The 53637-nt window shown below is 44.3% G+C and carries 64 protein-coding genes and 1 pseudogene; 48 read left to right on the top strand and 17 right to left on the bottom strand.

Going from position 1 to position 53637, the window contains the following annotated elements; translation table 11 throughout:
- The first annotated feature begins 79 nt into the window (after positions 1-79).
- Complete coding sequence (locus ACU01J_RS19385; protein WP_481085133.1) at positions 80-1000, top strand: IS5 family transposase; 921 nt, start codon at positions 80-82, stop codon at positions 998-1000.
- Here the strand turns inward: ACU01J_RS19385 and ACU01J_RS19380 are convergent.
- The 4 genes from ACU01J_RS19380 to deoD all read right to left on the bottom strand — a co-directional run bounded on the left by ACU01J_RS19380 (position 997) and on the right by deoD (position 6380).
- Positions 997-2547 (bottom strand): diguanylate cyclase domain-containing protein, encoded by a 1551-nt coding sequence (locus tag ACU01J_RS19380; protein WP_481087168.1) that lies wholly within the window; start codon positions 2545-2547, stop codon positions 997-999. The genes ACU01J_RS19385 and ACU01J_RS19380 overlap by 4 nt on opposite strands.
- Positions 2528-4015, bottom strand: coding sequence for a hypothetical protein (locus ACU01J_RS19375; RefSeq protein ID WP_481087167.1), 1488 nt, complete (start codon positions 4013-4015; stop codon positions 2528-2530). The genes ACU01J_RS19380 and ACU01J_RS19375 overlap by 20 nt, the downstream gene beginning before the upstream one ends.
- A gap of 126 nt (positions 4016-4141) precedes the next feature.
- Positions 4142-5611: a transposase gene (locus ACU01J_RS19370; protein WP_481087166.1), complete on the bottom strand. Its 1470-nt coding sequence runs from the start codon at positions 5609-5611 to the stop codon at positions 4142-4144.
- Positions 5612-5669: 58 nt separating this feature from the next.
- Positions 5670-6380, bottom strand: coding sequence for a purine-nucleoside phosphorylase (gene deoD, locus ACU01J_RS19365; protein WP_053439710.1), 711 nt, complete (start codon positions 6378-6380; stop codon positions 5670-5672).
- 346 nt (positions 6381-6726) lie between these two features.
- On the opposite strand from deoD, the gene ACU01J_RS19360 reads away from it, so the two are divergent.
- From ACU01J_RS19360 to ACU01J_RS19345, 4 genes are read left to right on the top strand one after another with little or no spacing between them, the layout of a single operon-like run.
- Positions 6727-7677 (top strand): YbgA family protein, encoded by a 951-nt coding sequence (locus ACU01J_RS19360; protein ID WP_481087165.1) that lies wholly within the window; start codon positions 6727-6729, stop codon positions 7675-7677.
- Positions 7667-8458: a MerR family transcriptional regulator gene (locus ACU01J_RS19355; RefSeq protein ID WP_481087164.1), complete on the top strand. Its 792-nt coding sequence runs from the start codon at positions 7667-7669 to the stop codon at positions 8456-8458. Before ACU01J_RS19360 ends, ACU01J_RS19355 begins: the two co-directional genes overlap by 11 nt.
- A 12-nt stretch (positions 8459-8470) precedes the next feature.
- On the top strand, positions 8471-9898 hold the full coding sequence (gene phrB, locus ACU01J_RS19350; protein ID WP_481087163.1) for a deoxyribodipyrimidine photo-lyase: 1428 nt from the start codon (positions 8471-8473) through the stop codon (positions 9896-9898).
- The gene (locus ACU01J_RS19345; protein WP_481087162.1) at positions 9888-10793 is read left to right on the top strand and encodes a L,D-transpeptidase family protein; all 906 of its coding nucleotides are present in this window, start codon (positions 9888-9890) and stop codon (positions 10791-10793) included. Before phrB ends, ACU01J_RS19345 begins: the two co-directional genes overlap by 11 nt.
- A gap of 224 nt (positions 10794-11017) precedes the next feature.
- Here ACU01J_RS19345 and ACU01J_RS19340 read toward each other — a convergent pair whose 3' ends face one another.
- From ACU01J_RS19340 to ACU01J_RS19330, 3 genes are read right to left on the bottom strand one after another with little or no spacing between them, the layout of a single operon-like run.
- Complete coding sequence (locus tag ACU01J_RS19340; protein WP_481087161.1) at positions 11018-12064, bottom strand: phage integrase; 1047 nt, start codon at positions 12062-12064, stop codon at positions 11018-11020.
- Between the two features lie 3 nt (positions 12065-12067).
- On the bottom strand, positions 12068-12532 hold the full coding sequence (locus ACU01J_RS19335) for a hypothetical protein (protein WP_481087160.1): 465 nt from the start codon (positions 12530-12532) through the stop codon (positions 12068-12070).
- 8 nt (positions 12533-12540) lie between these two features.
- A complete protein-coding gene (locus ACU01J_RS19330; protein WP_481087159.1) occupies positions 12541-13146 on the bottom strand; it encodes a phage repressor protein CI in 606 nt (201 codons plus the stop codon).
- A 191-nt stretch (positions 13147-13337) separates the two neighbouring features.
- Here ACU01J_RS19330 and ACU01J_RS19325 point away from each other — a divergent pair, with 191 nt between their 5' ends.
- The 11 genes from ACU01J_RS19325 (at position 13338) to ACU01J_RS19275 (ending at position 19539) form a co-directional block, all read left to right on the top strand.
- Complete coding sequence (locus ACU01J_RS19325; RefSeq protein ID WP_070969195.1) at positions 13338-13538, top strand: hypothetical protein; 201 nt, start codon at positions 13338-13340, stop codon at positions 13536-13538.
- Positions 13535-13681: a hypothetical protein gene (locus ACU01J_RS19320; protein ID WP_481087158.1), complete on the top strand. Its 147-nt coding sequence runs from the start codon at positions 13535-13537 to the stop codon at positions 13679-13681. The genes ACU01J_RS19325 and ACU01J_RS19320 overlap by 4 nt, the downstream gene beginning before the upstream one ends.
- 9 nt (positions 13682-13690) lie before the next feature.
- On the top strand, positions 13691-14230 hold the full coding sequence (locus ACU01J_RS19315; RefSeq protein ID WP_481087157.1) for a phage regulatory CII family protein: 540 nt from the start codon (positions 13691-13693) through the stop codon (positions 14228-14230).
- Positions 14231-14239: 9 nt separating this feature from the next.
- Positions 14240-14575, top strand: coding sequence for a hypothetical protein (locus ACU01J_RS19310; RefSeq protein WP_481087156.1), 336 nt, complete (start codon positions 14240-14242; stop codon positions 14573-14575).
- A 64-nt stretch (positions 14576-14639) separates the two neighbouring features.
- Positions 14640-15194 (top strand): hypothetical protein, encoded by a 555-nt coding sequence (locus ACU01J_RS19305; RefSeq protein ID WP_481087155.1) that lies wholly within the window; start codon positions 14640-14642, stop codon positions 15192-15194.
- Positions 15191-15448: a hypothetical protein gene (locus tag ACU01J_RS19300; protein ID WP_481087154.1), complete on the top strand. Its 258-nt coding sequence runs from the start codon at positions 15191-15193 to the stop codon at positions 15446-15448. The genes ACU01J_RS19305 and ACU01J_RS19300 overlap by 4 nt, the downstream gene beginning before the upstream one ends.
- Entirely contained in the window at positions 15445-15888 is a 444-nt protein-coding gene (locus ACU01J_RS19295) for a DUF3850 domain-containing protein (protein WP_481087153.1), read from the top strand. The genes ACU01J_RS19300 and ACU01J_RS19295 overlap by 4 nt, the downstream gene beginning before the upstream one ends.
- Positions 15885-16505, top strand: a complete 621-nt coding sequence (locus tag ACU01J_RS19290; RefSeq protein WP_481087152.1) for a DNA methyltransferase — start codon at positions 15885-15887, stop codon at positions 16503-16505. Before ACU01J_RS19295 ends, ACU01J_RS19290 begins: the two co-directional genes overlap by 4 nt.
- On the top strand, positions 16502-16798 hold the full coding sequence (locus tag ACU01J_RS19285) for a hypothetical protein (RefSeq protein ID WP_070969210.1): 297 nt from the start codon (positions 16502-16504) through the stop codon (positions 16796-16798). Before ACU01J_RS19290 ends, ACU01J_RS19285 begins: the two co-directional genes overlap by 4 nt.
- A complete protein-coding gene (locus ACU01J_RS19280) occupies positions 16795-19317 on the top strand; it encodes a replication endonuclease (protein ID WP_481087151.1) in 2523 nt (840 codons plus the stop codon). Before ACU01J_RS19285 ends, ACU01J_RS19280 begins: the two co-directional genes overlap by 4 nt.
- Before the next feature lie 12 nt (positions 19318-19329).
- Complete coding sequence (locus tag ACU01J_RS19275) at positions 19330-19539, top strand: hypothetical protein (RefSeq protein WP_481087150.1); 210 nt, start codon at positions 19330-19332, stop codon at positions 19537-19539.
- 176 nt (positions 19540-19715) lie between these two features.
- Here the strand turns inward: ACU01J_RS19275 and ACU01J_RS19270 are convergent, their stop codons facing one another.
- Positions 19716-20042, bottom strand: a complete 327-nt coding sequence (locus ACU01J_RS19270; RefSeq protein ID WP_481087149.1) for a helix-turn-helix domain-containing protein — start codon at positions 20040-20042, stop codon at positions 19716-19718.
- Positions 20043-20282: 240 nt separating this feature from the next.
- Between ACU01J_RS19270 and ACU01J_RS19265 the strand changes: the two genes are divergently transcribed.
- Positions 20283-20522, top strand: coding sequence for a hypothetical protein (locus ACU01J_RS19265; RefSeq protein WP_481087170.1), 240 nt, complete (start codon positions 20283-20285; stop codon positions 20520-20522).
- Here the strand turns inward: ACU01J_RS19265 and ACU01J_RS19260 are convergent.
- The 3 genes from ACU01J_RS19260 to ACU01J_RS19250 form a co-directional block, all read right to left on the bottom strand.
- The gene (locus tag ACU01J_RS19260; RefSeq protein WP_481087148.1) at positions 20464-20916 is read right to left on the bottom strand and encodes an ogr/Delta-like zinc finger family protein; all 453 of its coding nucleotides are present in this window, start codon (positions 20914-20916) and stop codon (positions 20464-20466) included. The genes ACU01J_RS19265 and ACU01J_RS19260 overlap by 59 nt on opposite strands.
- A 65-nt stretch (positions 20917-20981) precedes the next feature.
- Positions 20982-22016 carry a phage portal protein gene (locus tag ACU01J_RS19255; protein WP_481087147.1) on the bottom strand — a complete coding sequence of 345 codons (1035 nt, stop codon included), beginning with the start codon at positions 22014-22016 and terminating at the stop codon, positions 20982-20984.
- Positions 22013-23800, bottom strand: a complete 1788-nt coding sequence (locus ACU01J_RS19250; RefSeq protein ID WP_481087146.1) for a terminase large subunit domain-containing protein — start codon at positions 23798-23800, stop codon at positions 22013-22015. Before ACU01J_RS19250 ends, ACU01J_RS19255 begins: the two co-directional genes overlap by 4 nt.
- A 176-nt stretch (positions 23801-23976) precedes the next feature.
- On the opposite strand from ACU01J_RS19250, the gene ACU01J_RS19245 reads away from it, so the two are divergent.
- From ACU01J_RS19245 to ACU01J_RS19125, 25 genes and pseudogenes are all read left to right on the top strand, one after another.
- Positions 23977-24858 carry a GPO family capsid scaffolding protein gene (locus ACU01J_RS19245; protein WP_222745221.1) on the top strand — a complete coding sequence of 294 codons (882 nt, stop codon included), beginning with the start codon at positions 23977-23979 and terminating at the stop codon, positions 24856-24858.
- Positions 24859-24871: 13 nt separating this feature from the next.
- Positions 24872-25885: a phage major capsid protein, P2 family gene (locus tag ACU01J_RS19240; protein ID WP_481087145.1), complete on the top strand. Its 1014-nt coding sequence runs from the start codon at positions 24872-24874 to the stop codon at positions 25883-25885.
- 16 nt (positions 25886-25901) lie between these two features.
- Positions 25902-26618 carry a phage terminase small subunit gene (locus ACU01J_RS19235; RefSeq protein WP_481087144.1) on the top strand — a complete coding sequence of 239 codons (717 nt, stop codon included), beginning with the start codon at positions 25902-25904 and terminating at the stop codon, positions 26616-26618.
- Positions 26619-26723: 105 nt separating this feature from the next.
- Positions 26724-27095, top strand: a complete 372-nt coding sequence (locus ACU01J_RS19230; protein WP_222782430.1) for a hypothetical protein — start codon at positions 26724-26726, stop codon at positions 27093-27095.
- Between the two features lie 2 nt (positions 27096-27097).
- Positions 27098-27562, top strand: coding sequence for a head completion/stabilization protein (locus ACU01J_RS19225; protein ID WP_481087143.1), 465 nt, complete (start codon positions 27098-27100; stop codon positions 27560-27562).
- On the top strand, positions 27559-28047 hold the full coding sequence (locus tag ACU01J_RS19220; protein ID WP_481087142.1) for a phage tail protein: 489 nt from the start codon (positions 27559-27561) through the stop codon (positions 28045-28047). The genes ACU01J_RS19225 and ACU01J_RS19220 overlap by 4 nt, the downstream gene beginning before the upstream one ends.
- A complete protein-coding gene (locus ACU01J_RS19215; RefSeq protein ID WP_038157299.1) occupies positions 28040-28699 on the top strand; it encodes a phage virion morphogenesis protein in 660 nt (219 codons plus the stop codon). Before ACU01J_RS19220 ends, ACU01J_RS19215 begins: the two co-directional genes overlap by 8 nt.
- Positions 28700-28701: 2 nt before the next feature.
- A complete protein-coding gene (locus ACU01J_RS19210; protein WP_132941691.1) occupies positions 28702-29835 on the top strand; it encodes a DUF2586 domain-containing protein in 1134 nt (377 codons plus the stop codon).
- A gap of 3 nt (positions 29836-29838) precedes the next feature.
- The gene (locus ACU01J_RS19205; protein ID WP_481087141.1) at positions 29839-30291 is read left to right on the top strand and encodes a phage protein; all 453 of its coding nucleotides are present in this window, start codon (positions 29839-29841) and stop codon (positions 30289-30291) included.
- A gap of 21 nt (positions 30292-30312) precedes the next feature.
- Positions 30313-30531, top strand: a complete 219-nt coding sequence (locus tag ACU01J_RS19200) for a TraR/DksA C4-type zinc finger protein (protein WP_222745235.1) — start codon at positions 30313-30315, stop codon at positions 30529-30531.
- 9 nt (positions 30532-30540) lie between these two features.
- Positions 30541-30963 carry a DUF5675 family protein gene (locus tag ACU01J_RS19195; protein ID WP_481087140.1) on the top strand — a complete coding sequence of 141 codons (423 nt, stop codon included), beginning with the start codon at positions 30541-30543 and terminating at the stop codon, positions 30961-30963.
- 2 nt (positions 30964-30965) lie between these two features.
- Positions 30966-31550 carry a 3TM-type holin gene (locus ACU01J_RS19190; RefSeq protein ID WP_481087139.1) on the top strand — a complete coding sequence of 195 codons (585 nt, stop codon included), beginning with the start codon at positions 30966-30968 and terminating at the stop codon, positions 31548-31550.
- Positions 31551-31787, top strand: coding sequence for a hypothetical protein (locus tag ACU01J_RS19185; RefSeq protein WP_038157310.1), 237 nt, complete (start codon positions 31551-31553; stop codon positions 31785-31787).
- Complete coding sequence (locus ACU01J_RS19180) at positions 31784-32065, top strand: putative phage tail assembly chaperone (protein WP_076653580.1); 282 nt, start codon at positions 31784-31786, stop codon at positions 32063-32065. The genes ACU01J_RS19185 and ACU01J_RS19180 overlap by 4 nt, the downstream gene beginning before the upstream one ends.
- On the top strand, positions 32062-32250 hold the full coding sequence (locus ACU01J_RS19175; protein ID WP_425086313.1) for a DUF6890 family protein: 189 nt from the start codon (positions 32062-32064) through the stop codon (positions 32248-32250). Before ACU01J_RS19180 ends, ACU01J_RS19175 begins: the two co-directional genes overlap by 4 nt.
- Positions 32251-32264: 14 nt before the next feature.
- A complete protein-coding gene (locus ACU01J_RS19170) occupies positions 32265-34085 on the top strand; it encodes a phage tail tape measure protein (protein ID WP_481087138.1) in 1821 nt (606 codons plus the stop codon).
- Entirely contained in the window at positions 34075-34416 is a 342-nt protein-coding gene (locus tag ACU01J_RS19165) for a DUF2590 family protein (protein ID WP_137033756.1), read from the top strand. The genes ACU01J_RS19170 and ACU01J_RS19165 overlap by 11 nt, the downstream gene beginning before the upstream one ends.
- Positions 34413-35603, top strand: coding sequence for a baseplate J/gp47 family protein (locus ACU01J_RS19160; RefSeq protein ID WP_481087137.1), 1191 nt, complete (start codon positions 34413-34415; stop codon positions 35601-35603). The genes ACU01J_RS19165 and ACU01J_RS19160 overlap by 4 nt, the downstream gene beginning before the upstream one ends.
- 6 nt (positions 35604-35609) lie before the next feature.
- Positions 35610-36272, top strand: coding sequence for a phage tail protein (locus tag ACU01J_RS19155; protein ID WP_481087136.1), 663 nt, complete (start codon positions 35610-35612; stop codon positions 36270-36272).
- 49 nt (positions 36273-36321) lie between these two features.
- Positions 36322-37161, top strand: a pseudogene (locus ACU01J_RS19150) (phage tail-collar fiber domain-containing protein); the annotation flags it as partial.
- Positions 37162-37745: 584 nt separating this feature from the next.
- Positions 37746-38288 carry a hypothetical protein gene (locus tag ACU01J_RS19145; RefSeq protein ID WP_481087135.1) on the top strand — a complete coding sequence of 181 codons (543 nt, stop codon included), beginning with the start codon at positions 37746-37748 and terminating at the stop codon, positions 38286-38288.
- Between the two features lie 4 nt (positions 38289-38292).
- Positions 38293-39180: a hypothetical protein gene (locus ACU01J_RS19140; protein WP_481087134.1), complete on the top strand. Its 888-nt coding sequence runs from the start codon at positions 38293-38295 to the stop codon at positions 39178-39180.
- Complete coding sequence (locus tag ACU01J_RS19135) at positions 39174-39647, top strand: baseplate complex protein (protein ID WP_095533347.1); 474 nt, start codon at positions 39174-39176, stop codon at positions 39645-39647. The genes ACU01J_RS19140 and ACU01J_RS19135 overlap by 7 nt, the downstream gene beginning before the upstream one ends.
- Positions 39644-41284: a hypothetical protein gene (locus ACU01J_RS19130; protein WP_481087133.1), complete on the top strand. Its 1641-nt coding sequence runs from the start codon at positions 39644-39646 to the stop codon at positions 41282-41284. The genes ACU01J_RS19135 and ACU01J_RS19130 overlap by 4 nt, the downstream gene beginning before the upstream one ends.
- A gap of 611 nt (positions 41285-41895) precedes the next feature.
- A complete protein-coding gene (locus ACU01J_RS19125; protein ID WP_331422695.1) occupies positions 41896-42135 on the top strand; it encodes a hypothetical protein in 240 nt (79 codons plus the stop codon).
- Positions 42136-42248: 113 nt separating this feature from the next.
- On the opposite strand, the gene ACU01J_RS19120 is transcribed toward ACU01J_RS19125, so the two are convergent.
- On the bottom strand, positions 42249-42497 hold the full coding sequence (locus tag ACU01J_RS19120; protein ID WP_481087132.1) for an Lpp/OprI family alanine-zipper lipoprotein: 249 nt from the start codon (positions 42495-42497) through the stop codon (positions 42249-42251).
- Between the two features lie 341 nt (positions 42498-42838).
- On the opposite strand from ACU01J_RS19120, the gene ACU01J_RS19115 reads away from it, so the two are divergent.
- Positions 42839-44182, top strand: a complete 1344-nt coding sequence (locus ACU01J_RS19115) for a DEAD/DEAH box helicase (protein WP_481087131.1) — start codon at positions 42839-42841, stop codon at positions 44180-44182.
- Positions 44183-44235: 53 nt separating this feature from the next.
- Here ACU01J_RS19115 and ACU01J_RS19110 read toward each other — a convergent pair whose 3' ends face one another.
- Positions 44236-45879, bottom strand: a complete 1644-nt coding sequence (locus ACU01J_RS19110) for a methyl-accepting chemotaxis protein (protein WP_481087130.1) — start codon at positions 45877-45879, stop codon at positions 44236-44238.
- A gap of 366 nt (positions 45880-46245) precedes the next feature.
- On the opposite strand from ACU01J_RS19110, the gene ACU01J_RS19105 reads away from it, so the two are divergent.
- The 4 genes from ACU01J_RS19105 (at position 46246) to pstB (ending at position 49803) form a co-directional block, all read left to right on the top strand.
- The gene (locus tag ACU01J_RS19105; RefSeq protein WP_481087129.1) at positions 46246-47067 is read left to right on the top strand and encodes a phosphate ABC transporter substrate-binding protein; all 822 of its coding nucleotides are present in this window, start codon (positions 46246-46248) and stop codon (positions 47065-47067) included.
- Between the two features lie 98 nt (positions 47068-47165).
- Entirely contained in the window at positions 47166-48095 is a 930-nt protein-coding gene (pstC, locus tag ACU01J_RS19100) for a phosphate ABC transporter permease subunit PstC (RefSeq protein ID WP_481087128.1), read from the top strand.
- A 38-nt stretch (positions 48096-48133) separates the two neighbouring features.
- Complete coding sequence (gene pstA / locus ACU01J_RS19095; protein WP_481087169.1) at positions 48134-48997, top strand: phosphate ABC transporter permease PstA; 864 nt, start codon at positions 48134-48136, stop codon at positions 48995-48997.
- Positions 48998-49053: 56 nt separating this feature from the next.
- Positions 49054-49803 (top strand): phosphate ABC transporter ATP-binding protein PstB, encoded by a 750-nt coding sequence (pstB, locus tag ACU01J_RS19090; RefSeq protein WP_481087127.1) that lies wholly within the window; start codon positions 49054-49056, stop codon positions 49801-49803.
- An 89-nt stretch (positions 49804-49892) separates the two neighbouring features.
- Here the strand turns inward: pstB and ACU01J_RS19085 are convergent, their stop codons facing one another.
- The 3 genes from ACU01J_RS19085 to ACU01J_RS19075 are packed head-to-tail and all read right to left on the bottom strand — an operon-like array spanning position 49893 to position 51779.
- The gene (locus ACU01J_RS19085) at positions 49893-50246 is read right to left on the bottom strand and encodes a hypothetical protein (RefSeq protein ID WP_481087126.1); all 354 of its coding nucleotides are present in this window, start codon (positions 50244-50246) and stop codon (positions 49893-49895) included.
- A 6-nt stretch (positions 50247-50252) separates the two neighbouring features.
- Complete coding sequence (locus ACU01J_RS19080) at positions 50253-51095, bottom strand: hypothetical protein (protein ID WP_481087125.1); 843 nt, start codon at positions 51093-51095, stop codon at positions 50253-50255.
- A 51-nt stretch (positions 51096-51146) separates the two neighbouring features.
- Positions 51147-51779, bottom strand: coding sequence for a curlin subunit CsgB (locus ACU01J_RS19075; protein WP_481087124.1), 633 nt, complete (start codon positions 51777-51779; stop codon positions 51147-51149).
- A gap of 354 nt (positions 51780-52133) precedes the next feature.
- On the opposite strand from ACU01J_RS19075, the gene ACU01J_RS19070 reads away from it, so the two are divergent.
- Entirely contained in the window at positions 52134-52598 is a 465-nt protein-coding gene (locus tag ACU01J_RS19070; protein ID WP_481087123.1) for a CsgE family curli-type amyloid fiber assembly protein, read from the top strand.
- 39 nt (positions 52599-52637) lie between these two features.
- Here ACU01J_RS19070 and ACU01J_RS19065 read toward each other — a convergent pair whose 3' ends face one another.
- On the bottom strand, positions 52638-53558 hold the full coding sequence (locus ACU01J_RS19065) for an IS5 family transposase (protein WP_481085133.1): 921 nt from the start codon (positions 53556-53558) through the stop codon (positions 52638-52640).
- Positions 53559-53637: the final 79 nt, after the last annotated feature.

The following is a 53637-nucleotide window of genomic DNA, read 5'->3' as shown; positions in this document are numbered from 1 at the left end:
GGCTTTGTTGCGTAATTCGATGGAACTAAATCAGGAAGTTACGATCTGATCGGCTACATCAGTTAATCATCGTAGCCTTATGCCGAAACCTCGTTACAAAACAACTAACTGGAAACAGTACAACAAAGCCCTAATCAACCGTGGTTCACTCACTTTCTGGATTGATGAGGAAGCCATACGCGAGTGGAAGCAAAGCAAACAGAGTAAGCGCGGCAGGCCTCGTCGATTCAGCGACCTAGCCATTACTACCGCACTGATGGTAAAACGCGTTTTCTCTATGCCATTGAGAGCGCTGCAAGGTTTTCTAGACTCAGTATTTAAGCTGGCTAACATACCGCTTGTTTGTCCGCATTACACCTGTATAAGCCGTCGAGCCCAGCAGGTTGAGGTTTCATTTAAAACTAAAACCAGAGGTGCGATACAGCATCTGGCCATTGATGCCACTGGTCTCAAGGTTTATGGCGAAGGTGAATGGAAGGTCAAGAAGCACGGTACTGACGGGAAGCGTAGAGTCTGGAGAAAGCTGCATTTAGCAGTCGACACCAGTACTCACGAGATAGTAGCAGCAGAACTGAGTTTATCTAATGTCACTGATTCAGAAGTCCTTCCTAATTTGCTCAAGCAAACACGTCGACAAATCATCGAGATATCTGGAGATGGTGCTTACGACACAAGGAACTGCCATGATGCCATACGGATTAAGCGAGCTATTCCGCTTATCCCACCAAGAGAAGGGGCAGCCTTCTGGGAACAAGGACATCCTCGCAATTTAGCAGTGGGTTGCCAAAAGCTCTACGGCTCCAACAAGAAGTGGAAAAAGCGGTATGGTTATCACAAACGTTCACTATCAGAAACAGCCATGTATCGAGTGAAGCAGTTGCTAGGTGGGAGGTTAAGCCTGCGAAACTACAATGCTCAGGTTGGCGAAACCTACGCCATGATTAAAGCGCTGAACAAGCTTACAGGGCTTGGTATGCCTGAAACTCAGTTTGTTGTTTAAGAATTGCACAATTTCGGGCGGTTTGTTTTTCTGTCCGAATTACGCAACAAAGCCCCTCCACGATGCAAAGTGATCCCAATACTAACAGTAAGTCCGCGTTCTCCGAGAATACTCTGCCATCCGAATTTGAAGATTCTTTCACGATAGTTTTCAGCGTGTATTTCCGCTTGCTCTAAGGTGACTCGCTCTAAGATCACTAAAAATTCTTCGCCACCAAAGCGGACACATGACGCGCCTCTAAACTTAAAGTAGGCCGCAAGTTCATGGGAGACACTCACAATCGCTTTATCACCAACTAGGTGACTTAGTTCATCGTTGATTGATTTGAAGTGGTCAATATCGACCACCATTAAGGAGAAAGGCACGTCGTGCAACAATAAGTCCTTAAGTTTGACATCAAGCCAGCGTCGGTTATGTAAGTTGGTTAGAGGATCGGTGAAGACATCTTGTTGAAGTTGAGCTACGGTATGCTTTTGGCTTTCAGTGGTCTCCTTCAGTTCACGGTTTTCTTGTTCTGATAAGATCAGTTTTAGCTGCAGTTCGAAACGAGATAAGCGTCTTAATTGGCTTGCACCAAGCTCACCTATGGGGATCTTTTTCATCAAGTCGCTTTCGATACGAAAAGCGCGTTTTTGATGTTCGAGCGCACTTTGGTAGTCACCTTTTTGCTCACTAATATTAGCGAGTGAATTGGCGAGTTTTAAAGACAAAATAGGAGAAGCGTACTCTTTGATGCGCTTATGTGTAGACTCAAGGACCCAATTGGCTAGATGCGGTTTGTTTTGTTCACTTAAACATGCTGCTAGCTCAATACGAATTGAGTTCGAGAGCCAAGCTGAGTGAACATTCCCATGTGAGTACTGCACATTTCCAAGACTTTGCATGGCAAGCTCTGTCTGCCCACTTTGGAGGTAAAGCTTTGCTTGGTAGAGTAGAATTTGTCCAGACAGTACTTTATCACTGACCAAAATACTCAGCTCTTCACACTCTTTAATAAGGTCTGTTGCCGCTGTTGTTCTATTGAGCTCAATGTAGCACGCGAGCATGTATAGCTTGTAGCGGAGTCTAAGCGATCGGCTACCGATAGCATGATCGATACTGTCGATTTTTTGGTAGTATCGAAGCGCGCGGTTGTGGTCACCATAGGCATCACATAAGTTACCCATCCCCAATACCGCCAAAACATATTCGTCGATAAAGCCATTGTCGACTGCGATGGTTGAGGCGCTGATGTATTCGTTAAGCGCGCCGTGGTAATCGCCGTACTCAATCAGCTTATCGGCTAATCCGTTGCGTACTTCTAATATAAGCTCTGCATCTTTGGGCAAAGACAAATGGGAAAGCGCTTCTTTAAGTTCATCAATACTGGCTTGATACTGTTTGAGCTCAAAACGAAACTCTGCGCTGATAATCAAGCACTGAGCTTTTTCTTGGCCTGTGGAGGCGATGTGTTGACGGACGTGATTCCAAAAAATCAGCGCTTCTTCACCACTAACAGAAGAAGCGTCTAAGCCGGAATCAGAAATCTTATTGAGTATCGTTTCCATGCTGCTCTTCCTGTTTCTGGCTTTCTTCAAGTTGTTCTAATGTGAATGGGAAAGACAGAATGTCTTGGTAGATGACTTTGGGTAACGAGCATTCTAACCCTTTACGTTGCCAAGGATAAATCTCAATCATTTTGGCCAATATCTGAAATACACTAAGAGCCGCCTCTCCTTTATCTGCGAGCAACAAGCCTAATCGGTCACTGCTGATGCGTGACAGCATATCTTGTTTGTTACAGATGGAGTGGGCGAGTTCTGCGCAGACATCAAGATACTGTGAGTCAGGATGCTGGATGATGATGACTGAATGGTTTGAACGTTTGAGTTCTGTCTTAAATAAGATCAGCTGCTCCCACCAATAGGTTTCAGACACCATTTGGGTCATCTGTTTTTCTGGGTCGAACTCGTGTTGACCACGAATTCGATTAATCAACTTTCTTGCTCGTTGCTCTAACTGCCTTTTTGATGATCTTGCTTTGTCGTTGCTTACTCTTGCGGTTTGCTCACGAAGCATGGTGGTTGAGTGCTTTCTGTATTTTTGAAAAGCTTCAAGAGCAAGTTTAAAGTTGCCGGACTCTTCCGCCACGCGAGACTGTTGGAAACAAATTTGCGAAAGTAGTTCACCATTGTCAAAAGCGACCGCAGACTGCTCTGCTTGAACCAAGAGTTTTGCAGCGGCATCAGGACGTTTTCGAAGGAGCTCGACACGAGCACGGCTGATGTAAGAGTGGGTTTTCATCCAAACTAAGTTGTGTTGGATCGCGAGATCATGGGCTTTGTTGGTTGCTTCTTCTGCATCCTCTATACGTTCAAGCCCAAGTAATGCAAGGCCACGGAAATCCCAGACTTCAGCTAGCCAGGTATTGTCGTTATGGTTTTTCAGAGCTTCGGTCGCGCCATCTAAAACGGACAGCATTTCAACGAAGTTATTGAGCAAGTAAAGATCCCAAGCGAGTAAAATTCGTGCCTTACCTTCTAACCATTGGATTCGGGCTTTGTTGGCAACTTTCACTGCTAGCTCATGAGTGGATTTTGCAAGTTGGTATTCATGAGTGATTCGCCATACATTGCCAAGGCCAATCAATGCCTCGAGCTGTATTTCGACTTCGTCAACCAGAGCGGACTGTTCTAGGGCATTTATCCAGTATTGTTGGGCCGAGTAATACTTAGCTTGGCCCCAGTAGTGGAGGGCGTGGATATGGAGAATTTCTGGAAGAAGATCATCGGTATCTAAAGCACTAAGTTTACTGTGTGCTTCTTTGATGTATTTTAGCCCTTTGCGGTAGTCCATACTGCACCATGCACAGCGTGACATGATGATCAGGGACTGAATCTCACCTTCAGAGTATAGGATTTGCGCAGAGCGCGCAGCGCACTGTTCAGCTATCGCCCAGACCTTTTCGGGCTCGGATTCTATCTTATCCTTTAGCTGTTCAATCTCGACTTCTAAAAGTCGCTGGCTTTTATCCAATGAATCAATCCTTTACCGCGTAGAGTTCATCTTACATTATGGCATTATATGAATAGAGTGCAGACGAACACTATAAAAAGTAATAAAACGGCGACTGTTTAAAGGTATCCGTCACATTACTAACTGTTAAGACAGTAACTCACGCAAGGTTAAAGGTGATTGAGTCAACTCTAAGGCTTGGGCCGCTGTCTTGCCATTCTTATCTTGGTAGCACAAATTATGCCAAGCTCTAAAAATATCCAGCATCGGAAGTAAGCCCCCCGGACGAAGTTTACGTCTAGGCTCGTTGATAAAGCTTTCAAAAAGGGTCTGAAAACGGTTTTGATAAAACTCTGTACGACGGATAGAAGCGTTACGTAGCCAGTGTTTCGGCTGATTCCTATCGCCCGCAAGATAACAGATCCCCTTTGATGCATTAATGCCAGAAGTGATAGCCCAACGGTCACGCCACCAACCCATATGGACAATGTCAATTTTGTCGATATTAGACTCAGGATTCCAACCTTGATCTTCTTCGACATACATTAGGTCGATATTTTGACGCTGAATGCGAGGTAGGCAGATGCTTAATGCGGCAGAGCGCAAAACAGGATCTTGAGGTAAATAGATAGAAACTCGACGCTCTTCTTGGCACAGATCAAGCACATGCAGGAAATGCGCATATGAGGTGTATGGCGGTCGCACAAGCGCGCCTTTAGTTGGGTAGTTAAAGACAGTTAGGTTACCCATCGGGTCTTCAACGTTCCCTCTTGCGAGAATGGTTTGATACTGTTGATCAATGCGTTCACGTAGTACTGGAGAAGGCGTAGGAGCCGGCATGTTTGCTTCCGATGAGTGCTCTCGTGAAACAAATCTTGCTGGGAATTTATAGGGGTCATGGTCAACTTCACCCATAGGTTCTTCATGGGATGAGTAGTTAACGTGTTGGCACAAAATGTAGCCACTGTGCGCTTCACCCGTAGCAATCCAAAGAACACCATTATTACTTTTTGGTTGTAAAGATACATAATGGGAGGCGAGCTCATAGCTTGCTGCATGATTTACCCAGCGTGCATCAAACATGGCCAGTTTTCGTCGACATCGGCTAGCAATATGGTCGACATGATCGTAAAACGTCTTTGGGTTGATTTCTAGTTTTCGGCAAATTTCTCGGACCGAGTAGCCCATAAAAAGCAAACCAAGGAGGTTTTCTTGAAATTGGAGTTTCTTATTGGCACCTGACCATTTGTCTACAAAGGTAGACTGGCAACATTTACAACGATAGCGTTGACGATCGCCGCTATAACCAAAGGCATGATAGAGATGTTTGTGGGTATGAACGGATAGACCAAAATTACTGCAGTCGTCATTACGACAGGCAGGTAGGCCATCACTATGCAAGTGTCTCAATCGATGAAGTTCATTGAGCACTTCTTGATTGTTAAGTAAGGGGGGGAAAGCACCACACTCCCGACATACCATCGCAGGTCGTTTAGGGTTCGCATGCTGCACAACGTAACGATGTGCATCACTCAATCCAAAGTTGTCACACGCCAATGTTTTACAAAAGTTGAGCTGTAAACCGTCTGCTTCCTGTGGCAGTTTGCCAGTTGTCACTATCTCCCCCTCGGGATTATTCGGGCCACCAAGCTAGCCTGGTGGCGAAAGGAATAAATTAAATGTTAATTGCAGTTTCTAGAGCAACTTTCATCATGTCGTTGAAAGACTTCTGACGCTCTTCTGAACTGAGTTTCTCACCACGGATAATGTGGTCAGATACTGTAAGAATTGTTAGTGCTTTAGCACCTAGATCTGCCGCTACGCCGTAGATACCAGCCGCTTCCATATCGACACCTAGGATGCCCAGCTTCTCCATCTTCTCGAAGATGTCTGCTTCAGGCGTGTAGAAAAGGTCTGCAGAGAATACGTTACCCACTTTTACTGGTACTTCTTGAGCACGAGCTTGGTTTACCGCTTCTTCTAGTAGGCCGTAATCAGCGATTGCTGCGAAGTCGTGGTTATTGAAACGAATACGGTTAACTTTAGAATCAGTTGAAGCACCCATACCGATAACAACATCCATCAGTTTAACGTCGTCACGTACTGCACCACAGCTACCTACACGAATTACGTTCTTTACACCGTACTCAGCGATTAGCTCGTGTACGTAGATACAACATGATGGAATACCCATACCGTGGCCCATTACAGACACTTTCTTACCTTTGTAAGTGCCTGTGTAGCCGAACATGTTGCGAACGTCACATACTTGCTTTACATCATCAAGGAATGTTTCCGCAATGTATTTAGCACGTAGTGGGTCACCTGGCATTAGAACTGTTTCAGCGAAATCACCTGGTTGTGCATTAATGTGTGGGGTTGCCATAGTTTTTACTCCAGTTTTATTAGCTAATCATTTCTGATTACTAAATATGTTGATTCTCAAAAATCTGTTGAGGGAATACTAGCCTTATATGACGGCACTCCATGAGAAGTATGTCACAAAAGAGCAGTATTGAAAGCAGGTGTCGCCAGTTGATAACTAAATATGTTGAAAGTAAAAGGGCAATCGATTTGCAAAAACGTTTGCTATTTGAAGTGAACCAAAATCCATCTTTTTTCGTAATTTCTTTTAAGTTGTACAAGAAAAATAATTGTACAGTTTTGTAATCTCATGCTAAAACTTATACAAGATTTTAGCCTGTACAACCCGATTAAGGAAGGAGTGAGTTATGGAAAATCAAATTAAGATTGGCATCAGTTCCTGTGTTCTGGGCGAGAAAGTTCGTTTCGACTCAGGTCATAAAATAAGTAAGTTCGTTACTAAGGAGTTAGCGCCTTACTTGGAGTTTGTTCCCGTCTGCCCTGAAGTCGGCGCTGGGATGACGGTTCCTCGTCCCACAATCCGCCTGATTTCTGATGAAGAGCGTATAGCGCTCGTCGAAACTAAAGACCAAACCCAGGATCATACGGAGAAAATGATTCGTTATTCGAAGCAAAAAGTTGCAGAGCTCGAACGTGAACAACTGCGTGGTTATATCGTGTGTGCAAAGTCACCAACGTGTGGCATGGAGCGAGTGAAAGTCTACAAGAAGCATGGTGCCGAAAACGATGGCGTTGGCATGTACACTAAAGAGCTCATGGAGGCGATGCCGTGGTTGCCTGTTGAAGAAGATGGTCGGCTGAATGATCCAGTACTAAAAGAGAACTTCATTACTCGAGTGTATACGCTTGATGATTTCTATAACTCCATGGGGAGTGAGCCTACTCGAGGTAAAATCGTTGCTTTCCATTCTCGCTATAAATTGACTTTGATGGCGCACCATCCTGAGTCATATAAAGAGTTGGGTAAGTTAGTCGCCAATATTGCCGATTACGATATCGATGAGTTCTTTCATTTATACCGAGTTGGACTGATGCAAGCTGTGGCTCATCGTGCTAGTCGAAAAAACAACACCAATGTGTTGATGCATCTACAAGGATACTTTAAACGTGATCTAGATAGCCCGGCCAAGCAGGAGTTGCGTCGAGTGATTGATGACTATCGTGTAGGCCTACTTCCTTTGCTCGCACCGCTTACTTTAATTAAACATTATTTGGCTGCTCATCCAGAACCTTATTTGGAGCAGCAAGCATTTTTAGAACCTTATCCACAGGAGCTACGTTTACGATATGGATTGTGAGAAAAACTTATACGCGATTCGCGAAGTGTCAGAAATAACGGGCATAAAGCCTGTGACGCTTAGAGCTTGGCAAAGGCGTTACAGCCTCGTTCAACCAGAGAGAACAGATAAGGGACATCGGCTCTACACAGACGAGCATATCGCATTGATTGGCAATATTCAGCGCTGGCTCAATAAAGGAGTGCCGATTGGTAAGGTAAAGAAACTCCTTGAAGAAAATGGAGAACTTGGCGAACCAATCGAGTCGGATCAACAACAATTGGACGAATTGGAACGGCTTTTAAATGCTCTATCCGCTCTAAATAAGGGTAAAGCAGAGTCCATTGTGAGCACTGTGCTTAAAGAGTATCCGCTTGATATTGTCGATAAGCAGTTTATTCAGCCGGCATATAGTGCTCTGAACGTGGTTCGTTACGCTTTAAGAGTTTTACAAGTTGGGTTACTCGATTCCATTCTTGTATCGAGGCTAAACTCAATCATCGAATCAGAAAACAAAGCGGCGCGTTCGGGTAAGTGCTTACTAGTGAGCTGTGACTCAAGTAGTAATGTTTCCTCGAGAATGTGGGCGTTAAGGCTATCTGAGCAAGGAAGACAGATTGTTATTGTAGATGGCATTGATGATTTCTCTGGTTTAATTGAGCATGCAGGGTTATCGGCGTTTCAAACGTTAGGTGTTTTCAGCTCTCGACCGCTGAATGCCTCGCAAAAGAGTTCGCTAGAGAAAGTGAAAGAATCCTTTCAAGGAGAGTTTCTTAGCTCAGAAACTGTTAGCGTTGGATAATGAGGTTTATTAATGAATATAGTTTGGTTTCGTCGAGACTTACGAGTAGATGATAACACTGCCCTAATATCGGCGATTGAATCAGGCAAGCCGGTTGTTGCAGTTTATGTAGCAACGCCTCAGACATGGCGTAACCATCATCATTCAGCCATTCAAGCTGATCTTATATTTAGGAGGCTTATCGCGCTCAAACACGAGCTTGGTGAGCTTAATATTTCTCTGTATTACGCGCAGGTAGACACTTTCTCGCAATCGGCACGACTCATTGCAAAACTCGCTGAGGAGATAGGCGCGAGTTCAGTAAGTTTAAACAAAGAATACGAGCTCAATGAATCAAAACGCGATGAACTGTTGTTTGACCTTCTCAGCCACACTCAAATTGATGTTGATGCTTTCGATGATAAATGTCTCTTCCCGCCCGGCTCAGTTAAGAATAAACAAGGTGATTATTTCAAAGTTTTTACTCCGTTTAAGCGTGCATATTTGACCAAACTTTACCAATCGTCCTTCACGGTAAATAAACCGAACGAAATGAGTGAACAGGTTTTCCTTACTTCCGAGTCGGTTAAATTGTTTGATGGGCGTTCTCTGTTTGAATACCCGAGGGAGCAGAGTGAACAATATCCAATCGGAAGAGATGAAATTATTCAGAAGTTAAGAGACTTTGTTGCAGACGAAGCAGATTCTTACTCTGAACGACGAGATTTTCCAGCAATCAGCGGTACAAGCACTCTTTCTTGCTATCTAGCTATTGGGGCACTATCGATAAGGCAATGTATGGCTAGGCTGTTGTATCAGCAAGCCTTACCTTTGCAAGGTGGTCGTGAGGTATGGCAAAGCGAGCTTATTTGGCGAGAGTTTTATCAGCATCTTATTTACTTCGAACCAAAGTTATCGAAAGGTCATAGCTTTACAATGTGGGGAGATAATTTGGTTTGGCGTAATAATCCTGAAGAGATAGAGGCTTGGAAGCAAGGCCGAACAGGTTACCCTATTATCGATGCCGCTATGGCGCAGCTCAACAATACTGGTTGGATGCACAATCGTCTTCGGATGATTGCCGCCAGCTTTTTAGTTAAAGACTTGCACGTAGATTGGCGTATTGGTGAAGAGTATTTCATGTCTAAGCTAATTGATGGTGATTACGCTTCCAATAATGGAGGCTGGCAGTGGTGCGCATCGACAGGGTGTGATGGACAGCCTTACTTCCGAATCTTTAACCCGATAACTCAGGGAGAGAAGTTTGACTCTGATGGAAGCTTTATTCGCCGCTGGATTCCTGAACTTGAAACGGTCCCAGAGCAATATATACATAAGCCATGGTGTTGGCCAAACGCTAAATCACTGTCATATCCATCGCCAATAGTTGATCACAAGACCGAAAGAGAGATAACCTTAGCACTTTACAAAAATGCTAAGGAAAATTTGGATGGTGCGTAAATTCGTCGCGCTTCTTGCCTGCATAAGTTCGTCAGTGTTTGCTGCCACTTATGAACTGCCAGCTGAAGGGAGTAGTATTGTTGGCCGAACTCAATATCACCAAGTGCAAGAAGGCGATACCTTAGCGAACATTGCTAAGAAGTATGATGTCGGATTTTTGTCATTAATGGCGGCGAATAAAGGCGTTGACCCATTTTTGCCTCAAGTTGACTATGTCCTTACCATACCGACTCAGATCATTCTTCCTAATGTCGAACGAGAGGGGATTGTGATTAACTTAGCTGAGCTCAGACTTTATTATTTTGAACCTGAGATTAACAAGGTACATATTTTCCCTGTAGGTATTGGTCGTATTGGCCGTGACACGCCAGAAATGAAGACAACCATCAGTCAAAAACGCCCCAATCCAACTTGGACACCACCAGCTTCAATTCGCAAAGAGTATTTAGCAAAGGGTATTGAACTGCCAGCCGTTGTTCCCGCAGGACCTGAAAACCCACTAGGCGAGTATGCGCTGCGACTTTCTTATGGCGCTGGTGATTACTTAATCCACGGGACGAATAAGGATTTTGGTATTGGTCTTCGTGTTAGCTCTGGCTGTATTCGTATGGATCCTAAAGATATCGAATGGTTGTTCTCTCAGGTGAAACTAGGGGAAAAGGTTCGCGTGATTAATGAGCCGATCAAAGTTGCTTTAGAACCAGACCGTAGTGTGTTTTTAGAAGCACATGAGCCATTGACGCGCAGTGACGGCATTAAGCAGCAACTTGTTGTTCCTCAGGAATTGACGTGGTGGCTAGAAGAGTTTGATCATTCTGATGTTAAAGTTCGAGCTGCGATTCTGGCTCAAAATGGTATTCCGATTGAAGTGGTTGCACCAAGCTTTATAAATTGATGTTAGATAGTACAAATAAAAAAAGGGGCCTACTGGCCCCTTTTTTAGAAACTTAACGCTATTACTTAGTGTAATCAATAGTGGTTTCTAGAACCCAGTAAAATCAAGGCTTTCACTGCTATTTCAATGCCTTACAAAATGCCCGTTTAATCAATATCACTCAATACTCATCAATATCAATAAAAATTGTCGCCACTTTGTCGCCATTTTTTGGTAAGAAGTGGCTACAGACCTAATCTAGAAATAGGGTTTAATTCGGCTGCTTGAATCAGGTGATCGGGAGAGAAATGGGAATAGCGCATTGTCATTTTGATGTCACTGTGACCAAGGATTTTTTGCAATACCAGAATGTTGCCGCCTGCTTCCATAAATCGACTGGCAAAGGTATGACGAAACACGTGTGTGTTTTGTCCCTCCGGTAAATCTGGAAATGTCTTATTAACAATATACGCAATGCCGTGAAGACAGCATTTAAACAACTTATCCTTTTCGCCTGTTCGCTTAAATTCTATCAACTCGTTATAGAGCTTCTCAGTGATCGGCACAGTACGGTTTCTTTTACTCTTGGTATCAAGAAACGTGATCTTGTATTTCGTAATTTGCGGCAAACGTAGGTTATTAGCTTCGGAAATACGGGCACCAGTAGACAAGCAAATTTTGCACACTAGTTCGTATTCTTTGGCTCGTTTACTTTTGTTTATTCTGTCGAATAGCGCACTAATATCGTCATTTGAGAAAAAGCCCATTTCGGATTCAGAAACTTGAATTGATTTAACGCTGGCAAGTGGGTTTGGTTGTGTCCACTCGCCAAGTGAAATCAGCTCATTGAAGACGGCCCGCAAATATCTCAAGTCGAGATTGTTAGTAGGTGCGGAAATCATTTTGCCTGCGGTAGTCTCATCCCCGTATCGGTTTTTTGCCTTGCGGCTAGAGCGCCAGTGAACAAAGTCCTTTGCAGTAAACTTGATTGCAAACGGGTTGCCGAGTTCTTCAACTATGGTGCAGAGGCGAGGGTAAACTTTTTTCGCGGATTTTAGGTGTTGGCCGTGAAGCTTGTACCAAAGTTCGACTAAATCTTGAAGTGTGCGCAAGTCCTTTCTGTCACCCAGCCAAGGCTTGTCATCGACTTCTTTCATTAGAAACTTTTCATAAGCCACTGCCTCACCTTTGGTGGCAAAGCGTTTACGTTTTCTCGCACCGCTTCGACCCTGTGGATAGCACTCACAGAGCCATGGCTTTTTGTTTCCGTCTTCTAGTTTACGAACACTCATTTTTTATTGAGGCCGAGTAAGTAAACGTTGCTCAAATATCACTTCATCTGGTTGGGTCTTGGTGAGGGATGTTTGACCTTGTGCTGTGGCAACTTTAACTTTTATAACCTCGAAACTAGACAAACCAATCTGAGGAAGAATTTTTCTAAGCTCTTTTGGTGTGGAGTTTCCTCTATCGAAATAATCATAGAGGCGAATTTGAGAGGAACATAAGTCATTTTTTTCTTTTGCTAGAAGTTGTTTGAAGTACCCACCGTGAGAAAAGGCTTTGCCGTCAGCAACTTCAAATTCAAGAGAGTAAATTAGCTTTTCATTTTTGAAGGGTTCATTGAAACAGATCTGGAATGCATCGTGTGACACTGCTTTAACTTCGCTAACTTCTGGATTAGAAAACCATGCTAAAGCTACGCTAGGGATTAACAGCGGAACTAGAGCAAGTTTTAATGGCTTCATAATTTGGCTAGTCATATTCACACCTATTCTCTAACCATGCTCATGGTTACTCGACCAAGCACATTTATGTCTTCTTCTGATGCTTCAATGGTTGAGTTACCGAAACTAATGGCAAGCTTTTTACCAGGTAATCGCTGAACATGGTTTACTGAATGAGCACCATCAATTTCGATTAAATATCTACCAGAGGTCGCGTTAGTTTCTTCTGTGTTCAAAAAGCAACGTTGATTTTCTATTTCAACGATAAGTGTTGAGCCAACTTTCAACCCGTAACCGTCAAGAGTCAAAGCATCAATGGCGATTTGGCTTGATTCAACAAGCTCACCATTAGTTATTGAATGAACGGCTATAGAGTCGGTTGGTGTTCTATCTTCTCCGGTGTCATAAGGTTCACCCTCTCCCAATGCCATGTAACGAACAGAAGCTCCAGTGGCTAGATGCTCTCTAACTATCAACTCAAAGCCAGTTCTATTGTGAGTGTGCCAAGTTGAAAAAGTGGAGTTTGGTACACCGTAGCGGTCACTCATCAATTCAAAAGTCTTACAACCAGTAACCTTTTTGAGCTTTTCGGTGAAGTCTCGACCTCCAAGATACTCAAACGGAGGTATTTTTGCCTTTAATCTGCCCATAAGAGAATTTTTCCTATTCAAATAGGTAAGTGAATTGCTCCAGATCACATTTGCGTTTGCGCTTTCTCATAAAAGAAAAATAAATTTTGCAAATAAGAAAAAATGATCGTAGTCTTTTCACATACACAAAATTGATGCCTCATATCTCACCAATAAGCATCAATAAAACTCAAAAACGTAGGATATCACTTATGGCAACGTTACAAATAGCAATTGATGCGCCTGTCTGCACAAAAAAGGAATTTTTACGTCGCACTGGCATGTCTCCATCTACTTTCGACCGCCAAAAAGACCTTGGCAACATTCCTTTAGTCCCAAAAGACACCACCAAGGGCCTGATTATGGTCAACATGGTGAAGTACATGGAAAAGCTAGCGGCGCAACAAGTATGAGTTTCGCTATCCCACCTAAAACCAAACTCACCCTGCAAGATGCAATGAGTGAGTCTTGGGAAGATAAGTATCCAAACAAATGTCCGCTATGGCTCAATATCGTTGGCTGGTCATTCGTTTTTGCACCGTTCTTCTTCATTTGAGTATTAGTTATGGACGCAAATAACTCAATGTATGTATTACGTGAACGCAAACAACAAGCTTTTGATGCAGCTTGCTGCGATTTTGTCGTCAATCACGATTGTGAAGCGATTGGGCGCAGAATCGGCGTTGATGGGCAAGTCATTCGAAACATGCTTAACCCTGCGCAGTCGAGAGTGCTTACTCCTGTAGTGCTTAGTCTTATTAGCCGCGACTCTGGCGATTACTCAATCGTAAATACGTTATTTACTGATGATGGGGTGGTCACTATCCCACTACCAAAAGCAGAAGATGATCTGAACCTGCTTGAACGAGTTCTAAAACTCAACACCCATTCTGGTGAGCTTTCTAGCGATGCGTTAGCCATGTGCACCGCAGAGCGTTTACCGCGATCTACCAAACGCAAAACACTAGCCAAGGCACAAGCTGCTTTAGGCAACTTGGTTTTGCTAATCAATGACCTTGAACACCGCACCACAGGCCTGCAGCCACTTGTACAAATGGGCACAGACTTTTTGGCTAATGGTGCACCTATCCCCGGCATAGCCTAAGGAGTAGTTGTGAATCAGTTGGCACACAAACAAGAACTGCAACCAGAAGTACCGAGTGCGAATGAAAGCATAGAGAGCTGTCGAGCTTTATTTAGTGGTTCAGCGAGACGCGCAAAGCTACGCAAGTACTACAACTCGTTACCAGATAAAACACGTGGGTTGATTCTTATTGCAGGCGGAATGTCTCCAAAAGATTACCAACGTAAGTTTGAAGATTTCACAGACCTTGAGCTGCATAAAGTGCGCAAGGGCATGTGTTACCTAAAAGATGCGATAGCAGGCTTCGATTTCCACTTAGGAGACGTTCGTCTCATCAAGCATTACCAATTCAGCAGTACCCATTAAACCTAGCCAGCCTTTGCCCCTGTAACAGGGGGCTTTTTTTCGTCTTAGCGTAGGAGCATAGAAGATGAGTGAACTAGAACAAGCAATCCAGTTAAACAAAGAATCTAAACAGTTTAGGGATGAAGCCCGAGAAGCGTTGAGCGAGTCTCGTGAGTTGTTGAATAAAACAATCCGCTTCAATGACCAAGCCAATATCAACCAACGCCGCATAGCATTGGCAGTAAGTTCTCTATTACCTAAATCACTGAGAAACGATTTCAACTTAAATGAAGCTGATATTGAAAATACTGCAACGGTTTCACGCGACAATGTAGAAGTAATCCGAAAGCGTGAAATGCTAGATATTCTTCATGCTATCAATGTACTAGCTGTCACTAATCACGACATCATCCATATTTTTGTAAATTACGCCGCGCATATGAATTATTTGGCTGTTTTCGCCTTTCCGCCAGAGCATGACTATGAAAATGGTGACAATAGAGAACGTGATTTTGATAAGACTGTTTGGCTTAACGGCCCAAAAGCATTAGAGCAGTTACTTTCAATCGAAAGCCAACTAACAGAGCTAATCATTGAAGCCCGTGAAGAAGCCGAAGCAAAAGCAGAGGTGGAAGCATGAAAACTTGTGGTAACTGCCCTTTTGTAAGAGTGAATAAAACTCGCCTTATGGCTATTGCGTTTTGCGGTAAGACGGAAGACGGCTTCATTGTTCCACACGAATGGCGCGGTGGTGATGCTCTCTTCTTTTCTCGTGTTCCTGAATTTTGCACTAACGAAAATGCAACGCCGTCTAGCAAACCAGCACCTCTAGAAGATTGGGTAAGACGAACCGTAGACGAACTAACGGTGAAAGATACGGGAGAGTCAAAATGAAAGTTCATGAACTAAAAATCCAATCTGTTCACTTCGCCGATGTTCTAGCCCACCGCAAAACACATGAAGTTCGAATCAATGATCGTGATTACCAAATTGGCGACTGCTTAAACCTACGTGAGATTGATGCTAATGGAGAATACACCGGACAAGAAGCGAATGCCGAAGTTAGCCACGTTTTACACGGTGGTCAGTTTGGTATCAAAGAGGGTTGGTGTGTCCTGTCATTAAAAAGCGGTACCAGTAAATCAGCTCTAAACCTGATCTGCTTTTTACGTGATCGTCTGCAGGAAACGTGCGACTGTATTGATGCAAGCCACGACATCATCAAACGGTCAGGGCATACGACTGCAGACGCTGAAATGACGGCCAATGATGCTCGTGCATTTATTGATATGGCTAACGAGTTTCTAAGCACTCTTGGGGAGGGTTCAAAATGAGTTCTACCAACGGAAAAGTAGTACCACGCGAACTTTACCCAACGCCAGATGAGTGTGTTATCTCTCTTTTGGAAAAGTTGACGCTTCGCCCGTCTGATAAGTTTCTTGAACCTTGTTATGGCACTGGTGCGATCTTTGAAAACGTCATGTTGCCAGAAAGCCAAAAGTCATTTGCTGAAATCGAAAAGGGGATTGATTACCTAACTACTGATTTCGGTACTCAAGACGTGATCATCACCAATCCACCGTTTTCACTAACGGAGGAATTCATTCGCAAAAGCCTAAGTGAGTTAGCCCCTGACGGGACAATGGCTTATCTGCAGCGTGTTAATTATTTAGGTTCGATAGCGCGTTTACCTTTTTGGCATGAAATTGGATTCCCTCAAAAAACGCCTGTTATCGTTCCACGCCCTCGCTTTGTTGGCGGTGGCTCTGACTCATGCGAATACATGTGGTTTATCTGGGATAAAGGTAACCGCTTCGATTTGCCTAATGGTCTGAGCAATATCATTTCTGTAGGTCTAGTTGTTTGTGATGAATGCTTACATGAAATCAAGAAGAAAGACTTAGTGTGCCAAGGTTGCGGCGCACCAGTAGTTCATGAGGTGGCAGCATGAAGTTGAACAAACAAGAAGTGAAAGCGATTGAGGATATGCAATCTATTCTTGACGCGATAAAGCATCCCGAGGGCAAAGGTTATGTGTGTTTTTCTAGCGGTGATATTACAAATATTGAGCGCGTTTTAGGTATTGACCTTTGGAAAGCAACATTAGGCAATCGTGATGTAAAGAAAGCTGTTCGTGGTAAAGAGCGCCTGTTGATGAAGATTTGCTTTCAAGCAGGTGGTCAATATCCTGCTGAAAGGCACTGTTTCTTTCCATTTCAGGTTAGAACGAAAGCCACTAAATGAACACTCTAATCGAACCAACTGAAATCGACCTATACGATTTTCCATGGCAAGCCCCTTTGACTGAGGTTGAAGCGGGCTGCTTTGGTTCGCGTCGATACAATACAATCATTGAGCCTGATGATCTTAGTGTTCTGGAACGTAAGCTATTTGATGCTAACCCAGACGATTTCGAGTGGGCGAAAGATAAGATTAAAGACCTACCGGACTACCTAACCAAGTACTTTGTTACTCGTTACGTTTCAGTGTTCGAAAAGAAAGGCCGTAAAGATGCCAACATATTTTTGCGTGAGCGTATGGGGCCAGCCGCTGAACGTGCGCTGATGGTTTTACGCAAATACAAAAAGTTACCGACAACCCAAAAGGTTTCTTTGCTTAGTGAAGAGTTTAGCGACACTGAGCAAAGCGACTTTGCACAAAAAGAACAAATGCGCTTTGACTTCGAAAAGGCGGAGCGTAATCGCAAGCCAGTTAAAAGCCGACTGCTGGCAGAACTTGAGCCGTCAGAAGTTAAAGACATGGCATTCAAAATTAGCCAAATCACTAAGGCTAAATTCCCTCTTATCGCTGCACGTGTGGCTAACCGTGATCTGGATGAAGACGAAATTCCAGAGGTGATCGGCTATGAAGAATTAGCCGAATTTGTCTGCCATTTTGGTATGACTCCACCGCGCAAGAAAAAGAAACAAACCGACCTGACCGCACTAAATGACATTTCACGCATGTTAGATGAAAAGTGGTGGTATGGACGTCTCAACAAAATACGCAAAATCATGCGTGAGCACCTAGCCATTGCTATGGGGCAAGTTTCGTCAAAAGCATCACCTTATGCGTCATGGGATTGCGTTCGTGAACACCAAGCGCAGCAAACTGCTAACTATGAATACATTAAACAATGCCAGTTATTAGATGAAGAAACAGGAGAAGAAGCTGATCTCTGGGATATGGTCAAAAAGAGTGTGGCTAACCCTGCCATTCGTCGTCATGAATTAATGGTGCGTTGCCGTGGTTGTGAAGACATTGGCAACGAGCTGGGTTTGCAAGGTCTGTTCTTAACGTTGACCACTCCATCTAAGTATCACAACTCATACAAGAAAGGCGGCTTTATTGGTCACTGGAACGGTGCAAGCCCACGTGATGCGCAATCTTACCTAAACAACGTATGGCAGCGAATTCGCGCCAAACTAGGTCGTGAAGAAATCCGTTGGTTTGGTGTTCGTGTCGCTGAGCCACACCATGACGGCACACCACACTGGCATTTGCTTATCTGGGTAAAACCAGAAGACGTGATGCAAGTGCGTGACATCTTCATTTCTTACGCCACGCAAGAAGACCGTGGCGAACTGCACCCAGAACTTGAGAAAGAGAAGAAAAAGCCATTCCGCAAAGGTGCTTACGTTGGGCCGCTAGATTACCGCCCACGTTGTGACTTTGGTTTTATTGACCCAGAGAAAGGCACTGCTACGGGCTACATCGCTAAGTACATTTCAAAGAACATTGACGGCTTTGCAATGGACGGGGAGATCTCGGACGAAACAGGCAAGCCAGTTAAAGACATGGCGAAGAATGTTAGTGCTTGGAAAAGCCGTTGGAACATTCGCCAGTTCCAGTTCTTCGGTGGTGCACCAGTCACGACTTACCGTGAACTACGCCGCTTCGCTAACCAGAACAAAAAAGCGTTTATGGAATACCTCTTCATGCAAGAGCGTGTCGACCTACTCACTATTTACTCAATGCTGCAGCGTGATCTTGTTGGGCCTATTAAACCTAGCAAGCTGATCACCAATGAAGAGTTAATGAAAGTGATTGGTGATAGCTACCAGTCACGCATGAAGACCGAAGACGCAAGCATCACAGACACTTTAAAAGCTGCCGACCATGGTAACTGGCAAGGTTACATCATGGGGCAAGGTGGCCCATTCGTTAAGCGCGAAGATTTGCTGATCGTGAACTCTTATGAAGTACTGCCATTCGCTTCACCACATGGCGAAGACGTTCGCAAAATTGAGGGTTTCACTACACCAGAAGAAACCATCAAAACACGCACCAAAGTTTGGACGATTCAGAAGAAATCAAAGGTTAATGATGAAGCTAAAGCGTGCGCTCTTGGGAGCGAAGCGACCGCTTTTGGAGCCTCTGGCTCCTCTCGGAGTTCTGTCAATAACTGTACGGAGCCTGAGAAAGTACAGGTCTGCGATCAGCTAACCCGATTATTAGACCCTGTTAATAAATGGGCGAGTAAATCACCAAATATTGATGAAGCGGCACTGGCCGCACTGCTAAAAGGCAGTTCAATTCGCATCGACGATGCAACCAGTATTCAAATCCGCCCTGCGGAGGTAGACGAACACGGCAATAAACGCCCTGCCCAGTTGGTAGAAGTGAGCCGTCAACGTTCGGACGACACCAATTGGATGGATTTCGAGGGTTGGGACAACTTATTCGCCCAACCAGAAAAGCAAGAGTATCAACAACCCGACCTGTCGATTTTCCCTGATGGGGACGACTGGCCGTTAATGTAGGAGAAAGAAGTTATGAAGACTAATGCTGAAAGCTTAGATATGGAGTTGGTAGATGTGCTCAGCTCTGCAATTGAAGAATACGTATCAAAGATGAGCGAAGACGCGACAGACTTTGAAATTCAGTTGGCTATAAAAAATGTGTTGTCAAAAAAAGAGAATGAAATAGCAATAAAGATGCAAGGTGCTGCCTACTATGCGGCGTTAAAGAACATAGGCCGATAGCTTTAAGGAGATGACAGTGAAAAACTCGAAAGCTAAGAGAATGATTGTCACGGCAATAAATACAAATTATGGGTTTGATTACGCAACATGGGAAGGCAAAGAGTTAATGCAAACAAACTGGCATAAGAGAGTATCTCAAGGAGTATTCAGATGGTTTGGAAAGCTAAAAAAATGACTTAACTACTAACAGCTTTTATCAGGTCCAGAATTGGTTGGCGGATATGAGCAGGAACATGCTTCATAGCTGCCGCCAAATCGGTGTTATTGGATGTGCGTTGGTTTAGTTCTGCCCACGCCACATCTAAACAGGTAACACCGTAATACAAACAAAGCTTTTTGATCTCGCTAAGTTTAGGGTCGCGCTTACCTTGTTCAATTCGCTGGTAGGTTGTTAGTCTAATTCCAGTTTGATTCGCAATTTGCTCCTGAGTTTTGCGATTTTGGAGTCTCAGTTGTACAAAGTAACTAATAACTGGGTCTAACTCATTGTTTTTAATCGACACAATTTACACTTTCCTAAGTCAGTTCTGACTAGTAGTTGCTACAAATATGCCAACCAAGACGAGGGTGTTAATAAATTAGTGCTACTTCGCAAATGTCATTAATCATTCTTAAGTATGATTCGCTTTGCTAGGTATATAAAAGTCGCATACCGAAGAGTATAGGCGACAAAAAGCAATAATAAATTTGTTCGATAAAAACTACTGTATTAATATACAGTAAATCGTCAGTTAGGAGGCTTAATGTCTGAACTACATAACAATGCGGAGGCGTTTGTTTTATGCGCTTTGGCTGAGGATACAAGCGGGAACCATGAAAAAAATCAAGATATTGGAACATTCTTGATTTCTTTGATACTTGCCCACAAAAAAGAGCATCATCATGACGCCCTTTATTATCAATGTGATTGTAAGTGCAAAGTGGCTAAAAAAGAGCAAGTTGTTTCTTTAAACTGTCTCTGTGATCAGGCTTTAGCACCTTGATTAAGCAGTTAGCCAGTTCACTGGTATCTTTCGATGACGGGCTTAGTGTGTGACTAAAATACAAAGACATAACAAACTGATGTTCACATGCTGGGTTCTTACACTCACAATACAAATCTGCACAGTCGTTCGATAGGCGGTTGGTTTTATTAATCACCGCCCGTTCGCCACAACCGCAAGTAATGCGACTACCAAATAAAGACGGCTTACTAGTCGCACCAATTCCGAAATGAAGCTTTGACTGTTTTAGTGAGTGGCGGTAGCCGATAGAACTCACAAAGGTATGCCCACATTCTGGGTTAGAACAGGAACAAGATAAATCTGCGCAATTGGCATCTTTAGCGATGCTTCTACTTACAATCGCGCGTTCACCACATTTGCAATAAACTCGCATACATTGACCTAACTTAACTGACTGACAGCATAATATTACGTCAATGGCTGTGTTTTTGTACAGGTTTATGAGTTTTCCCCGGTAGTAACATCAAACTTTAGATGTAGGCTTTTTATGTTTCTGATTTCCGGGTCATTGTTCACTTCATCCATAATCAGTTCGCAAACAGGTATGATCTCGTCTTTGGCGTATTCACTACCAATCTTGATCGGGTCACCTAAGCTGGTTGTCCCTTGTGGAATAATGCCAGCCTTACCCACTGGGAAACGATGCCCCACTAAGATGTCTTGCGCTGTAATATTCTTGATGCGTTCGAATTCATCTTTTGTTGCAATGTCACCTACAGGGATTAGCTGAATACCTTTCTCTGCACCACCGGGAATATTGACGAACATACTGCGGAAGTTACCAACGCCTTTAGAGCTGGCAATCTTATCTTTCAACATCTTTTCGTCATCATCACTCAAGTTTGGGTCAGTCGCATAGAAGATAAAACCCATGTGAGCACCGTTCTTGTAGTATCGGCGACGAAATAGTGTGGCGTCTTTGTTTAGTAAGCTGCTTTGTAAGCTGCCCAAATAGTCAGGTAAGCCATAAATCTGTTGCTGCAAGTCTTCTTGCGGTAAGAATATGATGTCTTCCGGTTTGTACACTTGCTGCTTGTTGTCTCGTTCGAGCAATACAAAATCGCCATTTTTACGTCTGCGTAGATACATGGTAGGTAAAGGGAATAGGCGGACTACGCGCTTAAAGTGATCGCGGATTTTTAAAAATGCAGCATCCCCAACTGTGAAGTAGTTGTTGCAAAATGATTGAAGTTGTCGACGCCTAGTTCCGCCGCCACCTGTAAAACGAGCAGCAACATAATTTGCCCGAGCTTTCAGAAGTGAGCCATGATAGGCGTTAGCTCGTGAAGTCTCGACCAATCCCTGTCGTGAAATTGGCGGCTCCCAGTAATCGTCCATGTCATTGTAGAAAAGCTCAGTGTAAGACGTCATCCAACTGGTTGAGTCAATTGCTTCTGGCGAAGAGTCAATGTGGTAAACAGACTCTGCATGTTGTTCTTCTTGCTTAACTAGTGTTTCTGTTGTGTCGGTCATGCTGCAGTGGCCCAAGTTGATTTCGTTGGAGTATCGTGATCTAACGGTTCGTTAATAATGGCGTGTGAAATAGCCCAAAACGCATCGGCGTGGCCTGTTGTTTCACTTCGCTCAGCTTTAAAGGTCATAGCGTTACCGCTATTGGTCGGTACTCGCTTAATAGCCATGAATGCCATAGCAATGTCTTTGTGTTCGGCATCAAACTGCAGGCGCTTGGCTTCTACAATGTCGATCATCTTCATCACAAGGCGATTCTTGTTTTCGTTGCTGTAATGTATGGCGTGGGCTTCACGTGGGTGTTTTTTCTTAATTAAGTCCCAAACACCGCCGCCAATCCCCGTAGTGTCAACACCTATGTACGTGACTTTGTAGCGTTTAAATACCTTTTCAATTTCACTTACGTGGTACTGGAAGTTAAGGCCTTTCCAGTAGTGTTTCTCTAAAACACGGAATTTCTCACCTGCAACTGCAGGCGGGGCTATGACTACTAAACAAGCATTGTCACGTGTTCGGCTTGGGTCATAGCCCAACCATACTTCACGCCCAGCAAACGGTGATTTTGTTTTCGGTTTAAAGTCCTGCCAGTGGGCAGAGTCAACCATACCTTTTTCGAGGTCAGAGAATTTGAATACAGACAAAGAGCCGTCGACGAAGACACACATAAACAGGTTGTCGAAATCGTCTTTACTGTATTCGTCCTGTAGTTCTTCAATATCAAATAGGTCACAACCGCCTGCTGCAGCGTCTTCGATAGTAACGACATAACGCCACTGCTTATCAGGACAAAGCACACCACCATCGCGGTATTCATCGAACGTTGGAAACTCAATCTTAGCGCGTGAATCTCTCCCTTTTCGCCATTGGTCGCCCGTCCAAAATGGGTATGCCTGGTGCATTTTCGATGATGGGGTCGAAAAGTAGGTTTTACGCCATTTTTTATGGGTAGCCATTGCCGAAGCGAGTTTGTTTAGTTCGTCAAACTTCGGTATCCAGAAGTATTCATCAACATAAACATGGCCGTGGTAACTCTGCGCGGTTTTGCTGTTGGTTGATAAAAAGCGAAGTTCAGCACCATTAGAGAGAATGATCGGGTTCCCGGTCAGCTCTATGTCTAAGAACTCTTTTGCAATAGCAATGATGTAGCTACGAAAAACTTCCGCTTGAGCGCGTGACGCTGACAAAAAGATTTGGTTGTCACCAGTCAGAATCGCATCTTCTAAAGCCTCACCACTGAAATAGTAGGTTGCACCAATCTGGCGGGATTTAAGAATGTTACGAATACGCTGTTTGATGTTGTTGCGCATTACGTGTTGATAGGCGAAAAGCGAATCGTGCCACGTGGCAAAGTCTTCTTCACTCAGTTCGCTAATGTCATTCTTTTTGCCTTTACGTTTCTTATTCGATTTTGAGTTGCTGCCAGATTGCTGATCACCACGGTTACTTTTGTTCTCGTGTTTTTTGTTGCCAGCATTTAAAGGCTGTTCACCTTGCTGCTTTTCTCGTGCCCTTTGTTTCTTCAAAGTTGCGTGATGCTTGATAAGCCTATCGAGCATGTCTAGCTGGTTCTTGCTTGGGTCTTCCAATTCGAGCAACGTTTGAATGCGGTTTGCTATTGCTTCATCAATAGTTTGTTCACGCAACATATCGCGCCAACCGAATTTATCTGCCCAGTAATAAATGATGCGCTCATTATTTAGGTTCAGTTCGGTAGCGATTTCACGTGGCGTCCAAGCTTTCAAATAGAGTGCTCGGGCGGCTTGTCGTACTTCGGGAGAATATGCCATAAGCGCATCATACGCCCCGAAATCTCGCAAATGACTAACTTAAATTCGGATGAATTCGGATATGGGCTAAATCCGAATTTCTAGGAATTGAAGTGGCTGAAACCACCCATTCAAAGGCGTATTGTTTGCCGTGACCGAGATTTATTTGACGTGATTTAACTAGGCAAACGACAAACATGAGCAAAACCAGTGATTGGAAAATTGTTGCAACTGAGGGGGCTACTGTAGATGGTCGCCAGATTAGTGCAGCACAAATTAAAGATATGGGTAGTTCTTATTCGCAAGAGCTATATGCAGCGTTAATTTGGCCTGAACACTCACGTTCTCACTGGAATGTTTTTGAGGGCAATAACTGGGGTGAAGTACCCGAAGTTAAAGCTGAAAAACGCGCTGGTAAATGGCGCTTACTAGCCAAAATTACACCGAATGAATTCTTACTTTCTGCTAACAAGAAAGGTCAAAAGCTCTATACATCTATTGAAATGCACCCGGACTTTCAAGGAACTGGCCGCGCCTACCTGATCGGCTTAGCTGTGACTGACTCCCCTGCATCCACAGGAACAACGCGCCTTAAATTCTCTCGTCAAGCGGGTGAAACGCAAGAAATTGAAACCGATTCATTGGAGCTGATTGATCTTAGTGAGTTCTATACCACAAACCCGTTAGCACAGGCTTTTGCGACCATCGCAAGCTATTTCCAATCTGGTGGGCAACTACCAGAAAACCTAACTGAAACGCCAGAACCAGAGGAAACGGAAGTGACCAAAGAAGAACTGACTGCCGCATTGAAAGAGCAATTAGGTGCTTTCAAAAGCGAGCTGAAAACCGAGCTGAAAGAAGAACTCACCCAAGAGTTCGCACAGCAACCCCCAGAGCAGGAAGTGAACCAAGAGAAATCTGCTGCAGAACAGTTCTCTGCCACTCTGGATGACAAACTAAATCCGATTCTTGAAAAAGTGTCTGGTTTAGAAAACCAATTCGCACAACTTTCGCAAGAAGTACCGAATCAAGAGCCTAGCGGCACTGGTGCTGCGGAAGATACAAGCCACTTTGCATAAGGAGTTATAACTGATGCAACTTAATCAAGCCGCACGCGATTACCTAGACCAGTATTCCGCAAAGCAAAGTGAAATCTTTGGTGTAAAAGACCCAAGCAAAACATTTGCGATTACTGGGCCAAAGGAAACGCAGCTAAAGAGCAAGCTTCTTGAAAAAGCGGACTTCCTGAAAATGATCACTGTTGAAGATGTTGACCAAAAGTCCGGGCAAGTGGTTCAGGTAGGTACTAACCGTCTTCACACTGGCCGTAAAAAAGGTGGTCGTCACACTACTGATGCTGGTGTAGATGGTCATGAGTACGCACTAGTTGAAACCGATTCTTGTGCGGTTGTCACGTGGGATACGCTCAGTGTTTGGGCTAACTCGGGTAAACCGGGCGACTTCATGAAACGCATGAATGAAAATGCTATGTCGAACTTTTCGGCAGACATTTTGCGCGTTGGTTTTAATGGTAAGACAGTTGCTGACACCACTAATTCTGCAACAAATCCTAACGGTGAAGATGTAAATAAAGGCTGGCAGGCGCTTGTTAAGCAAGATGCACCTGACCAAATCATTGACCTCGATGTTTATCTAGATCCGGATGGTGGCGGTGATTACAAGACGCTGGATGCAATGGCCTCTGACCTCATCAATACCAAAATTCACCCATCACTGCGCAATGACCCATCGCTAGTGATCTTGGTTGGTGCTGACCTCATGTCATTTGAACAGGCTCGTTTATACGATGCTGCGTCTACCCCAACTGAGAAAAAAGCAGCCCAACAGTTGCCACATTCTATTGCTGGCCGTCCTGCTGTTGTCCCTCCTTACTTTCCGGGTATGCGTATGGTGGCAACTACATTGAAAAACCTGCACGTCTACACGCAGAAAAACACACGTCACCGTAAGTCTGAGCATGTCGAAGATCGCAAGCAGCATGAAAACTCTTATCTGCGTTGGGAAGGGTACGCTGTAGGTGATTACGAAGGTTACGGCGGTTTCGAAGAAACGAAAGTTCACTTCGGGCCTAAACCTGCACAGTAATTAGGAGTAACTAACAATGCGCTTATCTCCGGGAATGCGACATAACCTTGCTAAACGAGAGCAAAAACAGAAGCAAGTGCTGAGTTCTGGTGTGTTAGTCAACACGGAAAGCCTGCACATCAAGCTGATCGACTTTGAAGAAGATAGAAAGCATTTGCGTTCTTTTAATGCAATCGAAGACCGAATTGAGCATAAGCGCAATGTTTTAGTGCCTAAGTACAAACCGTACGTGGAAGCTTACTTAGCAAAAGGCGAAGTATTCGAAAACCCAATCTTTACCAACATGGTGATCTGGTTGTTCGATGTCAACGACATGGAAACCGCTATTGATTGGTGTTTGAAAGCTATCGAGTTGGATTTGCCTACACCGGACAACTTCCGCCGTGATTGGCCGACTGTCTGCGCTGATGCAGTGCTTGAGTGGGCAGAAAAAGAATCTGGCCGTGGTCACTCAATTGAACCTTATTTCAGCAAGGTGTTTGAAAAGGTTGAAAAAGAGTGGCGATTGCATGAAGAAGTTCATGCCAAGTGGTACCGATTCGCAGGCTTGTACCTTATTCGAAATGAAGAGGGCCAACCACAACCAACAGCTATCGGGTGCTTAGAAACACTAGAAAAAGCTTTGGTGCTACTGCAACACGCTCACGACAAGTACGACAAAGTGGGTGTGAAAACCAAGATTGGTCAAATCGAGCAACGTATTCGCGCGATTAAAGACAACAAGAATCTGTAAAGACTCCTACGCCGCCGAGCCTCGGCTGGTGAGGTAAGAGTGCCAATAGGCTAACTCGATACCGTCGACCCAGTGGCTAGAGGCTCACTTATTTAAGGAACTGATATGAAAAGCGCATTTATCTGGTTGGTTAAAACAGTTTTGGTAGTAACAGTGCTAGTCACTAACAGCAAAGGTCTGTCTAGCGATGGCCTAGTTAACTTAATTCTGTTTTGGGCTTGGATTGAGATTGCGTTGGGTATTTGCAGTTCGTTATTGATGTTTAGTGACAAAGAAATGACCAAATTAGCTAACAAAATGAAAGAGCGCAAGACGGCAAAGTGGGTAGGTAAATCTATTCGTTTGATGATGTCTTTGGTAGCCGTCATGTTCATCTATTTTGGTTATTGGTTCACTGGTATTGCATTCATTTTACTGGTTGTTCTTTTAACTATTGTGGCAGCACTTTTAAAAGAAAAAGTTAAAGGGGAGCAGTAAAAATGTTTACGGGATCTTCCGGCTCGGATTACCAAGCGACAGAAATCACCAATGACGGTTTTTGGCCGAACATCAATGCGGGTGACTTTGAAAAACGTCGCGGTATTCCTGCAGCTCAAGATTCAGAACGTATCGCTATTGCTCTGGTTAATGCTGTTTCGGAAGTTAACCAGCAACTTGAAGACTTAAAAGCTAAGTATCAGGAAGAGGGACATGCAACTGCTGGCGATGTTCCCGCTTTTCCGGAGATGCTTGGTAAAAACCGTGTTGTATATCAATACGAATCAGCAGTGTTTGCGAGAGCTAAAGCTGACTTGCTGCCAGACATTGCAACTGTTCACACCAAGGACAAAGGCGACCATATGGCAGACAGAAGCGCCGAGGTTCGCACTGAACTGCTTTCAGAAAGCCAGCGCATTATTCGAAACATGAAAGGGCTAAACCGTTCATCGGTGGATTTGCTATGAGTACGCAGTACCAAGCAGGTTACAAGCTGCGTGACCTAAACGCATTTTTAATCAGCGTTGTGGGCGACAAGATAGCCAAGCGCATGGAATGTGAAATGGGCAAGGTTGAGTTGAAACTCGAAACCAAGAATATGGGCCATGGCTTTGATCTGCTTTATCAACGTTATGTTGCTGATTTCTACTTCGATAAGTTCCCTTTCAAAGAATACGACCCTGCAGTGTTGTTTGCGAACGTAGGGGCTTGGTTGATGGATAACGACTCTGACCGTTTCCACATTGAAGACTTAGACGACCCAGACGTGGATATAGTGCTGGAAGATGAGAAAAACGCCGAAGTGCTGATCTCAGTGATGTTTGAAGAACCAGTCAAAGTGACTGCTGACCAAGACGGGCCAATCTATTGGAATGGTCAACGCTGGAAGATTGCAGAGTACGAGATTTGGCAGGCGGAAAGGCTATCAAATGTAGTTATTCGCAATGTATGAGATACGGGCAGATAAACGCAGTTATCTGCGAGTTAAAGAGCAATTCGAGCTGTTAAAGCTTGATAAAAAAGCCAGAGCCAGAGTGCTGAAAGAGCTTGGTAAATACATCACCAAGACGACCAAAAAGAACATTCGAGCACAGCGTGACCCAGATGGTAAATCGTGGTCAAAGCGCAAAAAAGGCAGGCGCAAGATGCTTAGAGGCTTCACCAAGAAGCTAAAGCATTTTCAAAAAGACAATAACCGGGTTTTGGTTGTTGGTTGGCCCTCAAGACGAGGAACCGTAGCACTGGCTCATCATACAGGTGAAGCAGAGAAAAGCGGTTTGCAGCAGAGGTTCAAGCAAGCCAAGAAAGCGAAAGAGCCAAAGAAAACCGACCCGGCAACTAGAGAGCAAGCGAAAGAGCTACGCGATTTAGGTTACAGACTTCCGCCCCAAGGCAGGCAGAAGAGAGGCAAAAAGCCAACGCTCAAATTCATTACTCAGAATATGACCGTAGCCGAAGCCGCAAAACTGATTAGTGATCTGGAAAACAAAACTCCATCACGTAAGTGGGAAGTAGATCGCCCAGAACGCCGATTGATAGGTATTAGTCCCAAACGGGCAGCAATGATTATCAAGCGGGAATTGAATCGAAACAGGAGCAACTAAACATGGCATGGCCTACCGTCATTATTAACATTCTGAACATGATGCGCGGACCGATTCCGGGCGTTGAATTTCACTTTCTGTTTGTTGTGTACGGCACAGTCGCAGGAACAGAGCGCAACCTAATTATGGTGGACAACACCACGGATTTTGCAGATAGCACGTTCGATAACATCGACCCTGTGCACATGCTTACGCTAAAAGCCGCCCAGTTAAACGGGAAACAGAACTGGACTGCAGGTGTGATCGTCTTAGACCCAGCGGACAGTTGGCAAGCCGCAGTGTTTAAAGCCAATGAAACATCAAGCTTTGAAGCTGTAGTGCTTGATAAGCCAGATACAGGCACATCGACTCTTGAAGATGCTGTTGCTTTCCGCACTGAATTGAAAAACAAGTTAGGACGTGAAGTATTCATGATCTGCACCTTGCCGGGTATCAATGATGATTCGGTGACGGGTGAAACATGGGCGGAGTGGTTGGCAGCGACAGTCGCGGTACCAACGAGCATCGCAAGTGAGTACATCACCGTCGTTCCTCAAGTTCACAAAGAAAACTCAACAGTAGGTATATACGCTGGCCGCTTAGCAAACCAAGAAGTGTCTATTGCTGATTCCCCTGCACGAGTCAAAACAGGCAGCGTACTGGGTAGCATGACTCTGGCAACGGATAAAGACGGCAAACCGTTGGAGTTGGCAACCCTTAAAGCACTGGAAGCTGCTCGAATTGCGGTTCCGATGTGGTACCCAGATTATCCGGGGCAGTACTGGACAACGGGCCGTACTTTAGATGTTCCGGGTGGTGACTTTCAAGATATTCGCCATATCCGTGTTGCGATGAAAGCAGCCCGTAAAGTTCGTGTGCGTGCGATTGCTCGAATCGCTGATCGTGAGTTCAATTCAACGCCGGGCAGTGAAGCAAGCGCAAAACTCTACTTTACCCAAGACCTGCGCGAAATGGCGGTAGTAACGAAAATTGGTGATTACGAGTTCCCAGGTGAAATCAAACCGCCACAGGATGAAGACATCACCATCACTTGGATTAACAGTGAAGAAGTGGAAATTCTGCTAGCTGTTACGCCTTATGAGTGCCCAGTGAAAATCACAATCGGCATCATGCTTAACCAACGTCTAGGAGAGTAATAAATGACTTCTCGTTATACAGGTCGAAGTTTCGACATCAATGTTCTTGGTGTAATGCTTCATGTGGAGTCGGCAACCGCAACAATTAATGATGAATCAGCCGTTGATAAAGAGCGCGGAATTCCAACCGGCTTTACTCATGGTGCGGTGAGCTGTGATGTCGAATATGAGTTTGATTTAAACAACTTCCGCAAGTTGCAGCAAAAAGCACGTGAAGCAGGTAGCTGGCGTGGCATCAAGCCTCATGATTGCATGTTCTATGCAAATACAGGCGATGCGGAAGACAAAGTGGAACTGTTTGGTGTGAAGCTTCAAATCTCTGATCTACTAAGTGTCGACCCTAATAGCAGTGATAAGACCAAGCGCAAACTGAAAGGTTTTGTAACGAGTCCGCACTTTGTCCGCATCAATGGTATTCCATACCTAAGTTCAGACGACACACGCGGTCTGCTTTAAGCCTAACCAGAGAGATAACGAATGCCGGATTTTATCGACCATGCCAGTAGTAATGAAGCCAAATTCACCGAAATGGCTATTGCAAGCCAACTTAAACGGTCAGTGCAGACAGGCCAACAAGAAAGCGCGAAAGAGTGCTACGAGTGTGGCGATGAAATCCCAGAGCTGCGCCGTATTAAAGTCGCAGGTTGTAAGTATTGCGTTAGCTGTCAGCAGCTAGCAGAGAAAGGTCTAATTTAGGGTTTTCCAATGAATAAACTATTGATGAAACGCCGCTATTTCGAACACGGAACGTATTCGACTCTACATCGTGAAGATGGTAGCAAAGTGTGCTGTGTTGTAGAGCGTCCAATGCTGAACAACAAGCCAAGTGAATCTTGCATTGTTGAGGGTACTTATAGTTTGTTCCCTCATAAGTCACCACGATTTGGTGATTGTTATGCCTTAGAAGCTGATACGTTGGGTGTTACTCGACAAGGGCCAAGCCTACGCACACACATTCTGATTCATAAAGCTAATTCACCTAAAGAGCTGCAAGGTTGCTTAGCACCTGGTGTTGATTTTGGGTTTGTGAATGGTGAGTGGGCGGTGGTGAACTCAACTGCTGCATTCAATGCGTTAATGAAAGAATTAGCTGGCGAATCTGCACAACTTACCATCGTTAAGGACTGACTATGTGGGATAAGGTTAAATCGCTGATCGGCAATTATGCCCCTTTGATTGGAACGTTAATTGGTGGCCCTGTTGGTACCGCTGTAGGTGGCTTGGTGTCTAGTGCTCTAGGTGTTGAAAATACACCGCAGGCAATCGAGCAAGAGTTAGCTGTGAATCCAGAAGCCGTTCTGAAACTCAAGCAGTTAGAAGCTGATCATGAGGTTGAACTCAAACAGTTGGCATTTGAGCATGCAAAACTTGAGAGCGAAGAACGCAAATTGGCTATGACTCAACAACACGCAACGATGCAGGCAGAACTTGCAAGTAATGACCCTTATGTGCGCCGTTGGCGTCCAACTTGGGGTTACTCGATGTGTGCCGCTTGGGTTTTGCTGTTCTTGAGCCTTGCAGTGGTCATGATGTTTTATCCAGAGCATGCAGCCAATGTAGTGAATAGCGTGGTAGCAATGACGCCGTTGTTTGGTATTGGGCTGACAGTGCTTGGCATCAACATTCACAAACGTTCGCAAGACAAGCAAGTGTCTATGGGAAACACCCCATTGGGCACAATCAACACCCTGAAAGCAGCGATTAAAGGGGGCTAAATGGCGGATTGGGTGGCTGCACTCGCAGCAGTAGGAATGCTGATTGCCGTAGTAGTGGGTGCGGTTATCACTCGATTAACAGCCGTTTCTAAAGATTTGGCAGAACACAAAACCCACGTAGCTGAAACCTACGCAACCAAAGACGATGTAAAAGAGTTGGGCGACAGAATGGAACGCAACATGGCATCGGGCTTTGATCGAATTTACAACTTATTGAAAGGAAGAGACGCAGCATGACTAAACCTGCTTTCACATCAAAACCTGTAGTAGTGGCTATCGGTGGTACTGATTTCGAATTCACCCCAACGGTGCAAGATGCGAACAACCATACCAATGACATGATGCCGAATAACAAAGTGGCTCCTGCATACACGTATTTGACTCGCACTGTTAAACCAGAGCAGAAAGATGCGCTGATCGAGTTACTTGATAGCGTGCCCGGTCTAACCATTGAGCTGTTCGCAACGGTGAGTAATGCCTCTAAAGGTGGCATTGAAATCTCACTAAAAAAATAACTGACAGGGCAAAGCGGATTGAAGATAACCCACTTGAACAAGCCTTTGCCCTGCGTCGTCATTTTCTCCCCAATGAACCAGACGACGAACAAAGTTTAAGCCGCGCTATCTGGCTGGATAAACACCAGTTCGAACGCGAAGAAAGAGCAGTAATGAGCGCAATTAGCCGATTGTTTAGTAAGTAAGGTAAGCATCACGCATGAGTATGGAAAAGCTACTAATGCATGTGGCACTGGTTGACCAAGTCACCAAGCCATTACAAGGCATTACCAAAGAGGTGCAATCTTCCATGGAAGCAGGCAAACAAGGCATGCAGAACATGGCGACAGGTGGCGCAGGTTTGGTTGCTACTGGTTTTGCTATCCAAAATGCGTTGATGCCTGCCATTGAAATGGACAGAAAACTAGGTGAGGTTAAATCACTTGGTGTCACTGATGATGCGTTAAAACAGTTGCAAGCAACGGCTTTAGATTTTGCTGCTGAGTACGGCAAATCAGCAACTGAGTTTGTTGGTGCTTCCTATGATATTCAATCCGCTATTGCGGGGTTAAGCGGTGATGAGCTTTCCCAATTTACTAAAGCTTCAGGTGTGCTTGCTGCTGCGACTAAAGCTGACACTGCCACTATCACCAGTTACATGGGCACCATGTACGGGATATTTAAGAACCAAGCCACAGAAATGGGCAAAGGTGAATGGGTTGAACAAGTAGCAGGCATGACCGCCAGTGCCGTTCAAATGTTCAAGACAACGGGTAGTGAAATGAGTAGCGCCTTTACCAGTGTGGGTGCTAACGCTACATCGGCAGGTATTGCGATGTCTGAACAAATGGCGATCTTAGGTACGTTGCAAGCCACTATGAGCGGCAGTGAAGCAGGTACCAAATATAAAGCGTTCCTAGCTGGCGTTGCTAATGCTCAAGACAAACTTAATTTGTCCTTTACAGACAGCCAAGGGCAAATGCTGCCAATGCTGGATATTCTCAACCAGTTGAAAGGTAAGTACGGTGACACGCTCAGCGTTGCCGAATCTGCTGACTTGAAAAAAGCATTTGGCTCAGAGGAAGCCGTAAGCATGATCAAGTTGCTCATGGCTGATACTGATGGGTTAGCAGGAAGCATTGAGCAACTAGGCCAAGTCCAAGGCATGTCAAAAGCCGAAGAAATGGCAAGTGCAATGACCGACCAATGGGAACGGCTCGAAGCGTCATGGTTTGCCGTTCGTGCTGCAGTTTTTGGTGCCATTCTTCCGTCTATCAATGCCATTGTGGGTTCAATGGCTAATGGCTTGGTTTATATCACTGGCTGGACTGATGAATTTCCGTGGCTTGCTGAAATTCTGGGTTATGTTGCTATTGCGGGTTTATCCCTTGGTGGTGTAGTCGCAACACTCTCGCTTGCTATGGGTATTGGGCAAATGATGTCTGCAGGTTGGGCCGTCACCATGACGGGCTTGAACAGCATCATGAAACTGCTACGCATTACCACAATTGCAAGCACTGCCGCCGCTTGGTTATTTAATGCCGCTTTATGGGCGAACCCAATCACATGGGTAGTAGCTGGTATTGCACTGCTTATTGGTGGTGTGGCCGCTGCAATCTATTGGTGGGACGACTTAACCGCAGCATTCAAAGACACGGCTTGGTTTGATGTTATTGCCGGAGCTATTGAGGGCATTGTTGACCTGCTGAACATGATCCCCGGCGTGGATATTGATCTGGGTAGCAAGGTTGACACGCCAGAAGTGAGTGCAGCAGTACAAGCCGAACGAAACGCACCTACATCTATTCAACCAATGGCGTTCGACGCCCCAGAAATGCCAACGGGTAACGGTGGCAGCATTGCCGAATACAAACAGCCGGGAGCAATGCCAACACTACCGCCAAGCATGGTTCAAAACGTAACGACTACCCATAAACCGCAAGGCGGCAACATGAACTCATACGGTGACGTTTACATCACCGCACCGAATGGAATTACACCAGACCAGTTAGCCGAATGGGATGAACTCAATGCCGGATAGTAAGAAGTACATCGACATTAAAGTGATTGACGGTGGATGGGATATGGACGCAGGTCAACAGCCTGCCGAATGCAGCGATTTATACAGCATCGCACAAGATATTAAGCACGCCATTATGGAGTCGGGTTTGGCCCGTCAATTGGTTGCTGAACGTAACCCAGCATTACGAGCTGATGTGATGGTGCAGATTGAGCAGTTAGCAGAGCGTGATGTGAGAGTCGTTCCCGGTACGGCAACGGCAACAGAGTTAGAAGCGGGTGAAATCACGTTAACCGCAACCGCTTATGAATATGGTGATCTAGAGCTTTCTGTAGGAGATAACGGGGCATGAGTAAACGACCAAACGCAGACTTTGTTGAGATTCTAAGTGAATCGGGTGTGCCTGTTACCGAAGAAGAATTTGAAACCAAGCTAAAACAAGAAGTGGTTGGAGCTGGCAGCAAGGTATCTAATGACTCTGAAATGTCACCGTTTTGGCGATGGGTTCGCGCTGCTGTAGTTACACCATGTGTGTGGCTGATCAGAACACTACTAGCAGAACACGTCATGCCGAATATGTTTGTGGCAACGGCAGAGCGTTGGGCTTTAGAGCTGAAAGCTTGGGAACATGACATCGAGCCGAAAGACGCAGAGAAAACACAAGGCAATATCACTTTAACCAAGGCGAACGCTGCTGATGCTGTCACGATAGAAGCGGGTAAAGTGGTTCAAACCCTGCCGATTGATGGTGTTGTGTATAAAGTTCGAGTGCTTGCTGAAACCGTGATTGATGCAGGTCAACTAACGGGCAAAGTGCTGGTTGAAGCATTCGAAGCAGGCGCAGCTTTTAACTTACCTGCAGGTTACTTCAATATCATTCCAGAAGAGATTCCGGGCATTGTCGATGCGGTAAACGAACCAGACTGGATAACCAAATTAGGCGCAGACGCTGAAAGTGAAGAAGAACTGGCACTGCGTATTCAGAACGCTTTCACTAGTTCGGGTGAATGGCACATTGATGATGTTTACCGCTCTATTATTTCCAGTGTTGCCGGGATTCGTAGCGATAACATCTATTTCAATAATACAGGTGAAGTGACGCCGGGCACTGCAGAAGCATTGATCTTGATGGAAGTCGGAGCAACACCGCAGCCAGTTCTTGACCAGTTAAATGACCACATTATGGCTAAGGGGCATCACGGCCATGGTGATGTGCTGACTTGTAAAGCTATTCCAGATACTGAGCACGATGTGATCGCCGATGTTGTGTTGGTTGCGAACTTAGACGAAGCGAGCAAAGTTAACGAGCTGCTGGAAGTCGAAGACCGTATCAGGGCAGCATTTCGTGAGACTGCAGCTTATCCAGAAATGACCCGAGCAAAACCAGAAAGTCGCTTTAGTCTTTCTCTGCTTGGTACTGAGATTCATACCAATATGGCGCAGGTTGAATCGGTAAAGTTCACCGTAGGCGGAAAGGTTCAAGAGGACATTATCAGCGACCTAGAGCAGCCACGTTTGAAAACGTTAACGGTAAGGTAGTAAGCCATGTCTGAACCGCAAAGCTACAACCAAGAGCAACATGCACCAGAGTTACCGGAAACGGTTATTCCATGGTGGCAAGACGGCAGCACCACATCGGAAGAAGTCAAAGAGCCGCATTTTCTTTCAAAAGGCGTGTTCGCATTCTTTCAAATGGTTTGGGGTTGGTTGCTGTTTCCACTTCGCCAAATGGATGCGCTGACATGCAGTGAAAACACCTTGGAGCTAATGGCTTGGGATAGAGACATCAAACGTTTTGAGGGTGAGCCGCTTTCGCTGTTTCGTAAGCGAGTGAAATACGCTGCCGTGAATGCCAAAGACGCAGGCAGCGTTGCAGGGTTTAAGCGAATTTTTGAAAGGTTGGGCATTGGTATCGTCGCGTTTAAAGAACGTGAAGATGCAGTGCAGTGGGATGTTTGCACAATTGAGCTAACAGACGGTGATATTTCCAATAATACCAAGTTGGTTCAAACCCTGATTGAACAGTATGGCCGAACGTGTCGCCGCTACCGTTTTCAAGTGACGTTCCCGACAACCTTAACCGTTGCCAGTGGTGAGTTCTCACACAATTTCAGCCTGTTTTTAGCAGAAACTAAACCAGTCGTTGAAATGAATGTGAAAGCGCAGCCAGTTGAACATCAACAACAAGTTTTTATTGCCAGCCTTTAGTTGGTAAACATTTGTATAGCCAGTTAAAGAAAACAGGGGGAGGTACCCAATGAGCCAAACGGCAATCCCGCTCGAATTTGAGCGTTACTTGCAAAATCAGATTAGTGTCGGTGATGCACCAGACATGAACGAAATGATTTTTGCGCACATTCCGGGGCTAGACCCAAGCCAGCCAATTAACCGTGAAAATGGTTTGCCTGATGTTTCACTATGGGTTCACCAACAAGACATCGACCAAGTGGGCAAACTTGGTGACAACGCACTGGCGTATTCAGTGGTGATCCCCGGTACCGTTGCAGAGTTCACCTTTAACGCGATTTATCTACGTGACAAGAATGTGCCGAATTCTTGCGGAATGGTGGTGCACAAAGCCGAAGAAACCAAAGAAAACGGTATGGCGAGCACTAAGTCATTGGTGCAAGCCTATGACGGAGCCGCACAAATCGCCGGAATTACCGTTGATGCTTCGACTTGGCAGATTGACTATCAAGCACGTTTGAAAGGTATCGAAGAAGACCACCGATTGGCCTGCTTAGATAACTACGGTCACACCGCTTTTGTTGATGGGTTCGACGTTACCCAACAAGCTGACCCGAACAAATATAAAGTGACTCCTGGTGTTGTATATGTCGGTGGTTTACGTGGTGTGTTAACTGGTGAAGTGCTGCAAACCATCGACACTAAACCAAATGGTTTGTACGTGGATGTCGTTCGCCAAGGTACCGCGCTGTCAGTGTGGGAAAACAAGGTCACGATTGCAGTTTCTGAAACTGAGCTAACCGATTATGTCGACGGTAACGGGAACCAACACTATGTGGCAAAATTGGCCGGAATTAATGCTGATGGTTCAGTAGTTGATTGGCGGGTTAAAGGTGGTTTGGCGGAGCATGTGGAAGATAGTAACCCTCACACGCAATATACAAAGCTAGCCCATTTAGTTGGCTTAATCGGAGAGTTCCATGATGCAGGAACCAAGCTTGGTTGGATTGATTTAAAAGGTGGTGAGCTTTCGAGAGTTACAGATAAGTTACTCTGGGATTACGCAGTGGCTTCTGGAATGACTGTAGCACAAGCAACTAAAGATGCTGATCCTATAACTCATGCCATGAAGTTTGGTGATGGTGATGGTTCAACAACCTTTACTTTGCCAAATCATCACTTGGGGCATTTTGTTCGTGGTACACCTAGTGGAGTGAGTCATGGCGATACGCAAGGTGATGCAATTCGAAATATTACGGCTAGAGCAATTCCAACGTTTGGGAGTGCCTCGTCGGCTTTTTTACCTGTTCATGGTTTTGAGGGAGCAATGAACAGTGTGTCAAATAGCTCCTCATCGTCTGGCGTTAGCGCTGGAAGCCCTATAACCATTTCAACAGGTATTGTTTTCAATGCTTCTTGGGTAGTTCCAACTGCGAATGAAAACCGACCATACACTGCAAATCTTTCAATCAAAATTCACCGAGGTTGGATGTAATGAAAATAGCATATCACTACGATTACAAAACCCTCATTTATCAGGGTGAGAGTCAAATTCATAAGGTGGTTGGATATGATGAATATATCTTGCCTCAGTTTTCTACATGGATAGCTAAACCTGATTTTGACGAAGAAACCGAACAAGCCAAATTTGATGTGAAAAATCAGAAATGGCTTGTCGAGACAAAACCAGTTGAAGTGACGGCTTACAATAAGCAAACCCACGAATCAAAAGTGTTTGACGATGTATCTGTAGTCACTGATGACTACACGCTGAAAAAACCGTTAACGCGATGGGATGAGTGGATTAATGACGCTTGGGTAACAAACGAAAGCAATAAATACATTGCTGAATACGACCAAGTGGATAGTGCACGTCGAGCTGCTTACCGTGAAGTTAGTGATTCGTTGTATATGGAAGCATGGCGCAAAGAGTCAAAAGGCTTAGTTGATGAAGCGGCAGCGTTCAGACAGCAAGCTGATGCGGCAGTAGAGCTAATACAAACCGAAAACCCTTGGCCGACTCCGCCAGAGGTCTAGCGATATGTGGCAACAATCCTCATTAAGTTGGCCTAACAGTTCGCAAACCATTCAAACCAGTGCCGAGCAGGTGACAGACCAAATCGGCACAACGATGAATGATGCAGCTAGCCGCTTAACTAACCTTGAAAGTGACGCCAGTTATGGGCGTCACTCTTTAAGTGAAGAAGCGAATGCGTTACTTGGTTTACGTGGTGATCTTGAATCTTTGTTAAGAACTGGCACTGTACTAACCGCCACACCTTACCAGTTTCAAGTTGGTACCAAGTTGGATTCGGGTTGTTATCTGAACCCACAGTCAGCAGTTAAAGTGCTATCTAGCAAACTCCGTGATCATGCTGACAAGTACCGACCAAATGGCAATCTTCACTGTATTGCACTTATGGTGACAGCTTCACAATTAGCACAGTTCGCTAATCAGTTGACGGATCTTGTTTCCGTGTTTCCTTTGCCAGATTGGTGTCAGGTGGCTAGGCAAACTCAAGCATTAGTGACCAATGAAACCGATAAGCTTCACCAATCTGCTGCAATCGTCCAGCCTCGCTTCAAACCTATGGCGAAACTCAATGCCAATCCATTGCATGACGCTTTGCATTGGCAGGGGGCACAAATCGCCACGCTTGAATCGTTAGCTGATGATGCAAACCATGTGATCGGTAAGTTGCAGGCACTGGCAGCAAAGAGAGCTACAAGGTTGGGTGATGTCAAAGCGCAGATAAATGCACTTAAAAACCTAAAAGGTAGTGTTTACGCTTTTTCTGTTTCTGGTAGTGCTGAAAGCATCGCAACGCAGATTAGCCAAGCAGGTGCACCAAACAATCATCAATTCACCGTGGCGAGTCTATTGCTTAGCCATGATCCAATGACCTTTTTTGAGGAGTTGCTATGTTAGCTCTCGATGGTGTGCCGGTTAACTTAGACTCGATGAAAGTTGAAATGTCGATGGAGTTAAAAGACCAAGACATGAGCGGTCAATCATCGGGTACCGATACGGCAGAGCAAGGCGATAAAGGCAAGAAACTGACCTTTAGTGGTCGTGTTCCTTTCACTCGTGTAGAAACGCTCACCCAGTTGTATTCGCTTGCATCCGACAAAGACGACACCAACACACGCAGGGTGTATCGGATTGGTAACGACATAGCGTTAGCACTCAAGATTCGCAATGTGAAATTTACTGGCCGTATCAATGCGAGAGAGCATGAAACCTTACAGGCTTGGAACGTCTCTTTTGAGTTGCGAGAGCACAACAGTGTTGCAGAACAAAAAGAGCAACGAGCCAAAGAGCAAACCAAACCAGAACAACGAGAAAATACACGACTAAAACAGGCACTGAATAACGCAGAGGAAGCAACGCAATGAAGCTAGAAAAACGCCTGTTTATTAGTGGTGAAGAAGTCAAACTGGTTAGTAACATGGTGAGCCTAAAGCTATCACTAGGCAGTGTTGCGATCTTCGAAGTTGAAACCAAGGAAAACCCAGAGCAGTTTGCGTCTGTACGTTTTGATATTGGTTATGAGAACAAAACCGCCCCTTGGTTTGAGGGGTATATTGACAAAGTTCAACCTGCAGCAAATGGCTACCATAAAATTACGGTTAAAGAACTGGCTGGCATTTTGTCTAAACGTTGGGCAGTTAGCTTAGAGCACCCAACCGCAGAGCAGGTGATCGGCGTTCTTTCAGATTTGACAGGGCTTGAGTTTAATTTGCCTGATGCTGACTACATCAAAACCACTATTCCAAACTTTGTTTGCCAAGGCACGGGCTATCAGTGCTTAGAGCAAATCGCCAAGGCGTTTTCTATTCCTGATTGTGTTTGGTTCCAACATACTGATCAGGTCGTGTACTTCGGTTCGTATCAAGATAGCCACTTCAACAACAAACCTATGCCGATACCGGAAGAGTTTACCAGTCGCCAAAGTGGTAACAGTGTCACCTTTGTTCCGTTCCCTATGCTAAGGCCGGGCAGAGTCATGAACGACAAGCGAGTTAATCGAGTTGATTTGATTCAAGACGAAATGACCGCTTATTGGAAAACTGAACAATCCGAAGTACCACCGAAAAAACGTGAAACGCTGCAGAACTTCCCAGAGTTGGCAGCAGGTTTTCATTTGCCTAAGTTTGGCCGTGTTGAGGTAGTGAGAGACACAGCGACAGCCGGGCAAGTTGCTGACCCATTTCGCCCAAGGTTTGCGGTAGATGTTCAGGTGCTTGATGAAAACTTAAACCCAGATAGTAACGTGCCTATCTATCGCTCGATTCCATTGCCTGTTCATATGAGTGGGCATGAATCTGGATTGCTGTCTTACCCTCTAGAGGGAACATTGGTTGAAATCGCTTTCGCATATGGTCGGAATGACAGACCTATCATTCGTGGTGTTTATGGCCGTGAATATGCGTTGCCGTCTATTGAGCCGGGGGAACAACTGCAGCAGCAACGTGAAGAGGTCAGCAACCGAATTGATGCAGCAGGAAACACCACCCAACAAACCGACCAAACGCAAAACCAAAAAGCATTCGAAAAGCTAGACCAAGTAGAATGCTATCGTGGTGAATTTGGTCAGCACCATATTTTGGTTGATGAGCACAGCATTGAAGAAGTGATTGGCAAAAAGCTTATTGAAGCACTAGGCGCGATTAACTTAATTGCAGGTGATGACATTGTGCTAGGTAGTTTGGGCAACATGCAAACCGCGACTGCTGGCGAATTGGTGGAGACTATCGGCAAAGTTCGCCGAAGTATTGCTGCTGATCACCAATGGCTGCAGTCGCCAAAAACGTGGGTAGGCTCTAAGCAAGAGAATGTCTTAATTCTTCTGTCTGAACTTATGCAGGTAGTGAAAGAACTTGCCGACACATTAGCGACTCATACGCATAGTGGTGTTGTAGCTGGCCCGGCAACAACTAAAGCACCAGTTCAAGCGAGTGCCATTAGTGGCCATGGCTCGGATAGTTCCAACCTTAAAGGGCGACTCGACCCAATTACACAAACAAGTTAGCCCACAGAAACGCCCACAATCAACGCAGCCAAACGGCTGCGTTTCTTTATGCCTGCATTAAGGCAAAACCAGAACAACATCACTACGGCGCAAACAGCGACCACAGAGCCACGAAACACAAAGACCGGATGACAAAATCCGCACTCTCCTCACCCGCCTGCGCGGTTTTTCGATCAGTTTTTTTACAGTTTTTGAGTTATGAAAAATCAGGGGGGGCAGCAAGCCAAGCGGATAAGGTGCAAAGCCTTTTGCTATAAAGGGATTCGGGGTGGGGTAAACCCTCTCAAAATAGCTTATATAGCCCGATATAGAATTTCAGTCATTTCAGTTTTTTTCAGCAAATTGAAAAATTAACGATCAGAAAGGATCTGGTGATTGCTTGTAAGTTGTTGATAAATAACGGGTGGGATATTTTTTGTCACTGTTTCGACGATCTGAAAGGGATTTTTAAAGATCTCTTTTGTGTCTTGTTAGGCTAGACAGGACAAGGTTTGAAAGCGAATTTTAGTGGATTTACATTTTTTCAAAATAGAACAGAGGAAAAAAAGAAAAGCTTTACGGTAACATTAGACAAAGTGATGCCACAAAAAAGCGGATTTTGTTGACTGATTATGAAGAAAAGCAAGCAAATTACAGTTGAATTGGTGGAGTTTGAATGTGATGAATGCAGCGGTGGTGTGTACCGAGTCGATAGTTCGACAGTACCTAGCAATAACCAATGGCGACACACCTGTACGAATTGTAAAAAAGAAGCCTATTTCGTCTACCCATTCCCTTACATTGCATATAAAGGGGAAGAGTTCATTTTACGCAAACATATTCCAAGACAGTCACCTAAGCCTGATTTGTAAGATGCTATAAAACAAAAGTGGCGACACTAAATTGTGTCGCCACTTTATCGCCATTTGGTGTGAAGTCATTAATTAAGTTGTTGATATTTAATGACTAATCAACTGCGTTAATCTTACTTAGTGTAAGACTGAGCAATGTTGTCAATGCGCTCGTTTGCACGTGCGGCTTCTTCTTGAGCAGCCATTGCTGCATCACCAGACTTGCTTACTTCAGCTTGTAGAGCTTCTACGCTTTGGCTAAGCTGGCTTACTTGATTGTTTAGCTCATCCAGCTGTGCTGTTGTAGCTTCGTCTGGACCAGACGCACAACCTGCTAGTAGAAGAACAGAAGATGCAGCTGCTGCGATCAACATTTTGTTCATAAAGAACTCCTTGCATGTATAGTATCAATAAAACGCCCTATACATTCTATATCGTATAGTGACGGTGAATAGTGTAGCCCTAATTGTGCGCTACCAAAAGCATAGAAAAGTCAAAAAAAACCAAGTTTTTAAGTAATTATCAAATTAGTTGACCAAAGTCTCATTGGTAAGAGTAATTAATGTATGTGCATTAACCAAGTCTACTTTAGGTATTGACTCGTAGAGATAATATTTTCTGTGATCTCTATCCTCAGAATACGAATCCAGTTATCATAGCCTGTTTTTAAATTTATTTGTTGCGAGTGGCGAAAATGTGCTCACTCACAACGATCAGCCATTGAATGGAGAACACTTTGTATTTTAAAGATTTAGGTTTAGACAATCGCTTATTAAAGAACTTGAAGCATTTTGACTTTAAGAAAGCGACAGAGATCCAGCAGAAAGCGATTCCAGTCGCGATCGCTGGTAAAGATCTGTTGGCTTCTTCAAAGACGGGTTCTGGCAAAACGTTGGCTTTTGTTCTTCCTATGCTCCACAAGTCTCTAAAAAATAAAGCGTTCTCTGCGAAAGATCCTAGAGCTGTGGTTCTTGCTCCAACGCGAGAATTAGCAAAGCAGGTGTACGGTGAATTGCGCTCAATGCTTGGTGGTTTGTCTTACGATGCGACGTTAATTGTTGGCGGTGAAAACTTTAATGACCAAGTTAAAGCGTTACGTAAATACCCAAAGTTTATTGTCGCGACTCCAGGGCGTTTAGCTGACCATCTCGAACATCGCTCTCTATTCTTAGATGGTTTAGAGACATTAGTTCTTGATGAAGCTGACCGTATGTTGGATCTAGGCTTTGCTCCAGAGCTTCGCCGCATTCACAATGCTGCGAAACACCGTCGCCGCCAGACTCTGATGTTCTCTGCGACACTTGATCATGCTGAAGTCAACGATATTGCTTTTGAGATGTTGGATGCCCCTAAACGTATTGCTGTTGGTGCGTCAACTGAAGAGCACAAAGATATTACGCAGAAATTCTACCTTTGTGATCACCTAGATCATAAAGAGGCGATTTTAGAACGCATTTTAGAAGAAGCTCAGTACAAGCAGTTGATTATCTTTACCGCAACACGTGTCGATACTGAACGCCTAACGCAGAAACTAAACGAGAAGAAGTTAAAAGCTGTTGCGTTGAGCGGTGGCCTAAACCAAACTCAGCGTAACACTATCATGAGTCAGTTTGAACGCGCAGTGTTCAAGATTCTTGTAACAACCGATGTTGCTTCTCGTGGCCTAGATATCGCGAATGTGACTCACGTGGTGAACTTTGACATGCCTAAGCACACGGAAGAGTATGTGCACCGTGTCGGTCGTACAGGTCGTGCTGGTAACAAAGGTGATGCTGTGTCATTGGTTGGCCCTAAAGACTGGGATAGCTTTAAGCGTGTTGAAGCCTACTTACAGCAAGACCTTTCTTTCTCTGAGCTAGAAGGTTTAAAAGGTAAGTTCAAAGGGCTACGTCCACGCAAAGCAGATTATCGCAATAAAGGTAAAGTTGCTGATAAAGCGAAGCCTAAAGCGAAGAAAACGGCGAAAAAGCCAGTTAAGCGCGATAAGAGCTTCCACCAAAATGTTGCGGTGGGGGACTCAGTGTTTATTCCTAAGAAGAAAGTCGCGCCTAAAGTCGACGATGAGTAGAATCAAAAAAGGGTTGCCAACTGGTAACCCTTTTTATTGATAGTGAGATAAAGTTAGACTTTAAAGAAGCCTAATTGCTGTTTTTGGTTCTCTGCGAGATTTGACAACTCTTGGCTTGCAGCAGCAGATTGTGTAATGCCCGTAACGTTTTGTCTAACGAGTTCATAGATGTTACCAAGATTCTTATTGATGTCAGACGTTACTTGGCCTTGCTCTTCTGATGCGATGGCTACTTGGGCGTTGAGCGATGTAAGCTCTGAAATCGAACTACTAATATTGTTTAGTGACGCGCTTACTTGTGCCGCTTGCTTTTGATTCTGCTCTAACATCTCTAAGCTAGTCGTCATGCTGTTGTTTGCGCTGCCAGACTGACGCTGTAGCTCTTCGATGATGGTTTGAATCTCTTTGGTTGATTCTTGTGTACGTGCAGCAAGCATACGTACTTCATCAGCAACCACGGCGAAACCACGGCCGCTTTCACCTGCTCGCGCGGCTTCAATCGCTGCATTGAGTGCCAGCAAGTTGGTTTGCTCAGAGATGCTTTCAATAACTTCGATGACTTTACCTATTTGCTCTGATTGATCTTGCAAACTATTCACTACGTTGGCAGCTTCCGCTAACTGATCTGCCATCTTGGCGCTAGTTTGAGTGTTCTGCTCAAAAATCTCTAGGCTTTCACGTGCGAGTTTGTCGGCATTGGTTGATGCTGCATCAGCTAGGTTTGCGTTTTGTGTCACTTCTGAGGCGGTGCTTTCCATTTGATTGATAGCCGACGCCACCTGCTCTACTTCATTTTTCTCTTGATCAGAGTTTGCACTAGATTGTGTCATTACTGCAGCGAGCTCGGTTGAAGCAGAAGCAACATCCATACTAATACGAACTAAAGCATCGACTGTTTGTTTTAATTGTGCAGTGGTTGAGTTGAAATCACGGGATAGGACAGTGATTTCATTGTTGCCTTCTTCTTCTACGCGTACCTTTAGGTTTCCTTGCGCCAAGCTTTGCATCGCTAATTGCAGCTTTTTAATTGGGGTGACAATAATGCCAGCAAGCACCCAACTGATCACAAATGCTAGCAGCAGTACTAAAGATAGACCGATAATGGAGTTGGTCATCACTGATGAATGGATTTCACTGTTCTTGTTAATGCCTGCAATCGCGATGGTATTTAGCTTGCTAGACAGGGCGTCGATGCCTTCAACCATGGCTTTGCCCTTATCTCGATAAAGAGCGGAAGCCTGTTCATACTGACGCTGGAATTCGTTGGAAACATTGGATTGGCTGTGTTTGCTTTTGAGCAGAGGGATCATAGTGTCGATTGAGTAGCTCACGTAGTTCTCGATTGCTACTTCCATCTGTTCAATTTCGTTCTTAAGGCCAGGGACTTCGCTTAGTGAGTCCAATAAGCGTCGATTTTCGTTCTGTTTTGCACGTAATGTTGATTGTAGCTGCGCGACGTCATTTGCACGAAACAGGCTATAGATAGCCTTAATACGCATCGCGTAGGTGTTATCGATAATTTTAGTCAGTTGATCTTTGTGGTTAATGACTACTTCGGTGGAAGCCGTCACCTGTTGGAACGCACTTCTAAGGTTTGTGGTGCTGTAGCTGATACCTACAAAAAGAAGTATCAGCGTAAATAGTACAGGAACTACAACCTGTAATTTAATGGATAAGCCGCTTAATAACTGGCGCATTAAAAGTCCTCTATGATGAATGTAATTGTCTGTTATTATTTTTATCGCGAATGATTCTAATTTCTTTGATGGATAATTCAATATGAAAATTAAGTCGGGTTGTGAAAGTTTGAAGGGACACTATGCAACAGTTTTTACCTTTTTATTCATGGGGTTACTTTCATGTTGTATTTGATTTATAAGTTGTTTGTTAATTGTTCGATGTGCGCGCTGAGTGTACAGAGTGGCTAAACTTCTGGCTTAAACCCTAAAATGTCTTTGTCACAGAGGCTTCAATTAACTGAAACACAATTGTCACATTGGAATTCTAAAGTGAGCACCGTTCAAGTAAACACAACGGCAATAAAGCCACTTAAGGAAATTGTGATGAAAAAGACAGTAATCGGTGCAATCGCACTACTAGGCGCAATGGCAGTGACACCAGTTTCTGCTAAAGAAACTATCTCTGCTGTAGGCTCTAGCAGCGTAACTCCACTGATGGAAGTTTTCTCTGAAACATATATGAAGATACATCCAGATGTATTTGTCGAGGTGCAAGGCCCAGGATCTTCTGTGGGTATAAAAGCAGCGAAAAATGGCTCTGCTGACCTAGGGATGTCTTCTCGTAGCCTAAAAGACTCAGAAAAAGAACCAACATTAAAAGAAGAAGCTATTGCTCATGATGGTATTGCCGTTGTCGTAAACCCACAAAACAAGTTGTCAGGTTTAACGGCTGAACAAGTTAGCGCTATCTACAAGGGAGAGGTAACTAATTGGAAAGATGTTGGTGGATCGAATAAGCCAATTGTTGTGGTTACTCGTGATACCGCATCAGGTACTCGTGGAGCTTTTGAAGACATTATGAAGTTGAAGATGAAGATATCTGACAAAGAAGTATCAGCGATCTCTCAACGTGCTCAGGTTGCTAGCGGTAATGGAGCACTGAAAACCATGGTCGCTTCTAATCCATATGCAATTGGTTACATTTCACTTGGTACTGTAGATAACTCTGTAAACGCACTACCAATTGATGGCGTTAAAGCTTCTGATGCTAACGTGAAGAATGGTTCTTACAAAATTTCTCGTCCTTTCCTAGTGCTTTATAAAGACGGTAAACCTTCTGCTGAGACACAGAAGTTCCTAGATTGGATGTTAAGTGATGAAGCGCAGGCTCTAGTTGACCAAAAAGGTTACATCTCGATTAACTAATTAAACATTACTCTGATTATTTGCTCAGCCCACATTTCGGGCTGAGTGTTTTCAATCCAATTCGAATCTTTAATAGAATCGAACTGTGAGATTTCTATATGACCATCGCAAATAGTGAAAAGCTTATGAATATTGAAGCGACTCAATTGAATAAGTCAGGCCTACGCACCAAAAAACGCGTAGACTGGAGAGAGCGAATCTTCCACGGCCTGTTTTTAACCAGTGCAGTAATTGGCATTGTTTCTCTAGCCGTTATTGTTTACTTCATTGTCCAAGAAAGTATCCCAGCGTTCCAAGAGGCAGGTGTTTCTGGCATCGTGCTTGGCCAAAATTGGCTTCCACCAGCACTATATGGTGTGGCAACTATGATTGTCGCATCGGTTGTTTCTACCTTAGGGGCAGTTGCCGTTGGTGTTCCTGTTGGTATCCTCACTGCTATCTATATTGCTGAAATCGCACCAAAACGTGTTGCCGATATCATTCGACCAGCCGTTGAGCTTTTAGCTGGTATTCCTTCTGTGGTTTACGGTTTCTTCGGTCTTGTGATTATCGTTCCCTTGATTCAGGACATTTTCAATGTCCCAGCGGGTAACACTATCCTGGCCGGTATTATTGTTCTTGGTGTGATGATCCTACCAACGGTTATTACAGTTTCTGAAACATCGATTCGTGCAGTGCCACGCACTTACAAAGAAGGTTCGCTTGCATTAGGCGCATCCAAGATATTCACCATTTTTAAGTTGTTAGTGCCAGCAGCACGTAGCGGTATCATGACGGGTGTTATCTTAGGTATTGGTCGTGCGCTAGGGGAAACCATGGCAATTATTATGGTGATGGGTAACGCACCTGCAATGCCTGAAGGCATACTTGATTCAGCTCGTACACTAACGGCAAACATTGCGATTGAAATGTCTTATGCAAGTGGCGTTCACGCTAATGCATTGTATGCGACGGGCGTTGTTCTTCTTGTGTTTATCATGTCATTGAATGCGGTTCTTCTGTACTTAAACCGTGAGAAGGCGAGGTAGTAACGATGTCTTTAGTAAACAACTCTAATACTATGACCATGGATAAAGCGAAGCTTAAAAAAGCACGTCAGACAAAAGACAACATCCTCACTACTTTTATCTGGGCGGCAGCAGCTGTTACGGTCGGTTTTCTGTTCTGGATTATTTGGTACATTCTATCTAACGGCTTGCAACACGTAGATTGGAGCTTCATCACCGACAACTACACACGTACTGGTGACGAGCATGGCATTTTCCCTATGATTGTCGCGACAATCTACATGGTAATTGCGTCCATCGCCGTGGCAGCGCCACTAGGGATCATGACAGCCATCTACCTAACGGAGTATGCTAAGGTTGGTAGTAAACTAGTCAAGGTAATCCGCTTCTGTACTGAATCTTTAGCGGGTATTCCATCTATCATCTTTGGTTTATTCGGGATGACATTCTTTGTCGTGATACTTGGACTAGGTTTCTCGATTCTATCTGGCGCACTCACGCTAAGTATCCTAATTCTTCCTGTGATCATTCGTACCACGGAAGAGGCGCTAATGGCGGTACCACAAACTTATCGCGAGGGCTCATACGGCCTTGGCGCTTCAAAAATCTACACAATCTGGCGTTTGATTCTACCAAGTGCGATGCCGGGTATCTTAACTTCGGTCATTCTAAGTATTGGTCGCGTTATTGGTGAGTCTGCACCTGTGTTTTTAACCGCAGGTATGGTTGCACGTATTCCAGATTCTCTGTTTGATTCTGGCCGTACGTTAACTGTTCATCTTTACAAGCTAACTACCGAGCTGTTTACCATTGAAGAGTGGAACCAAGCTTACGGGACAGCAACAGTACTTATCGTTGTCGTACTACTGATTAATACAGTGACAAAACTAATTGCACGACGCTTCAACACAGCAACTTACTAATACTTGCTGAGCATTAAAATACTGATAACAGAATTGACGAATTTAGAGATAATAAAATGAACAAATTTAATATTGAAAACCTAGATCTATTTTACGGTGAAAACCAAGCGCTTAAATCGATTAACCTTCCGGTTCCAGAGCGCCAAGTGACCGCGCTAATTGGTCCGTCAGGTTGTGGTAAGTCGACACTGCTTCGTTGTCTTAACCGCATGAACGATTTGATTGAAGGGGTAAAAATCACTGGCCGCTTAGAGATGGATGGTGATGATATTTACGGCAACATCGATGTCGCAGACCTACGTATCAAAGTAGGTATGGTGTTCCAAAAGCCAAACCCATTCCCAATGAGTATCTATGAAAACGTAGCTTATGGTTTGCGTGCACAAGGCATCAAGGACAAAAAGCACATTGATCAAGTTGTAGAGCGCTCTCTGCGCGGCGCGGCGCTTTGGGATGAAGTAAAGGACCGTTTAAAGTCGCACGCATTTGGGCTATCTGGTGGTCAGCAGCAACGCCTGTGTATTGCTCGCACGATTGCGATGGAGCCGGATGTTATTTTAATGGATGAGCCGACTTCAGCGCTAGATCCTATTGCGACTCATAAGATTGAAGAGTTGATGGAAGAGCTGAAAAAGGACTACACCATTGTTATCGTGACTCACTCAATGCAGCAAGCACGTCGTATTTCAGACCGTACGGCTTTCTTCCTAATGGGAGAGCTGGTGGAGCATAACGATACGCAAGTAATCTTTAGTGAACCACAAGACGATCGCACACGTGGTTACGTAAACGGTGACTTTGGTTAATTAAGTTTTGGTATAACAAATAATAACTATAAGCGATGGTACTTTGCCCCTCTATTTAGAGGGGTTTTTTTGTTTCTGAGTACTAGTGACTAGTTTGCGGGCTGGCAACTAGGTTTAAGAACAAGTGTAGGTTTGACTGTATCGGTAGAAAGGGTAAGGGTGATGTTATCCATAGGGTGCTTTAACGAGAGGGTATAACGAGAGTTAGGGGAAAGTTTGTAGTTTAATTGGCTCGCAGTTTGAACAGTCAATTTCGCTTTATCAGGGGTTGTTTCATCAGACTCGATGGTTAGCTGCAATGTGCCGCCACTTAGTTTGCACGTGATACTGGTGAAATCAGAAATCGCATGGTCGAAAAGAGGTTGTGTGCTTGACGATAAGGAAGGCAATAACGCAAAAGCGGTGCCAAGAAGCACCGCTTTATTAACAATCAAAAACTTCATCGAAGATTAGTTTTGAGTGATGTACACAGAGCTTAGCTGCGAATTGGTCATTGTCACTGAAGCAAAGTCATTGGTTGTTTGAGAAATATCAACCATGTTGTCTGCAGAACCTGCTTGAATCGATACGTCAGCGAATGAATCACGACCTTTTTGGTTAACGTAAACGAAGTTACGCTCACTTGCACCAGAGATATCGATATCTGCATAGTTCTCATGAGAACGTTGGTCTACATCGACTAGGTTGTCGTTACTTCCACCTGAAATAGTAACTTCTGCGATGTTGTTGTCACGTCGCTGTGCAACAAAAACGAAGTTATCGTTACTAGCATCAGTGATATCAACGTCGATTAGGTTATTTTCAGAGTTTCCTGAAGCACTTTTAACGGTTGTTTGTACAAAGTTGTTATCACTGTCAACTACATCAATATCTACAGTGTTGTTATCTGCATTGTAACCTGTGAAGTAGCTGTACGTAGCGTTACCATTACCAGTCACATCTACGTAGACATCGTTGTCGTCAGCACCTTTAAATTGAACGTAAGAGTGGTTGTCATCACCGTCTTGGTTGATTTCAACGTAGTTGTCATCCGTTGGGAAAACTCCAGGGATCGCGCCGTCTACTAAAACGGAGTTACGGTTACCTTCTTGGTCAATGTATACGTCGTTGTTCGAGCTGTACTTGAAATTAACTACAGCGTCGTTACCGTCAGCCCAAGCAGTACCAGGAGAACTCTGATCAATCTTAACATAGTCATTGGTTGAGTCTTCAAGAGTCGTTGTTGCTGTATTACCTGCGTAAACTGTACCTGATGCTAGAATAGCTGTGATTGCGATTGCTAACTTTTTCATGAATAGATCCTTTATATTGTCCGTTTATTTGTGTTTTATCCTTTACGTCCATTATTGCCTAACGTAAATACCTCGATTCATATTGTTAAATATGACGATGGAGTCTCCACCGTCTTGTTCAATGCCGTAGCTAGAGTTGCCTTTATCAACAACTATGGCCAAATTGTGGTTATTTTCTTGCACGATACTTATATCACTACCGTAATCTGAGTATGAGCAATCAAACCCTTGGCACTGTCTTAAGTAAGCGATGTTATGACTGCCACTTTGGCTGATATAGCTATTGTGGTTGTAACCCGCTTGGATAATTTCTGCGTAATTATCTTGTCCTTCAGATTGTTCAATCACAGCAAGGTTCTCTGAACCTGATTGAGAAACGACTGCCGTATTTCTAGTCGTATTTCTTTGTACAGCTTTGGCTTTATTAGTCCCTAAACCTGCATTTATCTGAGAGATGTGAACCTCAGAGTCAAAGGTGTTTTCGAGCACGACTTCCGCATAATTGCTGTATGAGACAGACTTGTCATACAGCTCTGAATATAGAGGGGAGCCATCATAAAACTCACCAAACTCAGTCGCCATATCACTGGAGTAATTTATGTCTGTACCTTCCGCATACGCTGAAGTCGCCACTAATAAAGAAAAGACAACAAAACCTAATGTACGCTGTGTATGATTTTGCACCTTAACCTCCGCAGAGTTGGAGTAATTCCGAACTCGCACTTATTATGATTTCGATATTGGTAAACTCAATGAACTAATAATTGGAAAATTAATAATTGATTTGTTTATTTAGTGGGGGTTAGATATCAAAAATGACACAATATAGTTTATTTCCTTGTTGAGTATTTGTAGTTCTTTAGTTTGTTTTTCTATTTAAGTGATTGTTTTTAAATTGGTGTTGTTGTTATTTGAACTGGTTCCTTTGTCTCTTTGATGTGTGTATTTGATGAGATTTTGATTGTGTCATAAATGAGAATGCTTAATTTATTTATTAAGTGCTGTTTTAAGTTTGTTCATTATTAGATAAGTTTTGTCATGCTTATTTTATGGCAGAATAAATTTAATTGGCTGGAAGCTAATATGGGTCGTTGTAGTGTAAAAGGATTGCTTGTTTCTCTATCTGTCACTGTTTTTGTCAGTTATTCAACACCAGTATTTGCAGTGATAGAAACGGATGAAAAAATCGAAGAAAAGAGAGACTCACATTTACTTGAAAATGAAGTAGATGGACTGCTTATCGATAGGACAATGACTCGATTGGGAGATGATTTTTATTTTTTCTTCACTCAGTTAATGAATGAACGACATGGCTCTTTAAAAGAGAACCTAACAGTCAAGGAACGCCCGACGGCTTTATCAGGAAGTATTATTAGTATCTTTCATCGAGATAAACTTATATATCGCACGGCTCTATCTCCGGGTAGACAGCATGCTGAAGATAAAGCAAAGGAAGCGTTAACCGCTGTCACTTCTCACCTTTTAAGAGGCTTTGTTGCGTAATTCGGACAGAAAAACAAACCGCCCGAAATTGTGCAATTCTTAAACAACAAACTGAGTTTCAGGCATACCAAGCCCTGTAAGCTTGTTCAGCGCTTTAATCATGGCGTAGGTTTCGCCAACCTGAGCATTGTAGTTTCGCAGGCTTAACCTCCCACCTAGCAACTGCTTCACTCGATACATGGCTGTTTCTGATAGTGAACGTTTGTGATAACCATACCGCTTTTTCCACTTCTTGTTGGAGCCGTAGAGCTTTTGGCAACCCACTGCTAAATTGCGAGGATGTCCTTGTTCCCAGAAGGCTGCCCCTTCTCTTGGTGGGATAAGCGGAATAGCTCGCTTAATCCGTATGGCATCATGGCAGTTCCTTGTGTCGTAAGCACCATCTCCAGATATCTCGATGATTTGTCGACGTGTTTGCTTGAGCAAATTAGGAAGGACTTCTGAATCAGTGACATTAGATAAACTCAGTTCTGCTGCTACTATCTCGTGAGTACTGGTGTCGACTGCTAAATGCAGCTTTCTCCAGACTCTACGCTTCCCGTCAGTACCGTGCTTCTTGACCTTCCATTCACCTTCGCCATAAACCTTGAGACCAGTGGCATCAATGGCCAGATGCTGTATCGCACCTCTGGTTTTAGTTTTAAATGAAACCTCAACCTGCTGGGCTCGACGGCTTATACAGGTGTAATGCGGACAAACAAGCGGTATGTTAGCCAGCTTAAATACTGAGTCTAGAAAACCTTGCAGCGCTCTCAATGGCATAGAGAAAACGCGTTTTACCATCAGTGCGGTAGTAATGGCTAGGTCGCTGAATCGACGAGGCCTGCCGCGCTTACTCTGTTTGCTTTGCTTCCACTCGCGTATGGCTTCCTCATCAATCCAGAAAGTGAGTGAACCACGGTTGATTAGGGCTTTGTTGTACTGTTTCCAGTTAGTTGTTTTGTAACGAGGTTTCGGCATAAGGCTACGATGATTAACTGATGTAGCCGATCAGATCGTAACTTCCTGATTTAGTTCCATCGAATTACGCAACAAAGCC

Source organism: Vibrio sp. 2433-A1, from assembly GCF_056726085.1.
The sequence above is the reverse complement of the archived record's forward strand: the minus strand, read 5'-3'. Positions and strand labels throughout refer to the sequence as shown.

Coding starts and splice junctions, on each gene's coding strand:
- ACU01J_RS19385 (WP_481085133.1), top strand. CDS start 80: ATGCCGAAACCTCGTTACAAAACAACTAACTGGAAACAGTACAACAAA.
- ACU01J_RS19380 (WP_481087168.1), bottom strand. CDS start 2,547: ATGGAAACGATACTCAATAAGATTTCTGATTCCGGCTTAGACGCTTCT.
- deoD (WP_053439710.1), bottom strand. CDS start 6,380: ATGGCAACCCCACACATTAATGCACAACCAGGTGATTTCGCTGAAACA.
- ACU01J_RS19360 (WP_481087165.1), top strand. CDS start 6,727: ATGGAAAATCAAATTAAGATTGGCATCAGTTCCTGTGTTCTGGGCGAG.
- ACU01J_RS19355 (WP_481087164.1), top strand. CDS start 7,667: ATGGATTGTGAGAAAAACTTATACGCGATTCGCGAAGTGTCAGAAATA.
- phrB (WP_481087163.1), top strand. CDS start 8,471: ATGAATATAGTTTGGTTTCGTCGAGACTTACGAGTAGATGATAACACT.
- ACU01J_RS19345 (WP_481087162.1), top strand. CDS start 9,888: ATGGTGCGTAAATTCGTCGCGCTTCTTGCCTGCATAAGTTCGTCAGTG.
- ACU01J_RS19340 (WP_481087161.1), bottom strand. CDS start 12,064: ATGAGTGTTCGTAAACTAGAAGACGGAAACAAAAAGCCATGGCTCTGT.
- ACU01J_RS19335 (WP_481087160.1), bottom strand. CDS start 12,532: ATGACTAGCCAAATTATGAAGCCATTAAAACTTGCTCTAGTTCCGCTG.
- ACU01J_RS19330 (WP_481087159.1), bottom strand. CDS start 13,146: ATGGGCAGATTAAAGGCAAAAATACCTCCGTTTGAGTATCTTGGAGGT.
- ACU01J_RS19325 (WP_070969195.1), top strand. CDS start 13,338: ATGGCAACGTTACAAATAGCAATTGATGCGCCTGTCTGCACAAAAAAG.
- ACU01J_RS19320 (WP_481087158.1), top strand. CDS start 13,535: ATGAGTTTCGCTATCCCACCTAAAACCAAACTCACCCTGCAAGATGCA.
- ACU01J_RS19315 (WP_481087157.1), top strand. CDS start 13,691: ATGGACGCAAATAACTCAATGTATGTATTACGTGAACGCAAACAACAA.
- ACU01J_RS19305 (WP_481087155.1), top strand. CDS start 14,640: ATGAGTGAACTAGAACAAGCAATCCAGTTAAACAAAGAATCTAAACAG.
- ACU01J_RS19300 (WP_481087154.1), top strand. CDS start 15,191: ATGAAAACTTGTGGTAACTGCCCTTTTGTAAGAGTGAATAAAACTCGC.
- ACU01J_RS19295 (WP_481087153.1), top strand. CDS start 15,445: ATGAAAGTTCATGAACTAAAAATCCAATCTGTTCACTTCGCCGATGTT.
- ACU01J_RS19290 (WP_481087152.1), top strand. CDS start 15,885: ATGAGTTCTACCAACGGAAAAGTAGTACCACGCGAACTTTACCCAACG.
- ACU01J_RS19285 (WP_070969210.1), top strand. CDS start 16,502: ATGAAGTTGAACAAACAAGAAGTGAAAGCGATTGAGGATATGCAATCT.
- ACU01J_RS19280 (WP_481087151.1), top strand. CDS start 16,795: ATGAACACTCTAATCGAACCAACTGAAATCGACCTATACGATTTTCCA.
- ACU01J_RS19275 (WP_481087150.1), top strand. CDS start 19,330: ATGAAGACTAATGCTGAAAGCTTAGATATGGAGTTGGTAGATGTGCTC.
- ACU01J_RS19265 (WP_481087170.1), top strand. CDS start 20,283: ATGTCTGAACTACATAACAATGCGGAGGCGTTTGTTTTATGCGCTTTG.
- ACU01J_RS19260 (WP_481087148.1), bottom strand. CDS start 20,916: ATGCGAGTTTATTGCAAATGTGGTGAACGCGCGATTGTAAGTAGAAGC.
- ACU01J_RS19255 (WP_481087147.1), bottom strand. CDS start 22,016: ATGACCGACACAACAGAAACACTAGTTAAGCAAGAAGAACAACATGCA.
- ACU01J_RS19250 (WP_481087146.1), bottom strand. CDS start 23,800: ATGGCATATTCTCCCGAAGTACGACAAGCCGCCCGAGCACTCTATTTG.
- ACU01J_RS19245 (WP_222745221.1), top strand. CDS start 23,977: ATGAGCAAAACCAGTGATTGGAAAATTGTTGCAACTGAGGGGGCTACT.
- ACU01J_RS19240 (WP_481087145.1), top strand. CDS start 24,872: ATGCAACTTAATCAAGCCGCACGCGATTACCTAGACCAGTATTCCGCA.
- ACU01J_RS19235 (WP_481087144.1), top strand. CDS start 25,902: ATGCGCTTATCTCCGGGAATGCGACATAACCTTGCTAAACGAGAGCAA.
- ACU01J_RS19230 (WP_222782430.1), top strand. CDS start 26,724: ATGAAAAGCGCATTTATCTGGTTGGTTAAAACAGTTTTGGTAGTAACA.
- ACU01J_RS19225 (WP_481087143.1), top strand. CDS start 27,098: ATGTTTACGGGATCTTCCGGCTCGGATTACCAAGCGACAGAAATCACC.
- ACU01J_RS19220 (WP_481087142.1), top strand. CDS start 27,559: ATGAGTACGCAGTACCAAGCAGGTTACAAGCTGCGTGACCTAAACGCA.
- ACU01J_RS19215 (WP_038157299.1), top strand. CDS start 28,040: ATGTATGAGATACGGGCAGATAAACGCAGTTATCTGCGAGTTAAAGAG.
- ACU01J_RS19210 (WP_132941691.1), top strand. CDS start 28,702: ATGGCATGGCCTACCGTCATTATTAACATTCTGAACATGATGCGCGGA.
- ACU01J_RS19205 (WP_481087141.1), top strand. CDS start 29,839: ATGACTTCTCGTTATACAGGTCGAAGTTTCGACATCAATGTTCTTGGT.
- ACU01J_RS19200 (WP_222745235.1), top strand. CDS start 30,313: ATGCCGGATTTTATCGACCATGCCAGTAGTAATGAAGCCAAATTCACC.
- ACU01J_RS19195 (WP_481087140.1), top strand. CDS start 30,541: ATGAATAAACTATTGATGAAACGCCGCTATTTCGAACACGGAACGTAT.
- ACU01J_RS19190 (WP_481087139.1), top strand. CDS start 30,966: ATGTGGGATAAGGTTAAATCGCTGATCGGCAATTATGCCCCTTTGATT.
- ACU01J_RS19185 (WP_038157310.1), top strand. CDS start 31,551: ATGGCGGATTGGGTGGCTGCACTCGCAGCAGTAGGAATGCTGATTGCC.
- ACU01J_RS19180 (WP_076653580.1), top strand. CDS start 31,784: ATGACTAAACCTGCTTTCACATCAAAACCTGTAGTAGTGGCTATCGGT.
- ACU01J_RS19170 (WP_481087138.1), top strand. CDS start 32,265: ATGAGTATGGAAAAGCTACTAATGCATGTGGCACTGGTTGACCAAGTC.
- ACU01J_RS19165 (WP_137033756.1), top strand. CDS start 34,075: ATGCCGGATAGTAAGAAGTACATCGACATTAAAGTGATTGACGGTGGA.
- ACU01J_RS19160 (WP_481087137.1), top strand. CDS start 34,413: ATGAGTAAACGACCAAACGCAGACTTTGTTGAGATTCTAAGTGAATCG.
- ACU01J_RS19155 (WP_481087136.1), top strand. CDS start 35,610: ATGTCTGAACCGCAAAGCTACAACCAAGAGCAACATGCACCAGAGTTA.
- ACU01J_RS19145 (WP_481087135.1), top strand. CDS start 37,746: ATGAAAATAGCATATCACTACGATTACAAAACCCTCATTTATCAGGGT.
- ACU01J_RS19140 (WP_481087134.1), top strand. CDS start 38,293: ATGTGGCAACAATCCTCATTAAGTTGGCCTAACAGTTCGCAAACCATT.
- ACU01J_RS19135 (WP_095533347.1), top strand. CDS start 39,174: ATGTTAGCTCTCGATGGTGTGCCGGTTAACTTAGACTCGATGAAAGTT.
- ACU01J_RS19130 (WP_481087133.1), top strand. CDS start 39,644: ATGAAGCTAGAAAAACGCCTGTTTATTAGTGGTGAAGAAGTCAAACTG.
- ACU01J_RS19125 (WP_331422695.1), top strand. CDS start 41,896: ATGAAGAAAAGCAAGCAAATTACAGTTGAATTGGTGGAGTTTGAATGT.
- ACU01J_RS19120 (WP_481087132.1), bottom strand. CDS start 42,497: ATGAACAAAATGTTGATCGCAGCAGCTGCATCTTCTGTTCTTCTACTA.
- ACU01J_RS19115 (WP_481087131.1), top strand. CDS start 42,839: ATGGAGAACACTTTGTATTTTAAAGATTTAGGTTTAGACAATCGCTTA.
- ACU01J_RS19110 (WP_481087130.1), bottom strand. CDS start 45,879: ATGCGCCAGTTATTAAGCGGCTTATCCATTAAATTACAGGTTGTAGTT.
- ACU01J_RS19105 (WP_481087129.1), top strand. CDS start 46,246: ATGAAAAAGACAGTAATCGGTGCAATCGCACTACTAGGCGCAATGGCA.
- pstC (WP_481087128.1), top strand. CDS start 47,166: ATGACCATCGCAAATAGTGAAAAGCTTATGAATATTGAAGCGACTCAA.
- pstA (WP_481087169.1), top strand. CDS start 48,134: ATGGATAAAGCGAAGCTTAAAAAAGCACGTCAGACAAAAGACAACATC.
- pstB (WP_481087127.1), top strand. CDS start 49,054: ATGAACAAATTTAATATTGAAAACCTAGATCTATTTTACGGTGAAAAC.
- ACU01J_RS19085 (WP_481087126.1), bottom strand. CDS start 50,246: ATGAAGTTTTTGATTGTTAATAAAGCGGTGCTTCTTGGCACCGCTTTT.
- ACU01J_RS19080 (WP_481087125.1), bottom strand. CDS start 51,095: ATGAAAAAGTTAGCAATCGCAATCACAGCTATTCTAGCATCAGGTACA.
- ACU01J_RS19070 (WP_481087123.1), top strand. CDS start 52,134: ATGCTTATTTTATGGCAGAATAAATTTAATTGGCTGGAAGCTAATATG.
- ACU01J_RS19065 (WP_481085133.1), bottom strand. CDS start 53,558: ATGCCGAAACCTCGTTACAAAACAACTAACTGGAAACAGTACAACAAA.